Genomic DNA, 57,671 nt, shown 5'->3' with positions numbered 1-57,671 from the left:
GGCCAAGGGCAAGGCCACCTGAGCACAGCGACCGAGATAGTACGAGCAGTACAGCGAGGGAGCGAGCACAGGGCAACGCCGCCATTGGCACGCGCAGCAGGCTGGCCGCAGAACCCCGACAAGGAAGGAGTGAATAATGGCCGCTACCGTTTCTACCCTCTACAGTCATCACGACCGCGCCGCCCTGCTGGAAAGCCGCCAGGCCACCCGTGAGAACCCCTGGGTCAAGGGCAGCATTCTGGTGGCAGCACTGAGCTTCTTCGGCGTGTTCCTGCTGCTGCCGCTCTTGGTGGTGTTCGTCGAGGCCCTGGCCAAGGGCTGGGGCACCTACATCGATGCGCTGACCGAGCCGGACGCGCGCTCGGCGATCTGGCTGACGCTGGGCGCAGCAGCGATCTCGGTGCCGCTCAACCTGGTGTTCGGCGTGGCGGCAGCCTGGGCGATTACCCGCTTCGAGTTCCGCGGCAAACAGCTCTTGATCACGCTGATCGACCTGCCGTTCTCGGTGTCGCCGGTGGTGGCCGGCCTGGTCTACGTGCTGGTGTTCAGCAACCATGGCTGGTTCGGTCCGTGGCTGTCGGCGCACGACATCAAGATCATCTTCGCCATTCCCGGCATCGTGCTGGCGACGGTGTTCGTCACCGTGCCTTTCATCGCCCGCGAGCTGATCCCGCTGATGCAGGCTCAAGGCCGCGAGGAGGAAGAGGCCGCGGTGGTGCTGGGCGCGCGCGGCTGGCAGGTGTTCTGGCACGTCACGCTCCCCAACATCCGCTGGGCGCTGCTGTACGGCGTGATCCTGAGCAACGCCCGCGCCATGGGCGAGTTCGGCGCGGTGTCGGTGGTGTCCGGCCACATCCGCGGCGAAACCAACACCCTGCCGCTGCATGTCGAGATTCTTTACAACGAATACAACTTCGCTGCGGCCTTCGCCGTGGCCTCGCTGCTGGCGCTGTTGGCGCTGTTGACCCTGGTGGTGAAGAGCTGGGTGGAGTGGCGCGCTCGGCGCGACTGACAAGACGGCCTCCTGCGCTGTTGCACCACCTTCTGGGTGAGGCGCCCGGCAGGAGCCATGGCACTGATTTTTGTTAGCCGCGCCCAGGCGTGGCTAAGGAGAAAAATATGAGCATTCAGGTACAGAACATCCACAAGGCTTTCGGCAACTTCGTCGCGCTGGACAATCTCACCCTCGATTTTCCCAGCGGTGAACTCGTTGCCCTGCTGGGCCCCTCCGGTTGCGGCAAAACCACCTTGTTGCGGGTCATCGCCGGGCTGGAGCAGGCCGATTCCGGCAAGGTGCTGCTAGACGGCGAGGATGCCTCGGACACCCACGTGCGCGAGCGTCAGGTCGGTTTCGTGTTCCAGCACTATGCGCTGTTCCGCCACATGACGGTATTCGACAACGTCGCCTTCGGCCTGCGCATGAAGCCGCGCAAGGACCGCCCATCTGAGGCCGACATCAAGCGCAAGGTGCACGAACTACTGCAGCTGGTGCAGCTTGACTGGCTGGCCGACCGCTTCCCGGCCCAGCTCTCCGGTGGCCAGCGCCAGCGCATCGCTCTGGCCCGCGCACTGGCTGTAGAGCCGCGCGTGCTGCTCTTGGACGAGCCGTTCGGCGCGCTCGACGCCAAGGTTCGCAAGGAACTGCGCCGCTGGCTGCGCCGCCTGCACGACGAGTTGCACATCACCTCGATCTTCGTCACGCACGACCAGGAAGAAGCGCTGGAAGTGGCCGACCGCGTGGTGCTGATGAACCACGGCAAGGTGGAGCAGATCGGCACCCCGGACGAGGTGTATCGCCACCCGGCCACCTCCTTCGTCTACGGCTTCCTCGGCTCGGCCAACCGTTTCGAAGGACGCAGCGCGGCCGGCGGCATCGACGTCGGCGGCACGCACCTGGCAACGTCGGCGCACCATGTCGGCGAAGACAACGAGGTCGTGGCTTTCGTGCGCCCGCACGAGCTGGACATCCTGCTCGACGAAGAGGGTGCCGGCATCCCGGCGCGCATCACCCGCGTACTCAGCGTCGGCGCACTCACCCGCGTCGAGCTGGAGGGCAGCGGCCGCCAGGACGGCCAGCACTACGACGTCGAACTCCCGTACGAGAGCTGGCACGCCCAGGCCTTCAACGCCGGCCAGCCGGTCCGCCTGCAGCCGCGCGCGCTGCGGGTGTTCGCCCAAAACGAAACGGCAGGAACACGATGAACTTCCAGCAACTGCGCATCATCCGCGAGACGGTACGGCAGAATTTCAACCTGACCGAGGTCGCCAACGCGCTGTTCACCTCGCAATCGGGTGTCAGCAAGCATATCAAGGACCTGGAGGACGAGCTGGGGGTTGAGCTGTTCGTGCGCAAAGGCAAGCGCTTCCTCGGCCTGACCGACCCGGGCAAGGAGCTGCTGACCATCGTCGAGCGCATGCTGCTCGACGCCGGCAACGTCAAAAGGTTGGCCGAACAGTACAGCCAGCGCGACCAGGGCCAGCTCACCATCGCCACCACCCACACCCAGGCGCGCTACGCCCTGCCCAAGGTGGTGACGGCGTTCAAGAAGGCCTTCCCCAAGGTGCACCTGGTGCTGCTGCAGGCGAGCCCCGACGAGCTGGTGCGGCTGCTGCTGGATGGCCAGGCCGACATCGGCATCGCCACCGAGGCCATCTCGGACGAACCGGAACTGGTTTCCTTCCCCTACTACAGCTGGCACCACACGGTGATCGCGCCGCCGGACCACCCGCTGCACGGCGTCAAGCCGCTGACGCTGGAGGCGCTGGCCGACTACCCGCTGGTCACCTATCACGAAGGCTTCACCGGCCGCGCCCAGATCAACCGCGCCTTTGCCGAGGCCGGGCTGGTGCCGGACGTGGTGATGGCGGCGCTCGACGCCGACGTGATCAAGACCTACGTCGAACTGGAAATGGGTGTGGGCATCGTCGCCTCGATGGCGGTCGACGCACAGCGCGATCACGGCGTGGTCGAGGTCGACACCCCGCCGCTGTTCGGCCACCAGACCTCGCGCATCGCGATCCGCCGCGGCCACTACCTGCGCAGCTACGCCTACCGCTTCATCGAACTGTGCTCGGCGGCGCTGGACGAGGAGACGGTGCGCCAGGCCTTGGCACCGACCGTCACGTCGGAATAAGCGCCGCCCTCCCGGCCGATCGCACCGCCTCGCCCTGGCCCGGCTGGGGCGGCGCGTCAAGCCGGGCTGGGGGCTGACACATCAGCCCCAGGCAACGGCCCGCCCCGACACCCCGTCGCCATCGGCCCCGCCCGTCGCCTCTGCTATACTCGCGCTTTCCCGTTTTCGCCGCTCTTTACGACGCATGACCACCACCCGCCCGCTGGCCGAACTGAAGGCCGCCCTCCCCTCCTGCCTGATCCGCGACCGTCACGGTCTGAAACGCAAGCTCGCCGACGTCGAACAACGGCTGAAGAAGCAGCAGCCGTCCGACAAGCTGCTGGCCGACGTGGCGCAGCAGATCGCCCGCTCGCAGAGCCGCGCCGAGGCGCGTTCGGCCCACCTGCCCAAGCCGGAATTCGACCTCGCACTGCCGGTCAACCAGAAGCGCGAGGAAATCCGCGCCGCCATCGCCAAGCACCAGGTGGTGATCATCTGCGGCGAGACCGGCTCGGGCAAGACCACGCAGATCCCCAAGATCTGCCTGGAACTGGGACGCGGGGTGTACGGGCTGATTGGCCACACCCAGCCGCGCCGGCTTGCCGCGCGCTCGGTGGCGACGCGCATCGCCCAGGAACTGGGCAGCGAACTGGGCGCCCACGTCGGCTTCAAGGTGCGTTTCACCGACAAGCTCTCCGAACGCAGCGTGATCAAGCTGATGACCGACGGCATCCTGCTGGCGGAAACCCAGACCGACCGCTACCTCGAAGCCTACGACACTATCATCATCGACGAGGCGCACGAGCGCAGCCTCAACATCGACTTCCTGCTGGGCTACCTCAAGCAGATGCTGCCGCGTCGGCCCGATCTGAAGGTCATCGTCACCTCGGCCACCATCGACGCCGAGCGCTTCGCGCGCCACTTCGACAACGCGCCAGTGATCGAGGTATCCGGCCGCACCTTCCCGGTGGAAGTGCGCTACCGTCCGCTCAAGGAGCGCGACGAGGACGAGCGCGAAGTGGAGATGGAAGACGCCATCGTCGAAGCAGTGGACGAAATCTCGCGCCACGGCCCCGGCGACATGCTGGTGTTCCTGCCCGGCGAGCGCGAGATTCGTGACACGGCGGAGAAGCTGCGCAAGTCCGGCATCCGCGGCTACGAAATCCTGCCGCTGTTCGCCCGCCTCTCCAACGAGGATCAGCAGAAAATCTTCAAGCCCTCGGGCGGACGGCGCATCGTGCTCGCCACCAACGTGGCCGAGACCTCGCTCACCGTGCCCGGCATCAAGTACGTGATCGACACCGGTCTGGCGCGCCTCAACCGCTACTCGCCGCGCGCCAAGGTCGAACAGCTCCAGGTGGAAAAGATTTCCCAGGCGGCGGCACGCCAGCGCGCCGGCCGTTGCGGCCGGGTCGAGGCCGGCGTCTGCGTGCGCCTCTACGGCGAGGACGACTTCAACGCCCGACCGCCCTTCACCGACCCCGAAATCGTGCGCTCCAACCTCGCCGCCGTGATCCTGCGCATGGCGGCATTGCGCCTCGGCCGCGTCGACGAATTCCCGTTCATCGAAGCGCCATCGTCACGGCTGATCGCCGACGGCTACCAGGTGCTGACCGAACTGGGCGCGGTGGACGACAAGAGCGAACTGACCCCGGTCGGCAAGGAACTGGCGCGGCTGCCGATCGACCCCAAGATCGGCCGCATGCTGCTCGCCGCGCGCGAGCTGGGCTGCGTGCGCGAGGTGCTGATCATCGCCGCCGCCCTCTCGATCCAGGACCCGCGCGAGCGGCCGTTCGACGCGCGCGAAGCGGCCGAGCGGGCGCAGCAGAAATTCGCCGACGAGAAATCGGACTTCCTGTCCTTCCTGCACCTGTGGGACTTCTTCCAGGACGCGCTCAAGCACAAGAAGTCCAACCGCCAGCTCATCAACCTGTGCCACGAGCACTTCCTGTCCTATCTCAGGATGCGCGAATGGCGCGAACTGCACGGCCAGCTGGCCGAGATCGCCGCCGAGATGGGGCTGATCCAGCGCCACGAAGCGCACGCCGAAGCCGAGACCAGCGCCAACCTCGACCAGCTCAGCGCCAAAAAACGCCAGCAACTCGACGCCGTCGCCTACGAGCGCCTGCACCAGGCGCTGCTCACCGGCCTGATCGGCAACCTCGGCATGAAATCGCAGGAAAGCGACGACTACCTCGGCACACGCGGCGTGCACTTCCACGTCTTCCCCGGCTCCGGACTGAAGAAGGCCAAGCCGAAATGGCTGGTGGCGGCCGAACTGGTGGAAACCACCAAGCTCTACGCCCGCTGCGTCGGCAAAGTCGAGCCGGAGTGGGTCGAAAAGCTCGCCCCGCATCTGGTCAAATACCACTACTTTGACCCGCACTGGGAAAAGAGCCGAGGCGAAGTCGTGGCGAGCGAGCGCGTCACGCTGTACGGCCTGACCCTGGTGCCGCGCCGCCCGGTCAGCTACGGCCGCATCGCGCCCGAAGAAGCGCGCGAGCTGTTCATCCGCGGCGCGCTGGTGGCAATGGACTACGCCAGCAACGCGCCCTGGTTCCAGCGCAACCAGCAGTTGATCCGCGAGGTCGAGCAGCTCGAACACAAGGCGCGGCGCCAGGACGTACTGGTGGACGAAGACGCGCTGTTCGCCTTCTACGCCGAGCGCATCCCGACCGACGTGGTCGACGCGGCGAGCTTCGAAGCCTGGCGCAAACAGGCCGAGCAGGCCGACCCCAAGCGGCTGTTCCTGACGCGCGAAGAGCTGATGCGCCACGCCGCGCAGCACGTCACCGTCAACCAGTTCCCGGAATGGCTGGAGCACGAAGACGGCAAGCTGCGCCTGAAGTACCGCTTCGAACCCAACCACCCGCTCGACGGCGTCACCGTGGACGTGCCTCTCGCCATCCTCAACCGGCTGGAGCCGGCGCCGTTCGAATGGCTGGTGCCGGGCATGATCCGCGAGAAGCTGCAGCTGATAATCAAGAGCCTGCCGAAGCAGGTACGCCGCACCTGCGTGCCGGTGCCGGACTTCGTCACGCGTTTCCTTTCGGCCAACCCCGACACCACGCAGCCGATCGCCCCACAACTGGCGCGCTTCATCCTGCGCGAAACCGGCGGCGTCAAGGTGGCGGTGGACGACTTCGACCTCACCACGCTGCCGCTGCACCTGCTGTTCAACTTCCGCGTCATCGACGACGGCAAGCAGGAAATCGGCCTCGGCCGCGACCTGCTCGCCTTGCAGAAACAGTTCGGCCAGGCCGCACAGCTCACCTTCCGCGACACCTCGGCCGAGTTCGAGCGCGACGACGTCACCAGCTGGGATTTCGGCGAACTGCCGGCGGCGATCCAGTTCGCACGCGGCCGCCAACAGCTCACCGGCTACCCGGCGCTGACGCTGGAAACCGACAAGGTCGCGATCCGCCTCTACGACACCGAATACGCCGCCAGCCGCGCCCACCGCCAGGGGGTGGTGCGCCTGCTGCAGCTGCAACTCAAGGAGCAAATGAAGCAGCTCGGCAAGGGCCTGCCCGGCATGACCCAACTCGGCCTGCAGCTCAGGGGGGTGGCCAACGTCGACGACCTCTTGGCCGACGCCATCGCCTGCATCTGCGACCGCGCCTTCATCGGCGACGACGAGCTGCCGCGCACCGAAAAGGCCTTCAACGACCAGAAGACGCGGGCGCGTACCCGGCTCCCGGCGGTGATCCAGGCGGTGACCGCCTACCTCAACCAGATCGCCGGCGAATACCAGGCACTGCAGCCCAAACTAGCCAAACACAAGCTCGGCCGCGAACTGACCGAACAGCTTGGCCGCCTGGTCTACAAGGGCTTCCTCAACGCCACGCCGTGGAGCCAGCTCGCCCACCTGCCGCGCTATATGAAAGCGATGAGCCTACGCATGGATAAGCACGCTGCCAACACGCAGCGCGACGGCCAGCGCGCCGCCGAAATCCGCCAACTGTGGACGCTGTGGGAAACCCGCCTGTCCGAAGCCGAAGACAAGGGCGAAGCCACGCCGGCGCTCGCCGAGTTCCGCTGGAAAATCGAGGAGTTGCGCGTCAGCCTGTTTGCCCAGGAACTGAAAACACCTTACCCTGTTTCGCTCAAGCGTTTAATGAAAGAATGGGAATCCATTTCGGGTAAATAAGTCCCCCACCTTGTTTGCCGGGCCTACACTTGTAAAGTGCCAAGGAGAATCAAAACAGCATGGCATCGTCTTCAGGAAAAAACCCGCTGGACAGCCTCATCAAGGTCGGGGAAGCACTGCCCATCAACCTCTATACCAAGAGCGGCTTCCTGCTGCTCGGCAAGGGCCACTACGTCCTGACCGACAAGCAGAAGGAGCGCCTGCTGGCGCACAGCTCGCTCGAGGCCAGCCAGCGCGCACAGCAGAACAAGCCGGACCCCACCGCCAAGCGCGCCGATGGCCCGGTCGAGCTGATCGAACCGTTCGAAGAGGTGCGCCACATCACCCCGTCGCTCGATTACCTGCTCAACTGCGCCCTGTCCGAGCCGATGTTCGAGCTCAAGCTGCGCGAACTGGCCGAGCGCCTGCTCGCCCTGTGCGACAAGGTGCCGGACGGCCTGCTGGCATCGATGCTGCTGCTGCCGATCCAGCGCTACACCGCCGCGCACAGCATCCACACCGCCATCCTCGCCGCGCTGATCTCCAAGCGACTCGACACGCCGGCGGATGCCCGGCTGATCCTGATCGCCGCCGCACTCACCATGAACCTCTCCATCGCCCCTCTGATGGACGAGCTGTACAGCCAGGCTACCCCGCTGACCCCGGAGCAGCAGGAAGAGATCGCCGGGCACCCCCTGCTCAGCTCGGCTATCCTGCGCGAATGCGGCGTCACCGACGAGCTGTGGCACACCCTGGTGCAGCAGCACCACGAGGAATGGGACAGTTCCGGCTACCCGGAACGACTGGAGCGCACCGACATCCACCCGCTGGCCCACCTGCTGCACCTGGCCGACATTTCCGCCGCCAAGCTGGTGCCGCGCAGCTACCGCAAGGCCATCCTGCCGCAAAACGCACTGGCCCAGCTGTTCAAGAACCGCGACCAGCAAGTCGACAGCCAGTACGTCACGCTGCTGGTAAAGGAAATGGGCGTCTACCCGCCGGGCAGCTTCGTGCGCCTGGCCAGCCACGAACTCGGCGTGGTGGTGGCCCGGCGCGAGCGTGCCGACCAGCCGCTGGTCGCCGCGTTGCGCCGCGAAGATGGCGCCGCCTACGGTGGGCCGCTGCTGCGCGAGACACGCCTCAAGGAATACCAGATCGTCGGCATGATCCCGCTGAGCCAGGCCGGCATCCGCCCACAGTATCTCTCCGCACTGTGGAAAAAACGCAAGCACTAGGCCGTCATTATTCACCGCACCGGCGGCTTGGGGGCAGGCTACAATGGCGATCAGCCAATGCGTCACTTAGAACCATGAGCGATCACCCCGATAACAAGTCCAAACTGCACCCCCTGCGGCTCCGGGTGGGGCAGGAATTGCCGGTCGACGTCTACGCCAACAACGGCCTTTTGCTGCTGAAAAAAGGCCATTACGTCCTGAGCGCCGAGCAACGCGACAAGCTGCTCAACGTCGGCGTGGGTGACAAGGACGCCATCGAGGCGCGCCTGGAGCGGGAGAAACGCGAGCGTGCCGAAGCGCTGCGCAAACAAGAAGAAGCCAAGCGCCCGGCCAACCCCCTGATGGAAATGGAATTCATCGGACAGCGGGTGCAGGGCCTGCTGACGCACGGACTGGCGGTTGCCGGTCTGGGCGACAGCCTGCACAGCGTCGCCCGGCGCCTGCACGAGTTGGCCGTCAACCAGCCTGATGCCTTGCTGGCCGCCATCCTGTTGGTGCCGCAACGCGATCATGGTAGCGGCCACCCCTTGCATGCCGCCGCGCTGCTGGCGGTGCTGAGCCGCCGTCTGGGGCTCGGCGAATCGGCCCAGCACAGTCTGATCGGCGCCGCGCTCACCATGAATATCGCAGTCACCGCCTTGCTCAACCAGATGTCCGCTCAAGACACGCCTGCCACGCCCCAGCAGCGCGAGGCCCTGTTCGGCCATCCTCTGCTCAGCTCGGCCATTCTGCGCGAGGCCGGCATCGACGACGAACTGTGGCACACCCTGGTGCAGCAGCATCACGAAGAGTGGAACGGTTCAGGGTACCCGCTGGGGTTGAAGCGCCAGGACATCGAACCACTCGCCCATCTGCTGCATCTGGCCGATGTGCTGACCGCTCGGCTCTCTCCCTCCCCCGGCCATGCAACCGAGCCGGCGGCACGCATCATGGCCAAGCTGTTCCAGGGCGGCTATGGCGAGTTCGATCCACAGTACACCGCGCTGCTGATCAAGGAGATCGGCATCTACCCGCCGGGCAGCTGCGTGCGCTTGGCCAACGGCGAGATCGCCGTGGTCACCCACCGTCGCGAAAAAGCCAACGAGCCCCGCGTGGCCGCGCTACGCAAGGCCGACGGCCCGCCCTACGCCGAACCGCTATTACGCGAGACCCGCAACCCCGGCTTCCACATTATCGAGGCCGTAACACTGGCCCAGGCGGGGGTCAGGCCCGGCTTTCTCGCCAAGCTGTGGAAGCCCTGAACCTGCAACAAAAAACAAACCTCCCCAAAATCACTAGGAGTCTGTTTCAGTAGGCGAGCGAGCCAAAGCAGGTTGCGTGCCACCGGAGCACAGGAACCGGAATGTACACGGAGTACATGAGGATTCCGCATCGCTGAGCGAATCTCTAAACGAGATTCGCACGCAGTCCGCTGGCACTCAAGATGCGAAGGCGCAGCCGCCTAATGAGATAGGCTCAACTGGCCTCGCCCACTGCCGGCCCCTTCAGCGCATCCGGCGGCATCGCGAGGCGCGCCACGATAGCCCGCTCGGCGGCAAAGTCGGCGCTGTCCATCGTCTTTTCCCACTCGGCCTGCCCGCCCTGTCCTTCCATGCGCGCCAGCCGCTCCGCCAGTCCGGCAATGGCCGGATCAGCGAGCGTGCCGAGCAGTTCGTCGGCGAGGTCCGGGCGGTTGCATACCAGAGCCATGTCGCAGCCGGCCGCAAAGGCAGCACGAGCGCGCTCGGCGATGCCGCCGGCGCCAGCTGCGCCTTCCATGCACAGGTCGTCGGAGAAGATCACCCCGTCGAAACCGACCTGGCGACGTAAGATGTCCTGCAGCCAGATGTGCGAGAAACCGGCCGGCTGGTTGTCCACCTGCGGGTAGACCACGTGCGCCGGCATCACCGAAGTCAGGCCGGCAGCGGAAAGACGCACGAAGGGTTTGATGTCGTCGGCCATCAGCTCGTCCAGGCTGCGCACATCGACCGGGATGACGTGATGGCTGTCGCCCTCGACGTAGCCGTGGCCAGGAAAATGCTTGCCGCAGGTGGCCATGCCGCCCTTTTTCAAGCCGCGCTGCAGCGCCAGCGCCAGGGCGGACACCACCTCGGGGTCGCGGCTGAAGCTGCGGTTGCCGATCACGGCGCAACGTCCCCAGTCGAGGTCCAGCACCGGGGTGAACGACAGGTCGACACCGCAGGCACGCAGTTCCGCCGCCAGCACGTAGCCCACGGTTTCGGCCAGGCTCTCCGCTTGTTGCGGGTCGTGCTGCCAGGCTTCGCCCAGCACGCGCATTGGCGGCAGGCGCGTGAAACCGTCGAGGAAGCGCTGCACCCGCCCCCCTTCATGGTCCACGGCGATCAGCAAATGAGGGGAGCGCAGCGCGCGGATTTCAGCGGTCAGCGCCTTGAGTTGCTCGATGTTCTGAAAATTGCGCCGAAACAGGATCACCCCGCCGACCAGTGGATGGCAAAGCCGCGTGCGCTCGGCATCGGTCAGAGCGAAACCCGCCACGTCCACCATCACGGGGCCGCGCGGGAGGGATACGGTACTGTGCATAGGAATCAGGCCTGCAAGATGACTGGAGGGTTGGCCGAAGGCATGCCCTCCAGCACGACAAAGGCGAGCGCGTGGTCGCGCTCGTCGCTGATGGAAAGATGGCTGCCGACCACGCCACGGCTTTCGGCGAAGCACTGCAACTCGGGACTGAAGACCAGCAGCGGCTTGCCCAGGGCATCGTGATCGACGGCGATAGCGGTGAGCAGCACCGGCGCGCGGATGCCGGTCCCCAAGGCTTTCGATGCCGCTTCCTTGACGGCGAAGCGCTTGGCCAGCAGGCGCGCCGGATCACGGCTGGCGGCAAAGGCGGCCCGCTCGGACGGGGCCAGGATGCGCCGCCCGGCCTTGTCTCCCCAGCGGTCCAGCAGGGCCTGCATGCGCGCGACGGCGACGATGTCGGTGCCGATGCCGTAGATCATGGTAGTGGTCGCTTATTGGTGGGCGTCACGCCGGCCTTCGATCATCAGCGCCTTCATCGAGCGTACCGCCTCAGGGAAGCCGACGAACAGCGCCTGGCTGACGATGGCGTGACCGATGTTGAGTTCGGCAATTTCAGGAATCGCCGCCACCGGCTTCACATTGTGATACGACAGGCCATGCCCGGCGTTGACCACAAAATCCAGGTGCGCGGCAAACACCGCCGCCTCGCGCACCCGCGTGAGTTCACGCTCGCGTTCCGCCTGATGCGCGGCGTCGGCGTAGGCCCCGGTATGCAGCTCGATGACGCGAGCACCGGCATCGCGTGCCGCTTCAATCTGCTGGTTGTCCGGGTCGATGAACAGCGACACGCGGATACCGGCCTCGGTGAGAGCCTGAGTGTAGTCGCGCACCTGGTCGAAGTGGCGGATCACGTCGAGCCCACCTTCGGTGGTGATCTCCTCGCGCTTTTCCGGCACCAGGCAGACATCCTCCGGCTTGACCCGCAAGGCATTGGCCAGCATCTCCTCGGTCAGGGCCATCTCCAGATTCATGCGCGTCTTGATCACCTGACGCATTGCCACCACGTCGGCATCCTGAATATGGCGGCGGTCTTCGCGCAGATGCAGGGTAATCAGGTCTGCGCCGGCCGTCTCGGCCACCAGCGCCGCTTCGATCGGACTCGGATAACGGGTGCCTCGCGCCTGGCGCAGGGTGGCCACATGGTCGATATTCACGCCCAACAGAATCATCATCTCACTCCATCGCCCCCGCTCGGTCCCATTCCAGTCAGTTAGAAACGATCATTTTGCTGCAACATGTCGCGCCCGGCGTGCGGACCCAACACAGCGGGACAAACCCTTAATTTGCCCCGCGCCCTATTGCCCTGCAGAAATCCGCTCGCGAACGCATGCCACGATAGCGGCGCTCTCGGCGGGCCCACGCGCGGACCTTCTCGTTTTCGTTTCTAATGCCGTCCGGAATCAGTCGCCGAGGGCACTGATTGATTGCAGCAGCTCGCGGGTCGCCAACGACTGCACCCCCAGAAGCTGCCCCAGAAAAAGTCTCATCAGACGGCGCGCCTCGCGCCGCGTGGAGAGCTCGGAAAAATCGCCACCAGCCATCGCCAGCAGAGTCCGGCCCTCGATTACCTGCTGCTGCGCCGGCACCGGTTCGCCCTGCCAGCGCTGCAGCGCCTGCTCGGGCCCACACAGATAGGGCACGTCGGGCTCCACTTCGCGCCCGTTGCTGTCGACATCGAAGGCAGGCGCGTAGCCCAGCGTGCGCACCAGGCCCAGCTCGAAACGCCGCAACACCGACGACAGCAAGCCGCCCGACGCCAGTCCACGTACCGCCTCGGCGTAAACCGCGAAGGTTTCCGGATGCGGGTCGTCGCGCGCAGTCAGCTTGATCAACAATTCATTCAGATAAAACCCGCACACCAGCGGCAAGCCCGACAGTTGCGGCACCCCGCCCTGCCAATCGGCGGTGTGCAAGGTGCGCACTTCGTTCTTGCCGAACCAAGCCAGGAGCAGAGGCTGGAATGGCAACAGCACGCCGCGCAGGTCGGAACGGGGCCGGCGCGCACCGCGCGCCACCAGCGCGATGCGCCCATGCTCGCGCGTCAGCACGTCGAGCAGCAGGCTGGTTTCCCGGTACGGCTGGGCGTGCAGCACGTAGGCCGGCTGGCGGTCAACCCGGCCCTGGCTCATGCGGCGTCGGGTTCGGAAAATCATGCGCCCGCTCGACACGGGCCACCTTCAGCGAAAAGGCCTGATACCACACCTCACGCCCAAGGCGCTGCGCCACCATGTGTTCCGCATGATGACGCCAGGCGGCGATCGCCTCCACGCTATCCCAATAAGACACGGTAATGCCGAAACCGTTTTCGTCCCGCGCGCTTTCCATGCCGAGAAAGCCAGGCTGCACCCGAGCCAGCCGCAACATACGCTCGGCCATCTCGGCGTAGCCCTGCTCCGCCTCGCTGCGCTGCGAGGAAAAGATCACGGTCCAATAGGGCGGGAGCGGCAGAGAATCGGACATGATCAGTGGAGGCCGAATTCCTTGAGGAAGCGCACGTCGTCGGCCCAACCGCTCTTGACCTTGACCCAGACCTCCAGGTAGACCTTGCCGTCGAACAGCTTTTCCATGTCGAGGCGGGCTTCGGTCGAAATCTTCTTCAGCTTCTCGCCGCCCTTGCCGATCAGGATGCCTTTCTGGCCTTCCTTGTCGACCAGCACGGCGATGTGGATGCGGCGCAAGGCACCGTCGAGTTCGAACTGCTCGACCTCCACGTTCATCGAATACGGCAGTTCCTCACCCAGGTAGCGGAACAGCTTCTCGCGCACGATTTCGGCGGCGAGGAAACGTTCGCTCTTGTCGGTCACCATGTCCTCGGGGTAGAGCGGCATCGATTCCGGCAGGCGCGGTCGCACCTTGTCGAGCAGTTCGACCAGACGCTGACCATGCTTGGCGCTGACCACCTCGACGTCGGCGAAGGCAAAGTCGGCCTTCACGGTCTCGATGAATTCCATCAGCGCCTGTTTGTCCTTGGCCTTGTCGAGCTTGTTGATCACCAGCATCACCGGGGTGTGCTTGGGCAGGAGTGGCAACAGCTCCTTGTCGGCACCGGTCCAACGCATGGCCTCGATCACGAATAGCACGCAATCCACGTCCGACAGCGTTTCCTTCACGCTGCGGTTGAGCACCTCGTTGAGCGCACCCTTGTGGAAGGTCTGGAAACCCGGGGTATCGACGAACACGAACTGGGCGGTGTCTTCGGTGTGGATGCCGTTGACGCGGTGGCGCGTGGTTTGCGCCTTCTTCGAGGTGATGCTGACCTTCTGGCCGATCAGGTGGTTCATCAACGTCGACTTGCCGACGTTGGGACGACCGACGATGGCGACGAAGCCGCAGTGGAATGGGATGTCTGTCATGCGCGTTTCTTGCCCGAAGGCAGTTTCTGTTCAAGGTGTTCCAGCGCGGCTTCGGCCGATTGCTGTTCGGCGGCGCGACGGCTGCCGCCCTCGCCGGTGACGATCACCGCCAGCTCGCCGAGGTCGCACTCCACCTTGAACCATTGTTCATGAGCCTCTCCGCTCTGGGAGAGGATACGGTATTTCGGCAGCGCCAGCTTTCTGGCCTGCAAGGCTTCCTGCAGCCTGGTCTTGGCATCCTTGGCGTGCTTGGTCGGATCGATCGCACTCACCCGTTGCTCGTACAGGCGGCGCACCACGTTCTCGGCCGCGGCGAAGTCGGTGTCGAAGCTGACAGCGGCGAAGGTCGCTTCCAGGGCATCGGCCAGAATGGAGGGGCGGTTGAATCCGCCGCTCTTCAGCTCGCCTTCGCCCAGGTACAGGTAATCCCCCAGGCCCAACCCCTGGGCGATCTCGGCCAGAGAGCTCTGGTTGACCAGGTTGGCACGCAAGCGCGACAGCTCACCCTCGCTCAGGCGCGGGAAGCGGTCGAACAGCATGCGTGCCACGGTATAGTTGAGAATGCTGTCGCCGATGAATTCGAAACGCTCGTTATTGGGCGAGCCGAAACTGCGGTGCGTCAATGCCTGGCGCAGCAGCTCCGGCCGAGTGAAACGATAGCCCAACGCAGCCGACAGGCGGCCGAACTTTACTTCAGTCTGTGATACGGTCATTGGGAAGAATCGGTTTTGCCCGCTTCGGTTTCAAAGTCAAACGTCAGGCCAATATTGGCGAACAAGGGGACCTCGCGGCGATAGGCGGCGCGGACATGCACCACACCCGCGCCCGCAACCACCTCAAGATTCTGACCGCGGATCGAACTGATATCGGCCACGTCGGCCTTGGTATTGAAGTCTTTGCGAATCTGGTACTCGCTGGCCGAGGTTTCACCTGCCACATCCCGCACCGCCTGTTTGACCGCAGAGTATTCCGCGTAGACCGGGATCACCTTGAAGCCGAGCAGGACGATGCCGCCGATGAACACCATCAGCAGCAATGTGGAAATGATCGTAATCCCGCGTTGAGCTCGTTGCATTGTCCCCTCCCCCTTGCTTGTCAAAGTCGGACACCCATCATCGAATCGTATGGCCGATTCGTGACAGATCGTTGAAGTTCATCCATACCAGGAACGCCTTGCCCACCAGCAGCTTGTCGGCGACGAAACCCCAATAACGGCCATCCAGGCTGTTGTCGCGATTGTCGCCCATCATGAAGTAGTGGCCTTCCGGCACGCGGCAGGCAAAGCCGTTGTCATCATAGACACAACGGTCGCGGAAGGGGAAGTCGCTCACCTGGCTCAGGCTCAGCGTCGGGGCCTCGGGAATATTCAACACCTTGAAGCGCTTGTTGCCCAGCGTTTCGTGGAACTGGTCGTTATGGATCATCGCCAGTCCCTGTTCCAGGTATTCGTAGGTGCCGTCCTTCTCGTCCGGAACCGGCTTGCCGTTGACCGACAAGCGCTTGTTTCGGTATTCCACCGTATCGCCGGGCAGGCCGATCACGCGCTTGATGTAGTTGACGCTGGGCTGCGGCGGAAAGTTGAACACCACCACATCGCCACGCTCCACCTTGTTGACCGGGATCAGCACGTTATTCAACACAGGCACGCGGATGCCGTAGGAGAATTTGTTGACCAGGATGAAGTCGCCGACCACCAGCCCCGGCCGCATCGAGCTGGAAGGAATCTGGAACGGCTCGACCAGGAAGGAACGCAGCACGAACACCACGAAGATGACCGGGAAGAAGCCGCGCGCGTAGTCGACGAAATGCCCTACCTCGCGCCCTTCGGCCATCCTCTTCTTGGCCAGCAGCAGCTTGTCGAGCCCCCACACCACACCGGTGATCAGCACGAACACCAGCATCACAGCGGTGAAGCTCATGGCGCTGGATAGAATGCCGAAGCCGCCGACCACCAGCGCCAGGTAGCCCCACTGGATCGGGGCCGGCCAGTCCTTGGCGGCCGCTTCTCGCCTGCCGCCGCTGAAGACGATCAGCATCAGGCCGATGGCGGCCACGACCACGAACACCCAGAACAGATTGGCCCCCACTTACTTGTCTCCCACTTGAAGAATGGCGAGGAAGGCTTCCTGCGGAATTTCCACGTTGCCCACCTGCTTCATGCGCTTTTTGCCGGCTTTTTGTTTTTCCAGCAGCTTTTTCTTACGGGTGATGTCACCGCCGTAGCACTTGGCCAGCACGTTCTTGCGCAGCGCCTTGATGGTCTCGCGCGCAATGATGTGGCTGCCGATGGCGGCCTGTACGGCGATGTCGAACATCTGGCGCGGAATCAGCTCGCGCATCTTCGAGGCCAGTTCGCGGCCGCGGTACTGGCTGGTGGCGCGATGCACGATCAGGGACAGCGCGTCGACCTTCTCACTGTTGACCAAGATGTCGAGCTTGACCAGGTCGGCGGCCTGGAATTCCTTGAACTCGTAGTCCAGCGAGGCGTAGCCGCGGCTAGTGGACTTGAGCTTGTCGAAGAAGTCCATCACCACTTCGTTCATCGGCAGGTCGTAGGTCAGCATCACCTGGCGGCCCATGTACTGCATGTTGCGCTGCACGCCGCGCTTCTGGTTGCACAGCGTCATCACCGCGCCGACGTAGTCCTGCGGCACCAGGATGGTCGACGTGATGATCGGCTCGCGGATTTCGTCGATCTTGGACAGGTCCGGCAGCTTGGACGGGTTCTCCACCTCGATCAGCGTACCGTCTTTCATCAGCACCTCGTACACCACGGTCGGCGCAGTGGTGATGAGGTCCATGTCGAACTCGCGCTCGAGGCGTTCCTGCACGATTTCCAGGTGCAGCAGGCCGAGGAAACCGCAGCGGAAGCCGAAGCCTAGCGCCTGCGACACTTCCGGCTCGAACTTGAGCGAGGCGTCGTTCAGTTGCAGCTTCTCTAGCGCGTCGCGCAGCGAGTCGTAGTCGTGCGACTCGACCGGGTAGAGGCCGGCGAACACCTGCGACTGGACTTCCTTGAAGCCGGGCAGCGCCTCGCTGGCCGGGTTGTTGACCAGCGTGATGGTATCGCCGACCTTGGCCGACTTCAGCTCCTTGATGCCGGCGATGACGAAGCCCACTTCGCCGGCGTTCAGGCTCGGGCGCTGCAGCGACTTCGGCGTGAACACGCCGACCTGCTCGCACAGATGCTCGGCGCCGGTGGCCATGAACTTGATCTTGTCCTTCGGCTTGAGCGAGCCGTCGATGACGCGCACCAGCATCACCACGCCGACGTAGTTGTCGAACCACGAGTCGACAATCAGCGCCTTGAGCGGACCGTCCGGATTGCCCTGCGGCGGCGGGATCTTGCTGATCACGGTTTCCAGGATGTCTTCGATGCCGATGCCGGACTTGGCCGATGCACGCACCGCGTCGATAGCTTCGATGCCGATGATGTCCTCGATCTCCTGGCTGACGCGCTCGGGCTCGGCGGCCGGCAGGTCGATCTTGTTGAGCACAGGGACCACTTCCACCCCCAGCTCGATGGCGGTGTAGCAGTTGGCCACGGTCTGCGCCTCGACGCCCTGCGAGGCGTCGACCACCAGGAGCGCACCTTCGCAGGCGGACAGCGAGCGGCTGACTTCATAGCTGAAGTCGACGTGTCCCGGGGTGTCGATCAGGTTCAGGTTGTAGACCTGGCCGTCGCGCGCCTTGTACTGCAGTGCCGCGGTCTGCGCCTTGATGGTGATGCCGCGCTCTTTCTCGATATCCATCGAGTCGAGTACCTGCGCGCTCATTTCGCGCATTTCCAGGCCGCCGCAGAACTGGATAAAACGGTCGGCCAGGGTCGATTTGCCGTGGTCGATATGGGCAATGATCGAGAAATTTCGAATATGTTTCATCGGTATCCAGCAAAAATTAAGGGCACGCTGGCGTGCCCTTGACAACTCACACTGGCGCGGATTTTAGCCGATTTCGCCAAGATGTGCAGCCAGCCGCTGAGTATCCAGATGGTAATGGCAGATTTCGTACTCGCCATCCATCAATACCGGCACCAGTTCGTTGAAGCGCTCCTCCAGCACCGGGTCGGCGTCGACGTCGATCACGTCGAGCGCAAAGCCGTGCTTTTGCTGCCACGGCTGGAGTTCAGCCAGCATCTGGTGACACAGGCTGCAATACTCGCGGAAGTACAGCGTCAGCCTCATTTGCCCTCCTCCACAGTCAACGGAACGAACAGCGTCACGCCTCGGCGCAGCACCTGCAGGGCCACCTTGCCGCCCTTGCGCTCGGCGTTGAGCGCTTCGCGCAGTTGGCGAGGGTTCTTCAGGGGCTCGCTGCCCACGCCGATAATGACGTCCCCCGCCGCCATGCCGACGCGTTCAGCCGGGCCGGACACCTTGCGCACCAGGAGGCCGTAATCGATACCGAGACGCTTGAGTTGCGCCGGCGTCAGCTCGACCAGAGACAAGCCGATGGCAGACAGGTTTTCCCCCTGCGGCTCGGCCGGTTTCTGCGGCTGGCGGAATTCGCGCTCGGCGATGCTTGGCGCCTCGTCCTTGAGCTCGGCCAGTACCACGGTCACGACGTGGCGCGCCCGATTGCGCCAGATTTCCACCGCCACCGGCTTGCCCGGACGCATGGCACCGATCAGACGCGGCATGTCGGCCGACGATTCGACGGGCTGACCATCGATCTTGAGCACGATATCCCCGGCCCGCAGACCCGCCTTGTCGGCCGGTCCATCCTTTTCCACCGAGTTGATCAGGGCGCCATTGGCACTGGCGAGCCCGAACGACGCAGCCAGCTCTGGGCTCAACTCCTGGATGGCCACGCCGATACGGCCGCGGCTGACCTTGCCTTCCGACTTGAGCTGGTCGGCCACCTTGACCGCCACGTCGATCGGGATGGCGAAGGAGATGCCCATGAAGCCGCCGGAGCGGCTATAGATTTGCGAGTTGATGCCGACCACCTCGCCCTTCAGGTTGAACAGCGGACCGCCGGAGTTGCCGGGGTTGACCGCGGCGTCGGTCTGGATGAACGGCACGTAGTTCTCGTCCGGCAGGCTGCGCCCCTTGGCGGAGACGATGCCCGAGGTGACCGAGTTTTCGAAGCCGAACGGCGAGCCGATCGCCAGCACCCACTCCCCGACCTTGAGGTTGGCCGAAGAACCGATATGCGCCACCGGCAGGTGGCTGGCATTGATCTTCAGCAGCGCGACGTCGGTGCGCGCATCGGAACCGATCAGGCGCGCCTTGAAGGTGCGCTTGTCACCGAGCGTGACGGTGATCTCGTCGGCCCGCGCCACTACGTGCGAGTTGGTCATGACATAACCGTCTGCCGACACGATGAACCCGGAGCCCAGCGAGCGCTCCTTGCGCTCCTGCTGCTGCGGCGGCGGGGCGAAGCGCCGGAAGAACTCGAAGAACGGATCGCCATTGAGTTCCTCGGGTACGGCATTGATAGTCTCGCGCACCGTCTGCGTGGTGCTGATGTTGACCACGGCCTTGCCTTCCTGCTCGACGATCTGGGTGAAGTCGGGCAGCACGCGCGCCTCGGCGGCGTACACCGGACCCGACACGACAACAGCTGCCAGCATGGCAGAGGCAATCAGTTTTTGGACCGACATGGTTTCTCCAGCATCAAGGGTTCTGAGGGATAGATGGCCGTGATGGTCGGCTGCAGCAGGGGCGAACGCCGGCGACGCCGGAACTCGCGCCGCACCGCATGCAGGCCGATAACGAACAACGCCGCGCCGGCCAGCAGCGACACCGGTTCGCTCGCGCCGGCGCCGAACGAGAGCCCGACGCCCAGTCCCGCCGGCGGGACGAGGCACACGAGGAAAGCCGCCTTCGACACGCGTTGCTGCGGCACCGACACCAGCACCCAGTCGCCAGCCTCGGCGCCCAACGGATTGTGGACGCGCACGCGGCGGTCGGTCGAACCGATGGTGCGGGAAAGTGACAGGGCGCGGCAGCCGGCGACCGGATCGCAGCGGCGGCACGAGGAATGGGGACGGGGCTCCACCAAGGCGAATGCCTGCTCGGTGGCGAGCACCCTGGCCTGCGTTTCTACCATCGTTCTTGTTATTTCTGTACGACTCGAATCGATTTGAGCAAGGACATCATGCTGGCTTCCGGCAGATCGCCCACCAGCGTGAGCTGCATGCCGCCCTGACTGCCGGAGGCCATCGCCACAGCACCGTACAACGTGCTCACGCGCTCGGCACGCGGCTCAGCCGTGGCTGGCTCGATGAAGAGCGAGAGCATGACCAAGCCATCGGTATACACCAGGTGCCGCACCGGATGTTCAGCCTGCCCCGGCAGGCTGCGCTGCAGGGCACGGATCAGGCGGAAGCCGCTGGGCAGACCGCGGACTTCCACGCCGTCCATTCCGGCTCCGCTCGGCGGCACCGAGGTGCTGGCGTTGCGGATGGGAAGACTGAGCGGGTAATGCGGCTTGAACTGGTTGCGGTCCTTCGGCGCCGCCAGGTCGAGCTCGGTGAACATGTACTGCTCGACCGGCTCCTGCGTCGGCGACAGCGTCATGATCTTGAGCGGCAGCAGGCTGGCACGATCGAGGCACAGGCGCAGGCCGTAGCGTGCCCGGTCCTTGGCCTTGAGTTCGAGCCAGTCGCATTCGCGCTGGGCGACACGATCGCCGGCGAGGCGCTGGAGCGTGTAGGACTCGGCGACGCCGGCCATGTCGTCCGGCAGCAAGGCCGGGAAGAGCCGCATGGCACTAACCTTGGCGGCCATCAGCGCCTTCTTGTCCGGCCCGTAACCGGTGAGCTCGCTGCCGTTGCGGACGATCTCGCGCGGCGTGCCGTCCAGCGACTGGCGCAATTCGATCACCCCCTCCGCTCCCGCACCGCGCACGATGTGGAACGTTTCCACCACACCGCTCATCTGGTGCAGATAGGTTCCGGTCAAGACCTGGTTACGGCTGGCCTGGGCGGATTTCTTGAGGGTCTGCCAGTCATCGGCGGCATGCGCCAATGCCGGCAGAGCAATACACACAATGGCAGTCAGGTGCTTCAGTCGCATCAATGGCGAACTCCGTTACCCAGGGAGACCTTCACCACATCAGGGTCGGAGGCCATTTCCTGATGCGCCAGCAGATAAGGGTCGGCGCCGTTGTCGCGCGCCATGGGTCCGTTGGCCGGCTCGACCTGCTGAGCCACCTGCACCGGCACCCCCTTCTCCGCGACCATGGCGGCGCCGTGGTCGTTGACCGCCAGCTGCTGCCACGCCACCACGGCGGCAAAGCTCATGCTCGCGGCCAGCGCCACCGCGCCGACCGTGCGCACGCTGCCCTGGCGTAACCAGCGCCGCGGCGCCAGCACGGTCGGCTCTTCGGCCAGGCGCGCCGCGACGCGATGGCGCACGTTGATACTGTTCAGGCCGGAGGCGCGCATGGCATCACCGATCAGGTGATACTCATCCCATGCTTCCTTCAACGACTCGTCGGTACTGGCGGCACTGATCAGCTTGGAGGCCTCTGGTCCGTCGAGTTCGCTATCCACCAGTGCGGATAATGATTCTTTCATGCTTACCACCTTTTATTCTTGGCCGTGTCGAGCAGCGGCCTAAGCTCGGTTGCGATTGCTTCGCGCGCCCGGAAGATGCGCGAACGAACCGTTCCGATGGGACAATTCATCACCTTGGCGATTTCGTCGTAGGACAGACCATCCATTTCCCGCAGCGAAATCGCCGTCCTCAGTTCCTCAGGCAATGCCTCTACCGCTGCATTCACCGTGGTCAATATTTCCTTGTTCATCAACTCCGATTCGGGGGTGTTGAAGTCGGGGAGCTGCGACGCCATGTCGAAACTCTCGCCGTCCTCGTCTTCCACTTCGCTGTTGATGACCGGGCGTCGCCCGCTGGCACTGAGGAAATTCTTGGCGGTGTTGATGCCGATCCGGTATAGCCAGGTATAGAACGCACTCTCGCCGCGAAACGACGGCAAGGCGCGGTATGCCTTGACGAAGGCCTCCTGTGTCACGTCTTCGATGTCTGCGCTGTCGCGTAAAAACCGCGACAACAGCCGAGCTAAACGGCGCTGATACTTGCTGACAAGTAGATCGAACGCTCTTTTTTCACCTCGCTGTGCACGCTCCACCAACTGTTGATCGATTTCACGATCACTCATGTCGTTGTAATGCTCCCTGAATTGCCCACCGGTTTATTTGGTGTATTTCACATGGTGGACACGGTCTAGACCAGAGGGTGGGTGATGAGTTCCCACTGGTGGTGCTGAGCGAAACATAGCAGAGATACCCCCAAACGAAAACGGCGAAAGACCCCGTCTCAAGGCGTTGCACCCGCCTCGCCTGCGAGGGCAACGCCGCGTCGGTTGGGGAGAATGCGGCGGCGCGTCGTTTTGTCCGGCACCCGCCCGCGTCACCGTCTACCCTCTGTTTAAGGGATTTGCCATTGTGGGCCCGGCGCCCTTTACACGCCAACCAAGCACTTGCTAGAATTCATCCATCACCCCATGACGATGCAAGGAGAACGCGCGATGCACACCCCGGGAAACCGTTTCAGACAGGCCGTGGAGCAGGAAAAACCGTTGCAGGTGATGGGGGCCGTCAATGCCTACGCCGCCCGCCTGGCCGAGCACGCCGGCTTCAAGGCGCTGTACCTGTCCGGCGGCGGCGTGGCGGCCTGCTCGTGCGGCATTCCTGATCTTGGCATCACCACGCTGGAAGACGTGCTGATCGACGTGCGCCGCATCACCGACGCCACCGAGCTGCCGCTGCTGGTGGACATCGACACCGGCTGGGGCGGTGCGTTCAACATCGCCCGCGCCATCCGCAGCCTGGAAAAGGCCGGTGCCGCCGCAGTGCACATCGAAGACCAGGTACAGCAGAAGCGCTGTGGCCACCGTCCCAACAAGGCCATCGTGGCGAAAGACGAGATGGTCGACCGCGTCAAGGCCGCGGTGGATGCACGCCGTGACGACAGCTTCGTGATCATGGCGCGCACCGATGCGCTGGCCGTGGAAGGCCTGGATGCCGCGATCGAGCGCGCCGTGGCCTGCGTCGAGGCCGGTGCGGACATGATCTTCCCCGAGGCGATGACCGATCTGGCGATGTACAAGCGCTTTGCCGAGGCGGTGAAGGTGCCGGTGCTGGCCAACATCACCGAGTTCGGCTCCACCCCGCTCTACACCACGCAGGAACTCGGCGCCAACGGCGTGAGCCTGGTGCTCTACCCGCTGTCGGCGTTCCGCGCCATGAGCAAGGCGGCCCTGGAGGTGTACAGCGCGATCCGCCAGGACGGCACGCAGCAGAACGTGATCGACAAGATGCAGACGCGCATGGAGCTCTATGACCACCTGGGCTACCACGCTTACGAGCAGAAGCTGGACGCGTTGTTCAGCCAGGAAAAGTAAACCACAGACCACATCAGGTTGGCCGAAGACGCCCGACAACAAGCCGCAGGCCGCCCCGCATTGCCGTTACATTTAGAGGAGAAGGAAATGAGTGAAGTCGTACTTACCGCCAAGCCGAAGAAATCGGTTGCCCTCTCCGGCGTGGCCGCCGGCAACACCGCCCTGTGCACCGTTGGCCGCAGCGGCAACGACCTGCATTACCGTGGTTACGACATTCTCGATCTGGCCGCCCGCTGTGAATTCGAAGAAGTGGCCTTCCTGCTGGTGCACGGCAAGCTGCCGAACCAGGCGGAACTCACCGGCTACAAGAAGAAGCTCAAGAGCCTGCGCGGCCTGCCGGCCTCGGTGAAGGCGGTGCTGGAAGCGCTGCCCGCCGCCGCCCACCCGATGGACGTGATGCGCAGCGGCGTCTCGGCGCTGGGTTGCGCCCTGCCGGAGAAGGACGACCACAACATGGCTGGCGCGCGCGACATCGCCGACCGCCTGATGGCCAGCCTGGGTTCGATGCTGCTCTACTGGTACCACTTCAGCCACAACGGCAAGCGCATCGAGGTGGAAACCGACGATGACTCCATCGGCGGCCACTTCCTGCATCTGCTGCACGGCGAGAAGCCGTCCGAGCAGTGGGTACGCGCCATGCATACCTCGCTCAACCTGTACGCCGAGCATGAGTTCAACGCTTCGACCTTCGCCGCCCGCGTCATCGCCGGCACCGGCTCGGACATGTACAGCGCCATCACCGGCGCCATCGGTGCGCTGCGCGGCCCGAAACACGGCGGCGCCAACGAGGTGGCGTTCGAAGTGCAGAAGCGCTACGAGAACCCGGACGAAGCCGAGATCGACATCAAGGCCCGCGTCGAGCGCAAGGAAGTGGTGATCGGCTTCGGCCACCCGGTGTACACCATCAGCGACCCGCGCAACAAGGTGATCAAGGAAGTGGCGCGCGAGCTGTCCGTGGCCGCCGGCGACACCAAGATGTTCGACATCGCCGAGCGCCTGGAGAGCGTGATGTGGGACATCAAGAAGATGTTCCCCAACCTGGACTGGTTCTCCGCCGTGAGCTACCACATGATGGGCGTGCCGACCGCCATGTTCACCCCGCTGTTCGTGATCGCCCGCACCAGCGGCTGGAGCGCGCACGTGGTCGAACAGCGCATCGACGGCAAGATCATCCGTCCTTCGGCCAACTACGTCGGCCCGGAAGATCAGCCGTTCGTGCCGCTGGCTCAGCGCTGACACGCCCCCGCCAGCCGGGTGGGCCGCAGCCCACCCGGCGCCGGCATCCTCATGACCGCTTCCAAGGCGGATGAAGATGTCGGGGGCGGATCGCCACCACCTGCCGGCGCGGCTGTGTCGGCAGGCTGGCTGAAACATGGACGGAGGCGGCCGGCGAGCCGCCCCGCAGACACAGAACATCACCCTCGGGCCTCGACACCATGAACACCGCATACCGCAAACACCTGCCCGGCACGGCCCTGGATTACTTCGACACGCGCTCCGCGGTCGACGCCATCCAGCCCGGTGCCTACGACACGCTGCCGTATACCTCGCGCGTACTGGCCGAACAGCTGGTGCGCCGCTGCGACCCGGCGCTGCTGACCGACGCGCTCAAGCAGCTGATCGAACGTCGCCGCGATCTGGATTTCCCCTGGTACCCGGCACGCGTGGTGTGCCACGACATCCTGGGCCAGACCGCACTGGTCGACCTGGCCGGCCTGCGCGACGCCATCGCCGAAAAAGGCGGCGACCCGGCCAAGGTGAACCCGGTGGTCCCCACCCAGCTCATCGTGGATCACTCGCTGGCAGTGGAATGCGGCGGCTACGACCCGGAGGCGTTCGAGAAAAACCGTGCCATTGAAGACCGCCGCAACGAAGACCGCTTCCACTTCATCGACTGGACGCGCACCGCGTTCAAGAACGTGGACGTGATCCCGGCGGGCAACGGCATCATGCACCAGATCAACCTGGAGAAGATGTCCCCGGTGATCCAGGCACGCGACGGCGTGGCCTTCCCCGACACCTGCGTCGGCACCGACAGCCACACCCCGCACGTGGACGCGCTGGGCGTGATCGCCATCGGCGTGGGCGGGCTGGAAGCGGAAACCGTGATGCTGGGCCGCGCCTCGATGATGCGCCTGCCGGACATCGTCGGGGTGAAGCTCACCGGCCAGCGCCAGCCCGGCATTACTGCCACCGACATCGTCCTGGCGCTGACCGAGTTCCTGCGCAAGGAGCGCGTGGTGGGCGCCTGGGTGGAGTTCTTCGGTGACGGCGCGGCCAAGCTGAGTATCGGCGACCGCGCCACCATCTCCAACATGTGCCCGGAATACGGCGCCACCGCCGCGATGTTCTACATCGACGACCAGACCATCGATTACCTGAAGCTCACCGGCCGCGAACCGGAGCAGGTGGCGCTGGTGGAAAACTACGCCAAACTCACCGGCCTGTGGGCCGACAGCCTGGCCCGCGCCGAGTACGAACGGGTACTGGAGTTCGACCTCTCCAGCGTGGTGCGCAACATGGCCGGCCCGTCCAACCCGCACAAGCGCCTGCCGACCTCGGCCCTGCACGAGCGCGGCATCGCCGACGAGGCCAAGCTGCAGGCGGCCCGCGCCGAGGAAGCCCAGGGCCTGCTGCCGGATGGCGCGGTGATCATCGCCGCCATCACCAGCTGCACCAACACCTCCAACCCGCGCAACGTGGTGGCCGCCGCTCTGCTGGCGAAAAAAGCCAATGTCCTGGGCCTGGTACGCAAACCGTGGGTGAAGACCTCGTTCGCGCCCGGCTCGAAGGTGGCCAAGCTGTACCTGGAAGAAGCCGGCCTGCTGCCGGAGCTGGAAAAGCTGGGCTTCGGCATCGTGGCCTACGCCTGCACCACCTGTAACGGCATGTCCGGCGCGCTGGACCCGAAAATCCAGCAGGAAATCATCGCGCGCGACCTGTACGCCACCGCCGTACTGTCCGGCAACCGCAACTTCGACGGCCGCATCCACCCCTACGCCAAGCAGGCCTTCCTCGCCTCGCCACCGCTGGTGGTGGCCTACGCCATCGCCGGCACCGTGCGCTTCGACATCGAGCAGGACGTACTGGGCTACGACAAGGACGGCAAGGCCATCACCCTGAAAGACCTTTGGCCGAGCGACGAGGAAATCGACGCCATCGTGGCGCGTTGCGTGAAGCCGGAACAGTTCAAGCAGATCTACATCCCGATGTTCGACCTGGGCACCGTGGAAGAAGCCAAGAGCCCGCTCTACGACTGGCGCCCGCAGTCGACCTACATCCGCCGCCCGCCGTACTGGGAAGGCGCGCTGGCCGGCGCACGCACGCTCAAGGGCATGCGTCCGCTGGCGGTGCTGCCGGACAACATCACCACCGACCACCTGTCGCCGTCCAACGCCATCCTGGCCAACAGCGCCGCCGGCGAATACCTGGCGAAAATGGGCCTGCCGGAAGAGGACTTCAACTCCTACGCCACCCATCGCGGCGACCACCTCACCGCGCAGCGCGCCACCTTCGCCAACCCGCAGCTGGTGAACGAGATGGCCGTGGTGGACGGCGAGGTGAAGAAGGGCTCGCTGGCCCGCGTCGAGCCGGAGGGCAAGGTGATGCGCATGTGGGAAGCCATCGAAACCTACATGGAGCGCAAGCAGCCCCTGATCATCATCGCCGGCGCCGACTACGGCCAAGGCTCCTCGCGCGACTGGGCCGCCAAGGGCGTGCGTCTGGCCGGGGTGGAAGCCATCGCGGCCGAGGGCTTCGAGCGCATCCACCGCACCAACCTGATCGGCATGGGCGTCTTGCCGCTGGAGTTCAAGCCGGGCGTGAACCGCAAGACCCTGGGCATCGACGGTACCGAGACCTTCGATGTGATCGGCGAGCGCAAGCCGCGCGCCGACCTCACACTGGTGATCCAGCGCCAAAACGGCGAACGCGTCGAGGTGCCCGTCACCTGCCGCCTCGATACCGCGGAAGAAGTGTCGATCTACGAGGCCGGCGGCGTGCTGCAGCGCTTCGCGCAGGACTTCCTCGAAGCCTCGACCGTAGCGTAAGCATCAGCAGACGGCCAGCGTTGCCCCGGCAAGGGGTAACGTTGGCCGAACCGCCACCCCGGCCTCATCAGGATAATCAGCTCATGGCTCACCAACCCCAGATCAAGATTCCCGCCACCTATATCCGCGGCGGCACCAGCAAGGGCGTGTTCTTTCGTCTGCAGGACCTGCCGGAACGCTGCCAGGTGCCGGGTCCGGCGCGCGACAAGCTGTTCATGCGCGTGATCGGCAGCCCCGACCCCTACTCCGCCCACATCGACGGCATGGGCGGCGCCACCTCCAGCACCAGCAAGTGCGTGATCCTGTCCAAGAGCACGCAGCCCGGCCACGACGTGGACTACCTGTACGGCCAGGTCGCCATCGACAAGGCCTTTGTCGACTGGAGCGGCAACTGCGGCAACCTCTCCACCGCCGCCGGCGCCTTCGCCATCCACGCCGGCCTGGTCGACCCGGCACGCATTCCGGACAACGGCGTGTGCGTGGTGCGCATCTGGCAGGCCAACATCCAGAAGACCATCATCGCCCACGTCCCGGTGACAAACCGCCAGGTGCAGGAAACCGGCGATTTCGAGCTGGACGGCGTGACCTTCCCGGCCGCCGAGATCGTGCTGGAATTCCTCGACCCGTCGGACGACGGTGATGAGGGCGGCAGCATGTTCCCCACCGGCAATCTGGTGGACGATCTGGACGTACCCGGCGTCGGCACCTTCAAGGCCACCATGATCGCCGCCGGCATCCCCACCGTGTTCGTCAACGCCGCCGACATCGGCTACACCGGCACCGAGCTGCGTGAAGCCATCAATACCGACCCCACCGCACTGGCCCGGTTCGAAGCCATCCGCGTGGCCGGCGCGCTGCGCATGGGCCTGATCAAGACCCCGGAAGAGGCCGCCACGCGCCAGCACACCCCGAAGATCGCCTTCGTGGCGCCGCCCCAGGACTACACCGCCTCCAGCGGCAAACAGATCAGGGCCGGCGACGTCGACCTCCTGGTACGCGCGCTGTCCATGGGCAAGCTGCACCACGCCATGATGGGCACGGCCGCGGTCGCCATCGGCACCGCCGCCGCCATCCCCGGCACACTGGTCAACCTGGCCGCCGGCGGCGGCGAACGCAGCGCGGTGCGCTTCGGCCACCCCTCGGGTACGCTGCGCGTCGGCGCCGAGGCCGAGCGGGTGAACGGCGAGTGGACCGTGACCAAGGCCATCATGAGCCGCAGCGCGCGCGTGCTGATGGAAGGCTGGGTGCGCGTGCCGGGCGACGCATTCTAAGCGCTGACGCAGGCGTTCCACGGGCTAAACTGCAGAACGACGACGGCCAGATCCACCCGGCACAGGCCAAGCACGCCGGGTGGATGATCGGTCGCCATCACGTACGGCAGCAGCCGTCCAACCCGATCGCCACACCCCGCTAGGCACCCACTCGGAGCCTGGGCGGGGCTGAGCAGGAGGAACGCATGCCCCACCCACCCTCTTCCCTCCGCCCCGCCCCCGACCGGGTTCTGGTCGACATCGCCGACTATGTCGCCGATTACGCCATCACCTCTTCCCAAGCCTGGGACACCGCCCGCCTGTGCCTGATAGACACCCTGGGCTGCGGTCTGGAAGCACTGGCCTACCCTGCCTGCACCAAGCTCCTGGGGCCGATCGTGCCGGGCACCATCGTACCCAACGGCGCCCGGGTGCCCGGCACCCCGTTCCAGCTCGACCCGGAGCAGGCCGCGTTCACCATCGGCACGATGATCCGCTGGCTCGACTTCAACGACACCTGGCTCGCCGCCGAGTGGGGGCATCCGTCCGACAACCTGGGCGGCATCCTCGCCACCGCCGACTGGGTCTCGCGGGAGCGTGTCGCCCGTGGCCAGGCCCCGCTGATGATGAAAGACGTGCTGGAGAGCATGATCAAGGCGCACGAGATCCAGGGCTGCCTCGCGCTGGAGAACAGCTTCAACCGGGTCGGCCTGGACCACGTGGTGCTGGTGAAGGTGGCCTCCGCCGCCGTGTGCGCCAAGCTGATGGGCGGCAGCAAGGAGGACATCGTCAACGCCGTGAGCCAGGCCTTCGTCGACGGCCAGAGCCTGCGCACCTACCGCCATGCCCCCAACGCCGGCTCCCGCAAATCGTGGGCGGCGGGCGACGCCACCAGCCGCGGCGTGCGCCTGGCGCGGTTCAGCGTCAAGGGCGAGATGGGCATCCCGGGCGTGCTGAGCGCCAAAGACTGGGGCTTCTACGACGTGCTGTTCCAGGGCCGGCCGTTCACGCTCCCGCGCCCCTACGGCAGCTACGTGATGGAAAATGTGCTGTTCAAGATCGCGTTCCCGGCCGAATTCCATGCGCAGACCGCCGTGGAATGCGCGCTGGCTCTGCACGGCAAGCTGGCCCGACAGGGCAAGTCCGCCGCCGACATCCGGCACGTCGCCATCCGCACCCAGGAGGCCTGCCTGCGCATCATCGACAAGCAGGGCCCGCTGGCCAACCCGGCCGACCGCGACCACTGCATCCAGTACATGGTGGCCGTGCCGCTGATCTTCGGTCGCCTGAGCGCCGCCGACTACGAGGACGACGTCGCCGCCGACCCGCGCATCGACGACATGCGTGCCAGGATAAGCTGCGTGGAAGACCCGGCCTTCACCCGCGACTACCACGCCCCCGACAAGCGCAGCATCGCCAACGCCCTGACCGTGACCCTGAACGACGGCACCGTGCTCGACGAAGTGGTGTGCGAATACCCGCTCGGCCACCCGCGGCGGCGGGCGGAGGGCATCCCGCTGCTGGAGGACAAGTTCAAGACCCACCTTGCACACCGCTTTCCCGCCAAGCAGCGGGCGGCCATCTTTGCGCTGTGCCACGATCAGGCAAAGCTGCTGACGACGACGGTGAACGCTTTTACCGATTTATGGGTGATCTGACGGCGGCGGCATCGCCTGCGGCCAAGCTGGACGCCAAGGTTGGCCGAAGACGACAAGCCAATCTTTCTCCCACAAAGTCCCCTCGGCATGGCGATGCGCCCGCCTCGAGCGTCGCCCCACGTGATGATCGCCTCTTGGCAAGAGGCACGACCCACAGCGGTATTTGTACCGGCCGCGTTCCCAGCTCCGGAAGCCGTATGCTAGATTCACGCCACAGAACAAACCTCCCCCAAGACCAACCACGACACAACAGAGGATCGTCCATGAAAAGAAGCCTGGTCGTCGTGGCGGGGCTGCTGCTAGGACAAGCGGCCGCAGCCGACCCGAAAGAACTGGTCATCCTGCTGGACGACAGCACCGAGATGCCGCAGGCCGAGATCAGCGGCTCCCGGGTATGGCGCGGCATCCACCATGACCTGGGCCGGGCGCTCGCCAAGGAACTAGGCAAACGGCCGCGCTTTCTGGTGCTGCCCCGCCAGCGCATACCGGCAGCGCTCGAGAGCGGCCAGGCCGACTTGATCTGCATGTACCTGCCAGCCTGGCTGCCCGGTCCGTTCGACTGGACCCAGCCCTTCCTGCCCAACGCCGACATCGTCGTCACCTCGCACCGCGAGACACGACCAAGGCGTATCGAGGCGCTGGCCGGGCAACCCATCGGCACCCTACTGGGTTTTCGCTACCCCGAGCTGGAAGCCCGGCTGGGCTCGCGGTTTGTCCGGGATGACGCCCCCAATGCCAGCAGCAACCTGCACAAGCTGCAAGCGGGCCGCACCCGCCACGCCGTGGTGAACCTGCTCTATCTGAGCTATCAGGAAAAGCTCGGCCTGGACGCGGCGACGCTGTACCCGCCGCTGGTGCTGAGGCGTTATCAGGCTGGCTGCGCCCTGTCGCGGCAGGGTTCGGTCAGCCTGCGGCAAGTCGATGAGGCCATCGATACCTTGCGCCGGCAACACACGGTCAGCCAGATCTACCGCAAGTATCGCTGACCCAGGCCCGCCCCCAGCCATGCCGCGCCGGCAAAGCGGAGGTTGGAGCTGCAGGCGGTGGGTTTTCGCGCTATCGTCAGCGCCAGATACGCCGCCCCCTGGCCCGAGCCGCGCTCGGCCCGATGGCGCCAATCAACCACGAGAACACCATGAAGCGACCTTTCCTGCCCCAAGAGCACCCGATGCTGCGCCAGCATGCCGCCGCCGTGACCGAGTTCGACACGCCCGAACTGCATGACCTGGTGCAGGACATGTTCGACACCCAGTACGCCGGGAACGGCGTCGGGCTGGCGGCGCCGCAGATCGGCGTGCCGTTGCGGGTGATCGTGTTCGCCTACGTTGGCGGCGAACGCGCCCCCGACGCGCCGGCGATTCCACCCACGGTACTGATCAACCCGGAAATCCGCCCCGAATCCGAACGCGTCGAGGAAGACTGGGAAGGCTGCTTCAGCGTACCGGGCCAGCGTGGCCAGGTGCCACGCTGGCAGGCCATCCGTTACCGGGCACAGGACATCCAGGGCCGCCTGATCGAAGGCCGCGCCGAGGGCTTTCATGCCCGCATCATCCAGCATGAGGTCGATCATCTGAACGGCACGCTCTTCATCGACCGCTTGCAACCCGGCACCGACGACACACCTCCCTCCGAGCCGGCGGCAGACTAAGAACCTGTTCACGATCTGTCGCGAGCGGCCCTCAGCGGGGTGAAGAGCCGCGCAGGAACCGGAATGTACAAGCGCACGACAAAAAGCCTCACGGCCAGCCTGGCGATAACCGAGGCTGGCCGTGAGGCTTTGGGCTGTAAAGAAGCGAGCGCGTCAGAGCGCCGCCATCCGCCGCAGATAGTCCGGCACCTGCTTGGCCACCACCTTCTGCAAGCCGCATAGCAGCTGGTGCGACACGTGAGGCAGGCCATGCTGGACCCGCAGCACCTGGGTCAGGTGCCCCATCAGGTTGGCGGCCATTTCGGCGTCGGCCAGCGCCCGGTGTGCCTGCCCGGTCGCCGGCAGGCCGGCCCAGCGCGTCAAAGTGCCGAGCTGGTGGTTTGGTGCTGCCGGCAACAGCCGCCTCGCCAACAACAGGGTGCAGGCAAAATCCTGCCGCCGCGTGCGACCAAACTGGCCGAGCTCGTAATCCCAGAACTTGCGGTCGAAGGCGGCGTTGTGCGCCACCAGCGGTGTGTCGCCGACGAACTCGGCCGCCTCGCGCATCACGGCGTCGGCCGGCGGCGCGGCCTTCAGCATAGCGTTGCTGATGCCGGTGAGGCGCTCAATGTCGGGCGGCACCCTCACGCCCGCGTTCATCAGGCTCTGAAAGCGGGCCGTCACCCGGCCGTTTTCCAGCAGCACTACGGCGATCTCGGTGGCACGGCAGCCGACACCGGGGCTGAGCCCGGTGGTTTCGAAGTCGATCACGGCGACGCGCTCCAGGCCGCCCTTGTCCTGCCGCTCAGTCATTCAACGCCGCCTTGGCCGCCTCTTCCGGCGTCAGTCCGTCGTAGAACTGATCGGTATACCATTCGGCCTGCTCTTCGATGTGCTCCTGCGCCTCGCGCGGGGTGGCTCCGGCGGCCACCAGCAGGGCCTCGACCTCGGCGCACCACTCCAGCAGCGCCCGGGTTTCCGGGTCGAGATCCTTGTCCTTTTTTGCCATGGCGATTCGCGTCCTGAAAGAAATGTCGAAAAACGATGCGGCATTGTACGCGATCCGACGCGAGCGGGGTCGCCTGCCATGCCCCCAGAAATGGGGACAGCCCAAAGCCACGCGACCATGCCACCTCGTCAAAAAAACAAGGTGGTGCCGTCAGCCATCTCTGCCGGCATATTCGCCAACCGCAACGGCACCTACGCCGAGGAAGCCCCTTCGTTGATCCTGATCGGCGCCGCACCTGCCATCGCCACTGCGGGGCAGATGATCGTTCTGTTACCGTAAGCCAATAGCCTGCGGCCTTCGTTCGGGCCATTTGGCTCAATTGATGACAGGCTCTAGCATCGCCGCCCTGCAAGCGCGCCTCACCAAGGCACGGTTTTTTCTTGCCGGCGCAGAACAGCATTTCGCGCTATATTGATATGACATATTCAGCCAACACACTACCGCCATACCACAGCAAGGAGAAAGGCATGAATCAGGAAGTCTACTGGCTGCTGGAGCTCGCCATCCAGCCTGGCCAGCGCGAGGCCTTCGACCACCTGATGACCGAGATGGTCGAGGCAACCGGCGCCAACGAGCCCGGTGCGCTGAATTACGAATGGAACGTCAGCAGCGACGGCACGACCTGCCATATCTACGAACGCTACCGCGACTCGGCGGCGGTGCTGACCCACCTGGGCAATTTCGAGACGCGCTTCGCCGAACGCTTCTTTGCACTGCTGACGCCGACCCGCTTCAGCATCTACGGCCACCCCAGTGCCGAACTCCAGGCCGCGCTGGCGGATATCAAGCCCAGTTACCTGAGCCCGGTCGGCGGCTTCCGCCGCTAGGCCACCCCGTACCAAAGTTGGCCGAAGCCCGCACCGCTTCGGCCACCCTTTTGCGGCAAACTCCGCCTAAAATGGGGACACTCTTCATCCCGAGGAACCCCCATGTCGACCAGTTTTGCCGCCGCCGGCGCCCCCTCCCTTTCACGCCAGCGCGTCGCCCTGCTCACGCTGCTGGCCATGACGGCATTTGCCGGCAACTCCCTGCTCTGCCGCCAGGCACTCAAGCACACCAGCATCGACCCGGCTACCTTCACCACCCTGCGCATCGCCTCCGGAGCCCTGGTGCTGTGGTTGATCGTGCGTCTGCGCGCGGCGACCGGCAGCGGCAACGGCCGCTGGCGCTCGGCGCTGGCGCTGTTCTTCTACGCCGCCGCGTTCTCGTTCGCCTACGTCAGCCTGTCGGCGGCGACGGGTGCCCTGCTGCTGTTCGGGGCGGTTCAGGCAACGATGATCGGGATCGGACTGGCGCGGGGCGAACGCCTAAGCGTCCGTCAACTGGCCGGCTTGCTGCTCGCGCTGGCGGGGCTGGCTGGCCTGCTGCTGCCGGGCCTGTCGGCGCCACCGCTGGCGGGGGCCGTGCTGATGCTGCTGGCAGGCGTGGCCTGGGGCGCCTACTCGCTGCTCGGCAAAGGCGCCGGCGACCCGACCCGCGTCACCGCCGGCAACTTCCTGCGCGCCGTGCCGCTGGCGATTTCGCTGAGCCTGCTGCTGATGCCGGCAGCCTCATGGGACACCGCCGGCGCCATCTACGCGCTGCTCTCCGGCGCGCTGGCCTCGGGTGTCGGCTACGCCGTGTGGTACACCGCCCTGCGCGGGCTGACCGCCACCGGCGCGGCCACGGTACAGCTCACCGTGCCGGTGATCGCGGCGGCGGGGGGCGTAGCGCTGCTGGGCGAGCCGGTCACGCTGCGCCTGGTGCTGGCCTCGATCGCCATTCTGGGCGGGGTATGGCTGGTCATCGCCGGCAAGCGCCAAGCCGGACGCTGAAACACCATGGACGATCACGAGCTCGACACGCTGCTGGCGGAGATCCGCGCCTGCCGCCACTGCGAAGCGCAACTGCCGCTGGGACCGCGCCCGGTGCTGCAGGCGGCGGCGACGTCACGCATCCTGCTGGTGGGCCAAGCCCCCGGCGTACGCGTGCACCAGACCGGCCTCCCCTTCAACGACCCCTCGGGCGACCGCCTGCGGCGCTGGCTCGACCTGGACCGCGACGCCTTCTACGACCCGGCCCGGCTCGCCATCGTGCCGATGGGCTTCTGTTACCCCGGCAAGCACGGCAGTGGCGATGCCCCGCCTCGTCCGGAATGCGCCGTGCTATGGCGCCAGCGCCTGCTGGCACAGCTGCCCGACATCCGCCTGACGCTGCTGATCGGCCAATACGCGCAGGCCTGGCACCTGGGAAAACGCCGCAAAAAGACCCTGACCGACACCGTCAAGGCCTGGCGCGAGTACCAGCCTGAGCTCTTCGTGCTGCCTCACCCCAGCCCGCGCAACGTGCGCTGGTTCGTCAGCAACCCCTGGTTCGACGATGAGGTGGTGCCGGCGCTGCGCGCGGCGGTGCACGCCGCGCTGGCGGACTGAAACACGGCTCTATCAGGCCGACAGCAGCGACCCGGTCTTGAAGGCATGGGGAGTCGCCACCTTGGCGAGCCCCATCCCGGTGGTGGCGAAATGGCGGCTCTCCAGCACGTACACCATGCCGCCATACGCCGAGCTCAGCACGCTGACCCGGTCATTCAGCGGGTCGATCACCTCCACCACCGGCTGGCCCGGCTCCACCCGGGTCCCCGGGGCAACCAGGAAGGTCACGACCCCGGAGTGCGGGGCGCAAAGATTCTCCGACCCGGCCAGCGGTGTCGCCGGATAATCGAGCGGCGGCAGCTCGGCCGCCGGGAGGTCGGCGATCACGCCACGGTAGCGCAGAAACTCCAGGATCGCCGCCGCATCCCGCTCCGCCAGCTCATGCCTGACGTCGCCCTGGCCACGCAGCTCCACCGTCACCACGAGCGCCGCCAACTCGATCGGCACGTCGAGACCGTCCTGCCGCGCCTTCTCCTGCAACTCCCACCAGAGGCGGCTACAGGCTTCATCGAACGGGTCCCCGCCGGACTCGGTGGCCAGCAACTGCGCCTGCGAGCCGAGGTAGCGTGACAACGGTTCGCACTGCGGCCACAGCGGCGTACCGGTATAGACGTGCAGCGCGGCGCGAAAATCGCAATGCAGGTCGAGCACGATGTCGGCGTCGGCCGCCAACGACATCAGGCGGTGCCGCAGGCTCTGCAGCTCGGTGCTCACCGGCCAGGCCGCCAGCTCCGCACGGATGGCGGCGCGAATCAGCTGGGTATTGGCGGCGGCATCGCCGGACAAGTGCGGCTTCACGCGCCGGTAGACCCCTTCAAGCAGGGCCGGATAATTTCGGTTGAAATTCTCGCCGCTGGCCATCTCGAAACGGCCCAATTGCAGCCCGAGCAGGGTCTGGTCATGACCAATCGGATTGGCTTGCGGCACCAGCACCACTTCGCCGTGCAGGTGGCCGGCGGATTCCAGTGCCTGGAGGGCCGACTTGAGATGCCAGGCCACCAGCATGCCGGGGAGCTCGTCGGCGTGCAGCGCGGCCTGGATATAGACCTTCTGACCTTGTCCGGCGCGGCCGAAATGCAGGCTGCACAGCTGCCGGCTGGAGCCGAGACCGGGGGAGAGCAAAGTATGTTCGATACGTTTCATGATCAGGAATGAGGCAGGCCGGGTTAACGTCAATACCGGAACCATACCCGAACTTGCCGCAGTCGTTGAAGACGAGAGCACCGCGGGCGGCAAGAACGGCCGACGCCACACCGCTTGCCTTGCCCCCCAGCACGAAGACATGCCCAGGCGCCGGGATGCCGCATGCTCCGCCAGCCCGTCTGGCCGGCATCCGCTCCACCCTAAGCCTGATGCATGGCCCGAAGCCGTTCCTCCAGATACTGGATGAAGGCATGCACCTTGCGCGAATAGCGGCGGTTGGGCAAATAGGCGGCATACACGTGCGCGTCGCCAAGCTGCGGCGTCACACTCCACGCGTCGAACAAGCGCAGCACGCGCCCTGCCCGAATATCCTCCTGCACCACCCACTCCGGCAGCAACGCGACGCCATGGCCGCCGAGCACGGCTTCGCGCAGCATGTCGAGACTGTTGGTGATGAACGGCCCGTCCACTTCAACCTGCTCGCTCCGAGCCTCCAAGCGGAATGTCCAGCGCTGGCGCCCCGGCCGATATGCAAAGCGAAGGCAGGCATGCGAAGCCAGCTCGATCGGCGCACGAGGCGTGCCGTGCCGTTCCAGGTAGTCAGGGCTCGCCACCAGAAAACGCCGATTCTCCGCCAGCTTCTTCACGATCAAATGCTCGTCACGATTCGGCACCCCTATCCTGACGGCAAGGTCGATACGCTCAACCGCCAGATCCTGATACGAATCCGATACCACGAGATCCAGCTTCACGCGCGGATAGGCTTTCATGAAATCGGAAAGATGCCCCGCCAAACAGAGACGGCTATAGGTCACGGGAACGGATACCCGCAGCGTGCCCATCGGCTCCTCCTTGCCGTCGGCAATGCTGCTGTCGGCCTCCTCCAGATCGGCCAGGAGCTTGGAAACCTGCTCGAGGTAGCTTGCCCCGGCATCCGTCAACAGGACTTGCCGGGTGGTGCGAGTGAGCAGGACGGCCCCCAGCGACTGTTCCAGCGCATCCATCAGCCGTGTTACCGACGACGTCGCCACACCGAGCCGCCGAGCCGCCCTGGAAAACCCTCCCGTTTCGGCCACTTCCATCAGCGTTCTGAGAGCCAACAATTTATCCATGCAAATCCTTTGCGAAAAACGCAATGCTAGCTTGCAATTTATATGGATTCAACGCACGAATGACAACGACTAAGCTTGCGGCATGATCACTTTGCCCAAGGAGCCGTCCATGGAATTCATCGAGCACGACATCCCTGCCTCACCCGCTCATCACCCCCATGAAACGCACCATCGTCATGCGCACACCGTCTGGGAGAACCTGGCATGAAAACGCTGCTGCAAACCGTGCCCACAGGCACACCGCTGGTCATGACCCGCGCCATGATCTCCTTGTTCGCCTTCTGCTGTGGCGCCATCGTCGCCAATATCTACTACGCCCAGCCGATCATCGGCTTGATTGCGCCAGACATCCACATGTCCGGCCAGACCGCCAGCCTGATCGTGTCGCTGACGCAGATCGGCTATGCCCTCGGCTTGTTCTTTCTGGTGCCGTTGGGTGACCTGCTCGAAAACCGCCGTCTGATGATCGCGACGGCCATGCTCTCGATCGTCAGCCTGGCCACAACAGCGCTCGCGCGGCAGCCAGGCCTGTTTCTGCTGGTCTCGCTGCTGCTCGGATTCAGCTCGGTGTCCGTTCAGCTGTTGATTCCCCTGGCGGCCCACCTGTCGCCAGAGGCATCGCGGGGGCGCGTGGTCGGCGGCATCATGGGGGGGCTGTTGCTCGGCATTCTGCTGGCTCGTCCGCTCTCGAGCTTTGTTGCCGACCACTTCGGCTGGCGCGTCGTATTTGGCACGGCCTCGATCCTGATGGCCGCCATCACCGTGTTGCTGGCCGCCACCATGCCCCGTCGTCAACCGGCCCATCAAGCGGGCTATGGCCAGCTGCTGCGCTCTTTGGCAACGCTGATGGCCAGCACTCCCGTGCTGCGCCAGCGTTCGTTCTTCCAGGCGTGCATGTTCGCGACCTTCAGCCTGTTCTGGACCGCCGTTCCGCTCGAATTGGCCCAGCATCACGGGCTGAGCCAGTCGCACATCGCCATTTTCGCCCTGGTTGGCGCTATCGGCGCCATCGCCGCTCCCATCAGCGGCCGCCTGGCGGATGCCGGACATACCCGCCCCGCTACCCTGGCGGCACTCGCGGTCGGTTCCTTGAGCTTTCTGCCTGTACTGCTGGCCCCTTCGCTGGGCGTCGCGGGCCTGGTGGTGGCGGGGGTCGTGCTGGATTTCTGCGTGCAAACGAACATGGTACTGGGGCAACGCGAGATTTACGCACTCGATCCTGCCATCCGCAACCGACTCAACGCGCTCTACATGACCAGCATTTTCATTGGAGGTGCGGCCGGCTCTGCCATCGCCAGCATCGTGTATCAACAGGGTGGCTGGGCCTGGGTCTGCATGGCAGGCAGCGCCTTCCCCGTCCTGGCTCTTCTGCCATTCATGCTGAAAAAAGGGAGGGCATAACGAAAGCCCCTTATCGGCACGACCGATAAGGGGCAGAGGGATCAACGGGGGCACTGTCGGCCAGGAACCAGCCGTTCGGCATCCTGTGCTGCCAGCCGCCTCCGGGCCGGGGCGGTGATCGGCATACGGGCGGATCGTGCCAAAGCAGATGCCCCGTTCCTGCCGCCAACGTTGCACCATGAGCCGCCCGCAGGGGTCAAAGCGGCTCACCTAAACCGGCGTAACGGCGGCCTCATGGTGCAACAGCCGGCGGAAATCCGACGAGGGCATGGGTTTGCCGAACAGGTAGCCCTGCATCTCCACGGCGCCCAGGCTGCCGAGATAGTCCGCCTGGATGTCGGTTTCCACCCCTTCGGCCACCAGGTTCAGATTGAGCCCGGTGGCGATGGCGACGATGGCGCGCACGATGGGCGAATCCTCCTTGCCGGCTTCGATTTCGCGCACGAACGACTGATCGATCTTGAGCGTCGTCACCGGCAAATGGCGCAGGTAGCTCAGCGACGAATACTGCGTGCCGAAATCGTCGATAGCCACGCGGATGCCCTCTTCGGCCAACCCCGCCAGTTTCAGCGACATGGCTTGCTGATCGGCAATAAACGCATTCTCGGTGATCTCGATCTCGAAGCTCTGGCGACGGATACCGTAGCGGTCTACCGTCGCGATCAGATAGTCGTAGAAATCATTGTCGACCAAGACCTCGGGCGGCACGTTGACCGACATGCGCGACAGCTCGAGGCCGGCCCGTTTCCATTCACGCAGCGTCTGGCAGGCACGCTCGATCACCCAGTAGGTGAGCGGCTTCATCAACCCGATTTCTTCGATCACCCCCAGGAAGGCCCCCGGCGGAACCAGCCCGCGGGTCGGGTGCCGCCATCGGATCAAGGCTTCACAGCCGATGATCCGGCGGCTGTCGAATTCGACTTGCGGCTGGTAGTGCAGCTCGAACTGTTCGAGCTCCAAGGCCCGCCGGACCTCGTTTTCGAGCCTCAGGCGCTGGCCGGCGGCATCGTCCATCACCGGCAGGAAGAAGTCGAAACCATTCTTGCCCTGGGACTTGACCTGGTACATGGCGATATCGGCATGACGCAGCAGGGTCTCAATATCGTCGCCATCGTCGGGAAACACCGCGATGCCGATGCTGACCGTGAGAAAAACATCGTCGCCGTCGATGCTGAACGGCGCGGCAACCTCCTTGACCAGCTTGGCCGCGAGGATGGCGGCATCCTCCTTTCTACTCAGGCCCGGCAACAGGATGGTGAATTCGTCGCCGCCCAGGCGGGCCAGCGTGTCGCACTCCCGCAAGACGCATTGCAGACGCTGCCCCACTTGCTGCAGCAGCTCATCACCCTTGATATGACCAAAGGTATCGTTGGCGAGCTTGAAGCGGTCCAGATCGACGAACAGGACCGCCACCTGACGCCCCTTGCGCTTGGCCTGCATGATCGCCAAGCCGAGCCGGTCGCGAAACAGTGCGCGGTTGGGCAGGCCGGTGAGCAAATCGTGGTAGGCCAGGTAGGCCATGCGGTGTTCTGCGTCCTTTTTGTCGGTCACATCGCGCGCCACGCCATACAAGCGGCTCGACAGCTGCGGCAGATCCAGTTCAACTGGCACCAGGCTCGCTTCGAAATGCCGCTCGGCGATCTCTCCCCCCCTGCTGGCGATGCGAAACTCGATGGCCCGCTGCCCCGTCCGATGCTCGAGTACATAACGGACTCGCTCGGCATCCACCGGCAAAACCAGGTCGAGCAGCGATTGGCCAAGCAGTTCCTGCGGGGAATAGCCGATCAAATGGTGGGTACGCTCATTGGCAAACGTAAAGCAAAAGCGCTCGTCCAGCGTGAAGATAAGATCGGGCGACGCCTCCACCAGTGACCGGTGCATGCGCTCCGAGGTGTGCAGCTGCTGTGCCATAGCCAGGTTGGCACGCGCCAGGCTGCGGCGCTGCAGAGCCAGCTCGACCCGGTGCATGAGCTCCTCTACGGCATACGGCTTGCAGACATAATCACTGGCCCCGCTGCGCAGCGCGCAAACGGCGGAATCGAAAGCGGTGTCGCCGCTGACCACCAGCACCTCGGTGTCGATGCCGGCACGCCGGATCATCCCCAGCAGATCGAGCCCGTTCATGTCGCCCAGGTGCAGATCGAGCAGCATCAAATCCACGCCGCCGGCCATGAGCTGTTCCAGGGCCGACTGGCCGTCGTGGCAGGCGCGCACGTCGTAATTCCGCCCCCGCAACAGCATGCACAGGCTTTCCCGCATGCGGGGTTCATCGTCTACGACCAATAATTTTGCGCTTGTACCGAAGTGATTCTCTGCCACTTTGCCCCCTTGCCTACCCATACCGCCATTGGCGCAGATCGAAAACGGGCCTGCACTCTCGTCACTGCCGGTCGAGCGGCAGCAATACCTGAAAACGCGTTCCCTGCTGATCCGAACGGCAGTTGATCAAACCGTTCAGATCGCGCACCAGCTGCCCCACGATGGCCAGCCCAAGCCCTTGATGAAAGCCGGGTTTCTGGCTCGCCACCGGTTGGTAGAGCTGAGCGAGCACCTCTTTGGGAATGCCGGGGCCGTTGTCCTCGACCCGGATTTCGACATGGGACGCCCCTGCCTCGCCCAAGCCCCAGGCTGCCGTCGAGAGGGTCACGCGCCCGCCTTGCGGCATGGCTTCCAAGGCATTCTTGATCAAATTCACCAGCAGTTGCTTGAGCCGGTCACGGTCGGACACGATGTCCGGCAGCGCCTCGGCCAAATCGAGACGAATATCGACCAGGCCGGCAAACGGAATGGACCCTCGGAACAAAGTCGCCAGATCCTCCACGATACGGTTGAGCTTGACCGGCCCCCGCGCCGCCGCCCCCTCGGCCTGCTGCTCGCGCGCGGCGCGCAGCATGTGAGCCACCCTGTCGATTTCCTCGCGCACGATGGCCAGCTCGGGTTGGGGCGCGCCCTTGCCGGCGCTGGCTGCCTCGAGGATGGAGACGTAATTCCGGATGATCGCCAGCGGGTTGTTGAGCTCATGCACCAGTCGATTGAGCCGGCTGTCCGCGCCAGCCTCCCCGCCGTCCAGCGCCGCGGCATTGCCGGACCGGCGCTGCAGGGCAATGCGGTCTGCGCTCAAGCACCCAAAAACCGCGAGACAGGGCAGCTTGGCCGCCAATGCAGCAGCCCGATCCGCGCTGTCGATCACGGCCACCAGCACGCCAATCCGGGCAGACGCCGTGCGCAGCGGCAGCAGCAGCATGCCTTCTCCGCCCAGGCTGCGCAGCACCTGGTCGTCGAGCAAGGGTAATTGCCCTTGGCGCATAACCAGCTGCGGCACGCCATCCAGTGCCCGCGCCAGCAAAGAGGTGCTGCTGCCGCGGACGAACTCCAGTTGCGCCAGCTTGGCCGAATGGTGAGCCAACGGTTTGGCGCGGAACCGCTCGCTTTCCCCCTCGATCGCTTCGAAGCAAAGCGCCGCGTCCAGATCGAACAGTATCTTGAGTGCTTGCACGGCAATCTGCATGGCCGAGGCGCTACCACTGGATTGGCCCAGAGCCTGATTGACCAGCAGCATGTCCTGAAGGCGCGCGGCCAGCAGGGCATCGGCTTGAGGTGCCAGCTCGCCCGCCTTGGGACCGGAAAGGCGTATGCCCAGTTGTTCGGCGATGTTCAGCAAATCACGCTCGACGGCAGCGAGCAGGGCCGGCAGATCGTCGAGCGCTGCGCCGCATAGCGCCACGGCGGAAGCATCGGGCTGAGGGTGCTCTGTCGTGTGCGAAGCGGCCAGGTAATCCGCGAGGAGAACGATGCGCACCAGCGGTGGGGCCGATACCATGCGCTCGAATGGCTCGTGGTGATACAACACGCTGTCGCCAAGAAACGAATCCAGTTGCCATTTTTCCACCATCCAGGCGCCCACTTCGACGTGGGTGAGCCCAAACGCGGCATGTTCCGCCGCACACAACGATTCGCCGTCCTGGTAGTCGCGGAAGATGCTCTGGTAATCCTCCGGGACCGTTGCCAGCAAAGCCAGACGGCCAATGTCATGCACCAAGCCCCCCAGGTAGGCTTCTTCCAGGCTGGGGTAATGCATCCGCCGTGCCAGTTCGCGGGCGATCAACGCCGTGCGCAGGGAGTGGCCCCAGAATTCGCCCAGATCGACTTCTTGCCAATCGACCAGCCGGTTGAAAACCTGCATGACCGACCCATTGATCACGAGCGTCTTGATGGTATTCATGCCAAGCAGGGAAAGGCACTGATCGAGCGTGGCCGGGCGAGTGCGGCCCTGGAATGCGGCCGAGGTGGATAGCGCAAATATCTGCGCGACCATGCCGGCGTCGCGACCGATCAGCGCCGACAGATCGGACAAGTTCAGATCATCGCGCTGGCACAAGTCCAACAATTGCACCAGGATGGGCGACATCGTGGGCAAGCGCGCAAGCATGAGCTTGCCGCGAATGTCACGCTGCGCCGAGCCGGCTGCGCTTGGGTTCCCCCCCTTGGCGGCGAGCAGTCTATCCATCGTCGTCACGACCTCCCTTTGCAGCAGCCCAGCCAGCAGCCGCTTACAGACTCAGACACACTCCTGGACTTGGGCTACATCCGGCATTTTCATTTATCGTCATTGGCGCAATCACAAGCCGGTAGCAGGAGAACAGCATATCCGATTTTTATATTTATACACATCGCAAATTAAATTGCCTATTTCTCGATGGTATCTCTCCCGGTATTTGTGCTTTGCAATCCATATTATCAAAAAATCAATTTGCATAAATGGCGATTTATGAAAAACCTGATTACCTATTTCCCTGATTTTAAAGCTGCGAGATTTTATGAAATAGTCATTTACCCATGATTATAGGGATGGACGAGCTGGTTGCGCAGACCGATGAAAACCCAACGACCTTGAATCCCCGGGGCCGCAGCCTATTGGTTGCCTTGGCTGTTGTTTCTAACGTGTTTTATATAGGCTGGTTGGTAGCCAACAGTGCGTGAGGAGAGGAAAGAAAAATGGCCATGGATCGCTCCATGGCCATGCGTACCGCGCTAACTCATCGAGAGAAACCGGTTCGGATTCTCCCCCGCTGCTTTTGCTCCAACAGCCCCGGTAAGCCGGGCGTTTCATTCAGGCAAGGCCAGCGTTTTTAGGACACCGTCACAGCTTGAACTTCGACACCAGGCTGCGCAGCTCGTCACCACGCTGAGCCAGCGTCTGGATGGTCTTCAGCGCATCCTGCAGCGAGGCGTCGGTCTGCTGCGCCATGGCGTTGACGCGCTCGGCGCTGCGCGCCATCTCGTTGGTGGCCACCCCCTGTTCCGAGGTGGACGAGGTGATCTCGCTCATGCGCACCGAGATGTCCTCGGCGTGCCCCTTGATGCGCTCGACCTTGCCGGCTGCCTCGCGCGACAGCGCCACGCCGGTGGCAACGCGGGCGTTGGTGGTGTCGGCGTGGGCGATGGCCTGGCCGGTCTGCTCCATGACGCGGTCGATCATCTGGGCGATCTGCACCGTGGCCACCGCGGTACGCTCGGCCAGCTTGCGCACTTCGTCGGCCACCACGGCGAAGCCGCGGCCCTGCTCGCCGGCACGCGCAGCCTCGATCGCCGCGTTGAGCGCCAGCAGGTTGGTCTGGTCGGCGATGTCGCGGATCACCGCCACGATGCCCTTGATCTCTTCCGACTGGCCGGACAGGCCGTTCATCACCTGCTGCAGCGACTCCACCGAGTGCACGATGGATTCCACCTCGCGCGCCACTTCGGCCATGCTCTGATGCGATTCGATCGAGTTCTGACGCGATTCGGACACCAGCGTCTCGGTTTCGCCGACGTGGTCGGCAATGTGATTGATGCTGACGGTGATCTCTTCGATGGTGGCGGCAGTGGCCGACAGTTCACCCGACTGCACGCGCGAATCGTCGGCAATCTGCTCGGCCACGCGGTTGAGCTGGGCAGCATCGTCGGCCAGCGCCTGCGATTCGTGGCGTACGGTGAGGAACATCTCGCGCAGCTTGGCCATGAACTGGTTGAACGCTTCGGCAATCTGGCCCACTTCATCCTGTGACTTCACCGGCAGGCGCAGCGTCAGGTCGCCGTGACCGCTGGCGACGTCGCGCATGGCGTCGCGCATCAGCGACAGGCCGGACATCATGCGTGCCACCCCGCCGTACACCACCACCGAGGCGATCACCACGCCCACCACCAGCAGGCCGACCATCAGCAGCAGCAAGTGGTCGAGCTGGCTGGTGGCGGCCGCCAGCGGCACCATCACGCCCAGCAGCCAGCCGGTCTTGCCGACCGGGTAGAGGGTGCTCAGGTAGGTCTTGCCGTCCAGGCTGATCTGCTGGATCTGGCCATCCTTGCTGACGGCCGCCGGATCGTAGCCCGGCATCACGTCGGTGATCTTCTTCAGGCCGGAATCCGGCGCCGGGTGAGCGATGGTGAGGCCGTCCTGGGTCATCAGGAAGGCGTAGCCATCGCCGGGCAGCTTGGCTGAAACGATTTCATCGACCACGCGCTGCAGCGTGACGTCACCGCCGGCCACCGCCACCACGCTGCCGCCGTCGCGGCGCGCCTTGGCGAAGGTGATGATCGGACGCTTGGTGGCAGCATCGATATAGGGCGGCGAAGCGATCGCCTCTTCGGAGGCGGCGGCGGCCTTGTACCACGGGCGGCCGGTCGGGTCGTAGCCCGGTGGCACCGGCACGGCCTTGGTGAACTGGGTCATGGTCTTGTCGGGCTGGCCGAGGTACATGTCGTCGAAGCCGCCGGCGTCATGCGCCTGGTCGAGTACCGGCTTCAGATCCCCCTGGCCAAAGTGCGGCAGCACCGCGGCGACGACCGCCTGGCGCGACTGCACCCATTCGGTGACAAAGCTGGCCTTGCCGCTGGCGGCTTGATGAATCTCGTTGCGGATCGACTCCAACAGGCTGCTGCGCATCTGCCAGTAGGCCGCGCCGGTGAGCAGTGCCGACAGCAGCACGACGACGGCAATGACGAAGACCATCATGCGAGTACGTAAGGATTTCATAGTGTGTGTCTCGTTACGGCTATTATTCTTCACGACAGCAGGGCGGTGTCATCCCGCCTCGCACGCTGCCGCGTTCCCCTGATTGCTGTTTTTTGCCCGCTTTGCTTCGGTTTGGCGCAGTCGAGCGGACACAGTATACAAAAACTACTTACAAAATCACGCGACAGTTAATACAAATTTCATATAAACGCCGCTGGCGCCGATTGCCAGTGCTTTTTCGCGACAGCGCCCGGCCATCTCCCCCTGCCGTCCCCTGCGGGCTGAGCCGGCATCCGCTATCAGTGCCGGCCGGCGCGGCCCGCCATGCGATTTACGTTTTTTTTATATCTCACACCCGCATTACGACACGCCGTTTACGCCCCCTTCCCTAAGCTTCAACTGTTCCTACCCATTCCGTCATGGAGACCGCCATGGACTTTATCTACCTGGCCCTGATCGCGGCATGTAGCGCACTGGTGCTGCTTCTGGTCAGCGCCTGCCGTCGCCTGGAGGCCAAGAAATGAACACCTTGTACGCTCTGGCAGGGCTGATCGCCGTGCTGCTACTGGTCTATCTGCTTTACGTCCTGCTAAACGCGGAGAACCTGGCATGAACGCCTCTCCCTTCTGGCAGCTAGGCCTCTACCTGGCCGTGCTGCTGGCTCTGGCTTGGCCGCTCGGACGCTATCTGGCCCACGTGCTGGACGGCCGCCTGAGCTCCCGCTATGCCTGGCTCGGCCGCTTCGAGCGCGGCGTGTGCCGGTTGATCGGCAGCGATCCGAACGAGGACATGCCATGGTGGCGCTACGCCACGGCCATCCTGCTGTTCAACATCGCCGGGGTGATCGCGGTGTACGCCGTGCAGCGCTTGCAGGGCGGCCTGCCGCTCAACCCGTCGGGTATGACGGCGGTGGAGGCTGGCTCGGCCTTCAATACCGCCGTCTCCTTCGTCACCAACACCAACTGGCAGGGCTACGCCGGTGAGACGACGATGAGCTACCTGACCCAGATGCTGGTGCTGACGGTACAGAACTTCCTGTCGGCCGCCACCGCGCTGGCGGTGGTGATAGCGCTGATCCGCGGCTTCGTGCGGCGTTCGGCCGCCGGCCTCGGCAACGCCTGGCTCGACCTCGGCCGCGCCACCGGCTACGTGCTGCTGCCGTTGTCACTGCTGTTCGCGCTGTTCCTGGTGGGCCAGGGCGTGATCCAGAATTTCAGCGCCTATCGGGACGTCAAGCTGGTGGAGCCGATTACCTACCAGCAGCAGAAAACCGACGCGCGCGGCCAGCCGCTGGTCGACGCCGCCGGCAAACCGGTGATGGAAACCGTCAAGACCGACAAGCAGACCCTCGCCATGGGGCCGGTGGCCTCGCAGGAAGCGATCAAGATGCTGGGCGTCAATGGCGGCGGCTTCTTCAACGCCAATTCGGCGCATCCGTTCGAGAACCCGACGCCGCTGTCCAACTTCGCCCAGATGCTGTCGATTTTCCTGATCCCGGCGGCGCTGTGCTTCATGTTCGGCCGCCTGGTTGGCGACCTGCGCCAGGGCGTGGCGCTGCTGGCGGCCATGACGCTGATCTTCATCGCCATGTTCGCCGTGGTGCAGTGGTCTGAGATGCACGCCAACCCGCTCCTGACCCAGCTCGGCGTGGACGGCTCGGCCGGCAATATGGAAGGCAAGGAAACGCGCTTCGGCATCGTCGCCTCAACCTTGTTCGCCACCATCACCACGGCCGCCAGCTGCGGCGCGGTGAACGCCATGCACGACAGCCTGCTGCCATTGGGCGGCTTGGTGCCGATGTGGCTGATGCAGCTGGGCGAGGTGGTGTTCGGCGGCGTGGGTTCCGGGCTCTACGGCATGCTGGTCTTCGCCATGCTGGCGGTGTTCCTGGCCGGCCTGATGATCGGCCGCACGCCGGAGTACCTGGGCAAGAAGATCGAAGCCTACGAGATGAAGATGGTGTCGATCGCCATCCTGATCACCCCGTTGCTGGTGCTGGGCGGTACCGCCGTGGCCGTACTGAGCAAGGCCGGCCTCGCTGGCGTCTTCAACCCGGCAGCGCACGGCTTCAGCGAGGTGCTGTACGCCTTCAGCTCGGCTGCCAACAACAACGGCTCGGCCTTCGCCGGCCTGTCCGTCAACACGCCGTTCTACAACATCCTGCTGGGGCTGGCGATGTGGCTTGGCCGCTTCGTGCCGATCGTCGCGGTGCTGGCCATCGCCGGCAACCTGGCCAGGAAGCCGCGCCTGGCGGTCTCGGCCGGCACCATGCCCACCCACGGCCCGCTGTTCGTGGTGCTGCTGGTGGGCGCCGTGATCATCGTCGGTGCGCTGACCTACATCCCGGCGCTGGCGCTGGGGCCGGTGGTGGAGCAGCTGCAACTGTTCGGCCATTAAGAAGCCGTCCTCAACGCTACTGCGCGGCCGTGATCTCGAGTTGGGAGGTGCTCTGAGCGTGCGAATCTCCGAGGGAGATTCGCTCAGCCATGATCCTCATGGACTACATGTCCATTCCGGTTCCTGCGCTCCAGCCGCCCCTCGCTGACGGCCGCTCGTCACACGTTGAGAACGACCTCCAGGAGAAACAAAGTGAACGATATGACGAAACCATCCTCCCTCCCCCAACATACGCCCACGCAGCGTCATGCCCGCCGGCTGCCGCTGTTCGACCCGGCACTGGTCAAGCCGGCCATCGTCGACTCGTTCCGCAAGCTGTCACCACGCGCCCAGCTGCGCAACCCGGTGATGTTCGTGGTGTGGATCGGCAGCGTGCTGACCACGCTGCTCGGCGTGCAGGCTCTCACCGGCCAGGGCGAGGCGCCCGCCGGCTTCATCCTCGGCATCGCGGCCTGGCTGTGGTTCACCGTGCTGTTCGCCAACTTCGCCGAAGCGCTGGCCGAAGGCCGCGGCAAAGCGCAGGCGGCGGCGCTGCGCGGCTCGCGCCGGAACGTGGTGGCGAAGAAGCTGGCGGAAGCGCGCCACGATGCCGAGGTCGAGGTCATCGACTCGGCCCGTCTGAAGAAGGGCGACCTCGTGCTGATCGAGGCCGGCGACACCGTGCCAGCCGACGCCGAGGTGCTCGACGGCGTGGCCTCGGTGGACGAATCGGCCATCACCGGCGAATCGGCCCCGGTGATCCGTGAATCCGGCGGCGACTTCTCGGCCATCACCGGCGGCACCCGCGTGTTGTCGGACTGGCTGGTAGCGCGCGTCACCGCCAACCCCGGCGAGGCCTTCCTCGACCGCATGATCGCCATGGTCGAGGGTGCCAAGCGCAAGAAAACACCGAACGAGATCGCGCTGACCATCCTGCTGGTGGCGCTGACGCTGATCTTCCTGATGGCCTGCGCCACGCTGCTGCCGTTCTCGCTGTACAGCGTGAAGGCTGCCGGTGGCGGCAGCCCGGTCAGCATCACCGTATTGGTGGCGCTGTTGGTGTGCCTGATCCCGACCACCATCGGCGGCCTGCTGTCCGCCATCGGCGTGGCGGGCATGAGCCGCATGATGCAGGCCAACGTCATCGCCACCTCGGGTCGTGCGGTGGAGGCCGCCGGCGACGTCGACGTGCTGCTCCTGGACAAAACCGGCACCATCACGCTCGGCAACCGCCAGGCCAGCGCCTTCCTGCCCGCACCGGGCGTGATGGAGCAAGAACTGGCCGACGTGGCGCAACTCGCCTCGTTGTCGGACGAGACGCCGGAAGGGCGCTCGATCGTGGTGCTGGCCAAGGAACGCTTCGGCCTGCGCGGTCGCGAGCTGCACGACGCACACTTCATCCCGTTCACCGCGCAGACCCGCATGTCCGGCGTGAACATTCCGACTCCGGCCGGCGCCGTGCGCGAAATCCGCAAAGGCGCGGCCGAGGCGGTGAAGGCGCATGTGGAGGCACTCGGCGGGCAGTGGGCCGCGGCAGTGAACGACGCCGTGGAACAGGTTTCTCGCCGCGGCGGCACGCCGCTGGTGGTGGCCGAAGGCCGGCGCGTGATGGGGGTGGTGGAGCTCAAGGACATCGTCAAGGGCGGCATCAAGGAGCGTTTCGCTGAGCTGCGCGCTATGGGCATCAAGACCGTGATGATCACCGGCGACAACCGCCTGACCGCCGCCGCCATCGCCGCCGAGGCCGGGGTGGACGATTTCCTCGCCGAGGCACGGCCGGAGGACAAGCTCAAGCTGATCCGCGACACCCAGGCCGAGGGCAAGCTGGTGGCGATGACCGGGGACGGCACCAACGACGCCCCGGCGCTGGCCCAGGCCGACGTGGCGGTGGCGATGAACTCGGGCACCCAGGCCGCCAAGGAGGCCGGCAACATGGTCGACCTCGATTCCAACCCAACCAAGCTGATCGAGATCGTCGAGACCGGCAAGCAGATGCTGATGACGCGCGGCGCGCTGACCACCTTCAGCGTAGCCAACGACGTGGCCAAGTACTTCGCCATCATCCCGGCCGCCTTCGCCGCCACCTATCCGCAGCTCAAGGTACTGGACGTGATGCGGCTCAACAGCCCGGATTCGGCCATTCTGTCGGCCGTAATCTTCAACGCGTTGATCATCATCGTGCTGATCCCGCTGGCGCTGAAGGGGGTGAAGTACCGTGCGTTGGGCGCCGGCGCGCTGCTGCGACGCAACCTGCTGCTCTACGGCCTGGGCGGTCTGATCGTGCCCTTCGTCGGCATCAAGCTGATCGACGTGGTGCTGGGTGTGCTTGGCCTGGCATAAGCGAGCCGGCCCAGGAGGGTGACGTGCACTTCGCTTCGGCCCTGCCCAAGACGGAGACCGCGCCCTCCTCCCTCTAAACCAATCTGGAGAAATCACCACCATGAAAACCCTGATCCGCCCGGCCCTCACGCTATTCCTGCTGTTGAGCGTGCTGACCGGGCTTGTCTACCCGGCCGCCGTCACCGGCCTGGCCCGGCTGTTCTTTCCCGAACAGGCCGCCGGCAGCCTGATCCACCGCGGCGGCGAGCTGGTCGGCAGTGAGCTGATCGGCCAGTCGTTCAGCGGCCCGCGCTACTTCTGGAGCCGGCCGTCGGCCACGGCCCCGATGCCTTACAACGCAGGCGCCTCGGGCGGTTCCAACTTGGGCCCGACCAACCCGGCGCTGCTCGACGCGGTGAAGGCGCGCGTTGCCACCGTGCGCGCCGCCCATCCGGCGCAGACCGGCCCGGTACCGGTGGAACTGGCCACCGCCTCGGCCAGCGGGCTCGATCCGGACATCTCGCCGGCGGCGGCCTACTATCAGGTGGAGCGCGTGGCCCAGGCCCGCGGCCTGCCCGTCGCCGCGCTGCGCACGCTGGTCGCCCAGCACACCGAAGGCCCACAATGGGGGATGTTCGGCCAAGCCCGCGTCAACGTACTGAAACTCAACCTGGCCCTGGACCAGCAGCGTCCATGATGAAACCGACCGCATGAACGACGACCGTCCCGATCCCGACCGCCTGCTCGACGAGTTGCACCGCGAGGAAGAGGCCGCCCGGCGCGGCCGGCTGAAGATCTTCTTCGGCGCCTGCGCCGGCGTCGGCAAAACCTACGCCATGCTGAGCGCGGCGCGGCAAAGGTTGGCCGAAGGCGAGGCCGTGCTGGCCGGCATCGTCGAAACCCACGGCCGCGCCGAAACCGCGCGCCTGCTCGATGGCCTGCCGCGGCTGCCCTCACGCGCCATCGACTACCGCGGCCGCACCCTGGCCGAGTTCGACCTCGACGCGGCACTCGCCATCCACCCGCCGCTGTTGCTGGTGGACGAGCTGGCGCATTCCAACGTGCCCGGCAGCCACCACGCCAAACGCTGGCAGGATGTCGAGGAGTTACTGGCGGCCGGCATCGACGTCTACAGCACGCTCAACGTGCAGCACCTGGAGAGCCTCAACGATGTGGTCGGCAGCATCACCGGCATCCGCGTGCGCGAAACCGTGCCCGACCGGGTATTCGACGCGGCCGACGAGGTGACGCTGGTCGACCTGCCGCCGGACGAACTCTTGGTGCGGCTGCACGAAGGCAAGGTCTACATGCCGGACGCCGCCGCCAATGCGAGGCAGAATTTTTTCCGCAAGGGCAACCTGATCGCGCTACGGGAAATGGCGCTGCGTCGCACCGCCGACCGCGTCGACGCCCAGATGCGTGCCTACCGCGCCGACCAGGACATCCAACGGGTGTGGCAAGTGAAGGAGCGGCTCCTGGCCTGCGTCGGCGCCGACGACCAGGCCGAGAAGGTAGTGCGCGCCACGGCCCGCCTGGCCACCGCGCTCAAGGCCGACTGGATCGCCCTGCACGTGGAGACCCCGGCCTTGCAGCGCCGGCCGGACGCGGCGCGGCAGGCCACCTTGGCAATACTGAGGTTGGCCGAAGAACTGGGCGCGGAAACCGTCTCGCTGGCCGGCTCCGACCTGGCCGCGACGGTCACGGCCTACGCCCAGAGCCGCAACACCGGCAAGCTGGTGCTCGGCCAGCCGCGCCCCAGCCTCTGGCAACGGCTGACCGGCAGCACGCTGCTGGAACGGCTGGGGCAACACGCCCGCGACCTCGACATCCATCTAGTCAGCGCCGAGCCCGCCCCGGCCACCGTAGCGCCAGCCACGCCCGCCCCGCGCGGCCCCATCGACTGGCGCGCTTACGGCTGGGCCGCCTTCCTGTCGGCGCTGGCCACCCTCCCTGCCGCGCTGTTGCTGAAAGTGTTCGACCCCGCCAACGTGGTGATGGTCTACCTGCTCGCCGTGGTACTGATCTCGATCCGCTTCGGCCGTGGCCCGGGCGCGCTGGCCGCCTGCCTGGCGGTGCTGGGCTTCGACTTCTTCTTTGTGCCACCACGCTTCTCGTTCACGGTGGCGGACACCCAGTATCTGTTCACCTTCACCTTGATGCTGGCGGTGGCGCTGATCATCGGCCAACTGGCGGCGCGGCTGCGCTTCGAGGCGGTGGCGGCGCAACGGCGCGAGCGGGGCACCGCCCAGCTCGCCCGCCTCGCCCGAGAGCTCTCCGCCGCGCTGACGACGGCGCAGATCGTCGAGATCGCCGAGCTCGGTTTCCGCGACATGTTCCGCGTCGACAGCGTGATCCTGCTGCCCGACCAGCATGAACGGGTACGCCCGGCCGGCGCGCCGGCCGAAGCGGTGCTGGCGGTGGATGCCGCGGTGGCGCAGTGGGTGTACGACCACCAGGCCCCGGCCGGGCGCGGCACTGCCACGCTGCCGGCCAGCCCGGCACGCTACCTGCCGCTCAAGGCACCGATGCGCACGCGCGGCGTGCTGGCCTTCCTCGGCGTCGCCAACGAGCCCTCCCCGGAAGAACGCCGTCTGATGGACACCTGCGTGGCGCAGATCGCGCTGGCGCTGGAACGGGTGCACTACGTCGAAGTGGCGCAGGACGCACTCTTGGCGATGGAATCCGACCGCCTGCGCAATACCTTGCTGACCGCGCTGTCGCACGACCTGCGCACGCCGCTGACCTCGCTGATCGGCGTCGCCGACACCCTGCAGCGCGACGACTTGGCAGACCATGCGCGGCACGAGCTGCTGCAATCGCTGCAGGACGAGGCGCGGCGCATGGGCAGCCTGGTCGGCAACCTGCTCGACATGGCGCGGCTGCAGGCCGAGGGCGTGACGCTGAAGAAGGATTGGCAATCGATCGAGGAAGTGGCCGGCAGCGCCTTGCGCCACATGAGCATTCCGCTGGCGCGCCACGCCATCGTCACCGACCTGCCCGCCGATCTGCCGCTCTGCGAGTTCGACGCGCTGCTGATCGAGCGCGTGCTGGTCAACCTGCTCGACAACGCCGCCAAGTACACGCCCCCCGGCAGCGAGGTGCGGCTCGCCGCGCACAGCGAACCGGGTTGGCTGGCAGTCAGCGTGAGCGACGACGGCCCCGGCCTGCCGCCCGGCGACCCGGCCCGGCTGTTCGACAAGTTCACGCGCGGCCAGAGCGAATCGGCCATCCCCGGCGTCGGGCTGGGCCTCGCGTTATGCCGTACCATACTCGACGCCCACGGCGGGCAAATCCGCGCCGAAAACCGCCCGGAAGGCGGAGCCCGCTTCACCTTCCGCCTGCCGCTGGGCGAGCCCCCACCCCCACCCGACGTACTGGAATGACACATGAACGACCGCCGCCTGCTGATCATCGAGGACGACCCGCAAATCCGCCGCTTCCTGCGCGCCGCGCTGGAGGCGGAAGGTTTTGCGGTGTTCGAAGCCGACAGCGGCGGACGCGGCTTGATCGAAGCCGCCACTCGCCAGCCCGAGCTGGTGATCGTCGACCTCGGCCTCCCGGACATGGACGGGCGCGAGGTGATCCGCGAGTTGCGCGGCTGGTCGGCGGTGCCCGTCGTAGTGCTGTCGGCACGCTATCAGGAAGAGGAAAAGGTGGCCTCGCTCGACCAGGGGGCGGACGACTATCTGGTCAAGCCCTTCGGCGTGCCGGAGCTGCTGGCCAGGCTGCGCGCCCAGCTGCGGCGCGGTGCCACCGCCGCCGCGGGGCAGACCCTGGTCAGCTTTGGCCAGGTCTGCGTCGACCTGCCGCAGCGCCGCGTTAGCCGCGCCGGCACCGAGGTGCACCTGACCCCGGTCGAATACCGCCTGCTCTCGGCGCTGATCAAGGGCCAGGGCCGCGTGCTGACACACCGCCAGCTGCTGCTCGACACCTGGGGGCCGGACTACGTCGAGCGCCCGCACTACCTGCGCATCTACATGGGCCACCTGCGCCAGAAGCTGGAAGACGACCCGTCGCAGCCCAAGCACCTGCTCACCGAGCTGGGCGTGGGCTACCGGCTGCAGACCTGAAACGGCGATAGCCGATCCGTTAACGAAAAAGCCCGATCGTGAAGATCGGGCTCTGACAGATGACTGAGCGGCATTGTGGATACGTAGGTTGCTGCTTGCCGCAGTGAGGTCCCATGAGATGCTCATGAATGATTGGGCTTCGCTCAACCCAACCCGCACACTGAGCCCCGGCTGCCCGGCCCGGCAGACCCGACAGAAAAGCCCAACCAAATCGATTGGGTCTTTTTACTCAGCATAGCCGATTGGGTCAATCCACGCGGAGAGAATTACGCCCCTACTCGGCCAGCGCGTTTGCCTGAGCGATCGGGCGGCGCGCGCCGCTGACACCACGCCGGGATGAACTCGCATGCCATTTATATTTTTATACCCCACCTGAACATACGATACGCCGTTTACACCCTCCTCTCTGACCTCCGACTATCTCTTCCCTTTCCGTCATGGACCTGATCTACCAGGCCTTGACGCCGGCCGCAGCCGACTGTGGGCCGAGAAATGGACACCTTCTGTATATCCCTCTGGGCTCTCTGCCCAACTGAATCCCAAAACATGACCTGCAGAAAACACTCCTCTTTGTCCCTCTTTGGCCTGCTCAGTCACGCCTTTCTTGCCCTGCCCACAAAAATTCTTTTGTCATAACATTAAATCTACATTAAGCCGAAGGTGGCGTCAGAAATCACTCACATCTTGAACTCAGCATTTCCACTGTCTTATCAAAAAGGGAATTCCATGATCCATTGCGAAGCCGATGCTGTCGCCAACAGAACCGATGTAGTCCATTCCAAACACTCAACCAGGCCACGCGGGACCCTGAGTAGTTCCACACAAAGGAATGGCGTTACCGTCCACGGCGCCGGAGAGACCCTGTGGTGGTTCGATGCTCGTGACTTGGCCGATGAGGCGCTGAAAATAGAGGTCGAACAAAGCAACTGCACACACTTAGTGCTGACGCCTGATCAACTGGAAACGTACAGCACCACCAAACAGCGTGTCGTCTGGGTTGAGCGCCTTGAGCAGCTCGACACGCTGCCGGCCGATGTCTGGGTGTTCACTTCCGAAGAAGAACTTCGTTTGGCTGCCGCGGCCCGCCAATTCAAGGCAGGGCTGATGATCAATGTCGTCGATCTGCAAAAGGACTTCCCGCGTTGCGTCGCGGTGTGCTCCCGGGGCGACGATTTCGTGGTGATCGACATCGAGCATGCCACCTACATTCCCTATGAGCTCTTGCTGGCCAAGATCGAGGACCAGGCAACGCAGGTCCTCCGCAGCGTGCCCATCAAAGGCCTGCGCAACGTCGTCGAGGACGTGGACCAGTCCTTGAATGCGCTGGCGACGATGGAGCAAGGCGTGGGCGTCCTGTTCCACACGCGCGACTGCGCTGCCGTACGCTCCCTGAGCCTCAATTTGCGCGGCCGTCAAAGCAGCCGGATCGCGCTGGTCGAGGCTGAGGTGGTGGAGGTTCAGCACACCGGCCTGGGTCATCGCGTATGTGTCGACACCACGTCGATGATGACCGCCGAGGAAGGGATGATCATCGGCTCCACTGGGTGGGGGGGCATTTTCGTGTGCTCGGAGACCCATTTCCTGCCACACATGAATTTACGCGAGTTCAGGGTCAACGCTGGCGCGGTGCATTCCTACATATGGGGCACGAATGGCGAGGCCATGTACCTGAGCGAGATGGAGGCAGGCTCCGCAGTCCTGTGCGCAAACAAGGACGGTACGGCGCGCGTGGTGTCCATCGGCCGGGCCAAGATCGAGCGGCGCCCCATGCTGAAGGTCATGTGCCGCGTGTCCATTGACCAAATTTCCGAGGAAATACGCGAAGCGGCCCGCGTGGATGCCCGGCTCAAACGCGGCGTGACGCCCGATGGCGAGGACATCGCCAGCACGGACGAGCGCTACGTCTACATCAACACGTTTCTTCAGAACGACTGGCATGTTCGTGTGATGGGCGCTGATGGCAAGGTCCGGCATTGCACGTTGCTCCAGCCGGGCGACAAGCTGCTCGCGCATGTCGATGCTCCTGGGCGTCATACCGGCTTGCGTGTAACCGAACACATCCTGGAAAAGTGAGACTCAAGTATGTCGAGTGGAAAGAAAGTCCGACTGTCCCGGCTGCGCCAAATGGCCTCCGGCAAGTCACTGATTGTTCCGATGGACCATGGCGCGACGCTTGGTCCGATCGAGGGCCTTGCCGATCTAGCGTCTGCCGTATCGCACTTGTGCGGCGCCAGCGCCCAAGTCCAGGGTGTCGTGCTTCATCGTGGCGCGATGGCGTGGGTGGGAGAAATGCTGCCACCGCACCTGATGCCGCCGCGCATTCTGCACATCTCCAGCAGCACGGCGCTGAGTGCGGACGCGAGCGCCAAATCGCAAGTCGCATGCGTTGAGGATGCCCTGCAGATCGGGGCGGACGCGGTATCGATCCACGTCAATCTCGGCGTGGATAGCGAAAACCAGATGATGCGCGACTTCGGTACCGTGGTTTCCCATTGTCAGCGCTGGAACATGC

At 65.0% G+C, this 57,671-nt stretch carries 49 protein-coding genes and 1 other RNA gene (1 of these 50 cut by a window edge); 27 read left to right on the top strand and 23 right to left on the bottom strand.

The window, feature by feature from the left end:
• The first annotated feature begins 136 nt into the window (after positions 1-136).
• From cysW to B9N72_RS08680, 6 genes are all read left to right on the top strand, one after another.
• Positions 137-1,012 carry a sulfate ABC transporter permease subunit CysW gene (gene cysW / locus B9N72_RS08705; RefSeq protein ID WP_085276022.1) on the top strand — a complete coding sequence of 292 codons (876 nt, stop codon included), beginning with the start codon at positions 137-139 and terminating at the stop codon, positions 1,010-1,012.
• Between the two features lie 107 nt (positions 1,013-1,119).
• Positions 1,120-2,202, top strand: a complete 1,083-nt coding sequence (locus B9N72_RS08700) for a sulfate/molybdate ABC transporter ATP-binding protein (protein ID WP_085276021.1) — start codon at positions 1,120-1,122, stop codon at positions 2,200-2,202.
• The gene (locus B9N72_RS08695) at positions 2,199-3,134 is read left to right on the top strand and encodes a CysB family HTH-type transcriptional regulator (RefSeq protein WP_085276020.1); all 936 of its coding nucleotides are present in this window, start codon (positions 2,199-2,201) and stop codon (positions 3,132-3,134) included. The genes B9N72_RS08700 and B9N72_RS08695 overlap by 4 nt, the downstream gene beginning before the upstream one ends.
• A gap of 184 nt (positions 3,135-3,318) precedes the next feature.
• Positions 3,319-7,263 carry an ATP-dependent RNA helicase HrpA gene (hrpA, locus tag B9N72_RS08690; protein ID WP_085276019.1) on the top strand — a complete coding sequence of 1,315 codons (3,945 nt, stop codon included), beginning with the start codon at positions 3,319-3,321 and terminating at the stop codon, positions 7,261-7,263.
• A 59-nt stretch (positions 7,264-7,322) separates the two neighbouring features.
• Positions 7,323-8,477, top strand: coding sequence for an HD-GYP domain-containing protein (locus B9N72_RS08685; RefSeq protein WP_085276018.1), 1,155 nt, complete (start codon positions 7,323-7,325; stop codon positions 8,475-8,477).
• A 74-nt stretch (positions 8,478-8,551) separates the two neighbouring features.
• Positions 8,552-9,718: an HD-GYP domain-containing protein gene (locus tag B9N72_RS08680; RefSeq protein WP_085276017.1), complete on the top strand. Its 1,167-nt coding sequence runs from the start codon at positions 8,552-8,554 to the stop codon at positions 9,716-9,718.
• A 214-nt stretch (positions 9,719-9,932) separates the two neighbouring features.
• On the opposite strand, the gene nagZ is transcribed toward B9N72_RS08680, so the two are convergent.
• The 16 genes from nagZ to rpoE all read right to left on the bottom strand — a co-directional run bounded on the left by nagZ (position 9,933) and on the right by rpoE (position 22,498).
• Positions 9,933-11,018 (bottom strand): beta-N-acetylhexosaminidase, encoded by a 1,086-nt coding sequence (gene nagZ, locus B9N72_RS08670; RefSeq protein WP_085276016.1) that lies wholly within the window; start codon positions 11,016-11,018, stop codon positions 9,933-9,935.
• Positions 11,019-11,023: 5 nt separating this feature from the next.
• Positions 11,024-11,437, bottom strand: a complete 414-nt coding sequence (gene acpS / locus B9N72_RS08665) for a holo-ACP synthase (RefSeq protein ID WP_085276015.1) — start codon at positions 11,435-11,437, stop codon at positions 11,024-11,026.
• Positions 11,438-11,449: 12 nt separating this feature from the next.
• Positions 11,450-12,187: a pyridoxine 5'-phosphate synthase gene (gene pdxJ / locus B9N72_RS08660; RefSeq protein WP_085276040.1), complete on the bottom strand. Its 738-nt coding sequence runs from the start codon at positions 12,185-12,187 to the stop codon at positions 11,450-11,452.
• A 231-nt stretch (positions 12,188-12,418) separates the two neighbouring features.
• Positions 12,419-13,171, bottom strand: coding sequence for a DNA repair protein RecO (gene recO, locus B9N72_RS08655; RefSeq protein ID WP_234985928.1), 753 nt, complete (start codon positions 13,169-13,171; stop codon positions 12,419-12,421).
• Complete coding sequence (locus tag B9N72_RS08650; RefSeq protein WP_085276013.1) at positions 13,128-13,478, bottom strand: antibiotic biosynthesis monooxygenase family protein; 351 nt, start codon at positions 13,476-13,478, stop codon at positions 13,128-13,130. The genes recO and B9N72_RS08650 overlap by 44 nt, the downstream gene beginning before the upstream one ends.
• A gap of 2 nt (positions 13,479-13,480) precedes the next feature.
• A complete protein-coding gene (gene era / locus B9N72_RS08645) occupies positions 13,481-14,371 on the bottom strand; it encodes a GTPase Era (protein WP_085276012.1) in 891 nt (296 codons plus the stop codon).
• Positions 14,368-15,084 (bottom strand): ribonuclease III, encoded by a 717-nt coding sequence (gene rnc / locus B9N72_RS08640; protein ID WP_085276011.1) that lies wholly within the window; start codon positions 15,082-15,084, stop codon positions 14,368-14,370. The genes era and rnc overlap by 4 nt, the downstream gene beginning before the upstream one ends.
• Positions 15,081-15,446 carry a DUF4845 domain-containing protein gene (locus B9N72_RS08635; RefSeq protein WP_085276010.1) on the bottom strand — a complete coding sequence of 122 codons (366 nt, stop codon included), beginning with the start codon at positions 15,444-15,446 and terminating at the stop codon, positions 15,081-15,083. Before B9N72_RS08635 ends, rnc begins: the two co-directional genes overlap by 4 nt.
• A gap of 37 nt (positions 15,447-15,483) precedes the next feature.
• On the bottom strand, positions 15,484-16,458 hold the full coding sequence (lepB, locus tag B9N72_RS08630) for a signal peptidase I (protein WP_085276009.1): 975 nt from the start codon (positions 16,456-16,458) through the stop codon (positions 15,484-15,486).
• Positions 16,459-18,252, bottom strand: a complete 1,794-nt coding sequence (gene lepA, locus B9N72_RS08625; RefSeq protein ID WP_085276008.1) for a translation elongation factor 4 — start codon at positions 18,250-18,252, stop codon at positions 16,459-16,461.
• 63 nt (positions 18,253-18,315) lie between these two features.
• Entirely contained in the window at positions 18,316-18,555 is a 240-nt protein-coding gene (locus B9N72_RS08620) for a glutaredoxin family protein (protein WP_085276007.1), read from the bottom strand.
• Positions 18,552-19,976, bottom strand: a complete 1,425-nt coding sequence (locus B9N72_RS08615; protein WP_085276006.1) for a DegQ family serine endoprotease — start codon at positions 19,974-19,976, stop codon at positions 18,552-18,554. The genes B9N72_RS08620 and B9N72_RS08615 overlap by 4 nt, the downstream gene beginning before the upstream one ends.
• Positions 19,958-20,425 (bottom strand): SoxR reducing system RseC family protein, encoded by a 468-nt coding sequence (locus B9N72_RS08610; protein ID WP_085276005.1) that lies wholly within the window; start codon positions 20,423-20,425, stop codon positions 19,958-19,960. Before B9N72_RS08610 ends, B9N72_RS08615 begins: the two co-directional genes overlap by 19 nt.
• A gap of 8 nt (positions 20,426-20,433) precedes the next feature.
• Complete coding sequence (locus B9N72_RS08605; protein WP_085276004.1) at positions 20,434-21,393, bottom strand: MucB/RseB C-terminal domain-containing protein; 960 nt, start codon at positions 21,391-21,393, stop codon at positions 20,434-20,436.
• Entirely contained in the window at positions 21,393-21,896 is a 504-nt protein-coding gene (locus B9N72_RS08600) for a sigma-E factor negative regulatory protein (RefSeq protein ID WP_085276003.1), read from the bottom strand. The genes B9N72_RS08605 and B9N72_RS08600 overlap by 1 nt, the downstream gene beginning before the upstream one ends.
• A 2-nt stretch (positions 21,897-21,898) precedes the next feature.
• Positions 21,899-22,498: an RNA polymerase sigma factor RpoE gene (rpoE, locus tag B9N72_RS08595; protein WP_085276002.1), complete on the bottom strand. Its 600-nt coding sequence runs from the start codon at positions 22,496-22,498 to the stop codon at positions 21,899-21,901.
• A 369-nt stretch (positions 22,499-22,867) separates the two neighbouring features.
• On the opposite strand from rpoE, the gene prpB reads away from it, so the two are divergent.
• The 7 genes from prpB (at position 22,868) to def (ending at position 32,348) form a co-directional block, all read left to right on the top strand.
• On the top strand, positions 22,868-23,743 hold the full coding sequence (prpB, locus tag B9N72_RS08590) for a methylisocitrate lyase (RefSeq protein ID WP_085276001.1): 876 nt from the start codon (positions 22,868-22,870) through the stop codon (positions 23,741-23,743).
• 87 nt (positions 23,744-23,830) lie between these two features.
• Positions 23,831-24,979 carry a bifunctional 2-methylcitrate synthase/citrate synthase gene (gene prpC, locus B9N72_RS08585; RefSeq protein ID WP_085276000.1) on the top strand — a complete coding sequence of 383 codons (1,149 nt, stop codon included), beginning with the start codon at positions 23,831-23,833 and terminating at the stop codon, positions 24,977-24,979.
• Positions 24,980-25,179: 200 nt separating this feature from the next.
• Complete coding sequence (acnD, locus tag B9N72_RS08580; RefSeq protein WP_085275999.1) at positions 25,180-27,792, top strand: Fe/S-dependent 2-methylisocitrate dehydratase AcnD; 2,613 nt, start codon at positions 25,180-25,182, stop codon at positions 27,790-27,792.
• 83 nt (positions 27,793-27,875) lie between these two features.
• Positions 27,876-29,063 carry a 2-methylaconitate cis-trans isomerase PrpF gene (gene prpF, locus B9N72_RS08575; RefSeq protein WP_085275998.1) on the top strand — a complete coding sequence of 396 codons (1,188 nt, stop codon included), beginning with the start codon at positions 27,876-27,878 and terminating at the stop codon, positions 29,061-29,063.
• 185 nt (positions 29,064-29,248) lie between these two features.
• Positions 29,249-30,700, top strand: coding sequence for a bifunctional 2-methylcitrate dehydratase/aconitate hydratase (locus tag B9N72_RS08570; RefSeq protein WP_085275997.1), 1,452 nt, complete (start codon positions 29,249-29,251; stop codon positions 30,698-30,700).
• Positions 30,701-30,963: 263 nt separating this feature from the next.
• Positions 30,964-31,686, top strand: coding sequence for a substrate-binding periplasmic protein (locus B9N72_RS08565; RefSeq protein ID WP_085275996.1), 723 nt, complete (start codon positions 30,964-30,966; stop codon positions 31,684-31,686).
• Positions 31,687-31,835: 149 nt separating this feature from the next.
• Positions 31,836-32,348 (top strand): peptide deformylase, encoded by a 513-nt coding sequence (def, locus tag B9N72_RS08560; RefSeq protein WP_085275995.1) that lies wholly within the window; start codon positions 31,836-31,838, stop codon positions 32,346-32,348.
• A 153-nt stretch (positions 32,349-32,501) separates the two neighbouring features.
• Here the strand turns inward: def and B9N72_RS08555 are convergent, their stop codons facing one another.
• Together B9N72_RS08555 and B9N72_RS08550 are read right to left on the bottom strand one after the other, a co-directional pair.
• Entirely contained in the window at positions 32,502-33,140 is a 639-nt protein-coding gene (locus B9N72_RS08555) for a 3'-5' exonuclease (RefSeq protein WP_200810912.1), read from the bottom strand.
• Positions 33,133-33,336 (bottom strand): hypothetical protein, encoded by a 204-nt coding sequence (locus tag B9N72_RS08550; protein ID WP_024302318.1) that lies wholly within the window; start codon positions 33,334-33,336, stop codon positions 33,133-33,135. Before B9N72_RS08550 ends, B9N72_RS08555 begins: the two co-directional genes overlap by 8 nt.
• A gap of 117 nt (positions 33,337-33,453) precedes the next feature.
• Between B9N72_RS08550 and B9N72_RS21085 the strand changes: the two genes are divergently transcribed.
• From B9N72_RS21085 to B9N72_RS08535, 4 genes are all read left to right on the top strand, one after another.
• Positions 33,454-33,615, top strand: coding sequence for a hypothetical protein (locus B9N72_RS21085; RefSeq protein WP_159453032.1), 162 nt, complete (start codon positions 33,454-33,456; stop codon positions 33,613-33,615).
• Positions 33,616-33,803: 188 nt separating this feature from the next.
• On the top strand, positions 33,804-34,163 hold the full coding sequence (locus B9N72_RS08545; RefSeq protein WP_085275994.1) for a putative quinol monooxygenase: 360 nt from the start codon (positions 33,804-33,806) through the stop codon (positions 34,161-34,163).
• Positions 34,164-34,265: 102 nt separating this feature from the next.
• Complete coding sequence (locus B9N72_RS08540; RefSeq protein WP_085275993.1) at positions 34,266-35,150, top strand: DMT family transporter; 885 nt, start codon at positions 34,266-34,268, stop codon at positions 35,148-35,150.
• 6 nt (positions 35,151-35,156) lie between these two features.
• Positions 35,157-35,747, top strand: a complete 591-nt coding sequence (locus tag B9N72_RS08535) for a uracil-DNA glycosylase family protein (protein ID WP_085275992.1) — start codon at positions 35,157-35,159, stop codon at positions 35,745-35,747.
• Between the two features lie 12 nt (positions 35,748-35,759).
• On the opposite strand, the gene B9N72_RS08530 is transcribed toward B9N72_RS08535, so the two are convergent.
• Positions 35,760-36,890 carry a succinylglutamate desuccinylase/aspartoacylase family protein gene (locus tag B9N72_RS08530; protein WP_085275991.1) on the bottom strand — a complete coding sequence of 377 codons (1,131 nt, stop codon included), beginning with the start codon at positions 36,888-36,890 and terminating at the stop codon, positions 35,760-35,762.
• A 200-nt stretch (positions 36,891-37,090) separates the two neighbouring features.
• Positions 37,091-38,002, bottom strand: coding sequence for a LysR family transcriptional regulator (locus B9N72_RS08525; RefSeq protein ID WP_085275990.1), 912 nt, complete (start codon positions 38,000-38,002; stop codon positions 37,091-37,093).
• Between the two features lie 204 nt (positions 38,003-38,206).
• On the opposite strand from B9N72_RS08525, the gene B9N72_RS08520 reads away from it, so the two are divergent.
• Entirely contained in the window at positions 38,207-39,403 is a 1,197-nt protein-coding gene (locus B9N72_RS08520; protein WP_085275989.1) for an MFS transporter, read from the top strand.
• A 210-nt stretch (positions 39,404-39,613) separates the two neighbouring features.
• Here B9N72_RS08520 and B9N72_RS08515 read toward each other — a convergent pair whose 3' ends face one another.
• The 3 genes from B9N72_RS08515 to B9N72_RS08505 form a co-directional block, all read right to left on the bottom strand.
• Positions 39,614-41,743: a putative bifunctional diguanylate cyclase/phosphodiesterase gene (locus tag B9N72_RS08515; RefSeq protein WP_085275988.1), complete on the bottom strand. Its 2,130-nt coding sequence runs from the start codon at positions 41,741-41,743 to the stop codon at positions 39,614-39,616.
• A gap of 40 nt (positions 41,744-41,783) precedes the next feature.
• A complete protein-coding gene (locus B9N72_RS08510) occupies positions 41,784-43,910 on the bottom strand; it encodes an HDOD domain-containing protein (RefSeq protein ID WP_085275987.1) in 2,127 nt (708 codons plus the stop codon).
• Between the two features lie 633 nt (positions 43,911-44,543).
• The gene (locus B9N72_RS08505) at positions 44,544-46,415 is read right to left on the bottom strand and encodes a methyl-accepting chemotaxis protein (RefSeq protein WP_200810909.1); all 1,872 of its coding nucleotides are present in this window, start codon (positions 46,413-46,415) and stop codon (positions 44,544-44,546) included.
• 499 nt (positions 46,416-46,914) lie between these two features.
• Between B9N72_RS08505 and B9N72_RS08500 the strand changes: the two genes are divergently transcribed.
• The 9 genes from B9N72_RS08500 to B9N72_RS08460 all read left to right on the top strand — a co-directional run.
• Entirely contained in the window at positions 46,915-47,007 is a 93-nt protein-coding gene (locus B9N72_RS08500) for a potassium-transporting ATPase subunit F (RefSeq protein ID WP_085275986.1), read from the top strand.
• The gene (kdpA, locus tag B9N72_RS08495) at positions 47,004-48,791 is read left to right on the top strand and encodes a potassium-transporting ATPase subunit KdpA (protein ID WP_085275985.1); all 1,788 of its coding nucleotides are present in this window, start codon (positions 47,004-47,006) and stop codon (positions 48,789-48,791) included. Before B9N72_RS08500 ends, kdpA begins: the two co-directional genes overlap by 4 nt.
• 98 nt (positions 48,792-48,889) lie before the next feature.
• Positions 48,890-48,965: non-coding RNA, sX9 sRNA (locus tag B9N72_RS08490), on the top strand.
• A 27-nt stretch (positions 48,966-48,992) separates the two neighbouring features.
• Positions 48,993-51,110, top strand: coding sequence for a potassium-transporting ATPase subunit KdpB (gene kdpB / locus B9N72_RS08485; protein ID WP_085276037.1), 2,118 nt, complete (start codon positions 48,993-48,995; stop codon positions 51,108-51,110).
• A 100-nt stretch (positions 51,111-51,210) separates the two neighbouring features.
• Complete coding sequence (gene kdpC, locus B9N72_RS08480) at positions 51,211-51,786, top strand: potassium-transporting ATPase subunit KdpC (protein ID WP_085275984.1); 576 nt, start codon at positions 51,211-51,213, stop codon at positions 51,784-51,786.
• Positions 51,787-51,799: 13 nt separating this feature from the next.
• Positions 51,800-54,472 (top strand): sensor histidine kinase, encoded by a 2,673-nt coding sequence (locus B9N72_RS08475; protein ID WP_085275983.1) that lies wholly within the window; start codon positions 51,800-51,802, stop codon positions 54,470-54,472.
• A 3-nt stretch (positions 54,473-54,475) separates the two neighbouring features.
• The gene (kdpE, locus tag B9N72_RS08470; protein ID WP_085275982.1) at positions 54,476-55,159 is read left to right on the top strand and encodes a two-component system response regulator KdpE; all 684 of its coding nucleotides are present in this window, start codon (positions 54,476-54,478) and stop codon (positions 55,157-55,159) included.
• 726 nt (positions 55,160-55,885) lie between these two features.
• On the top strand, positions 55,886-57,232 hold the full coding sequence (locus B9N72_RS08465; RefSeq protein ID WP_085275981.1) for a 3-dehydroquinate synthase II domain-containing protein: 1,347 nt from the start codon (positions 55,886-55,888) through the stop codon (positions 57,230-57,232).
• Between the two features lie 9 nt (positions 57,233-57,241).
• Positions 57,242-57,671: the 5' portion of a 2-amino-3,7-dideoxy-D-threo-hept-6-ulosonate synthase gene (locus B9N72_RS08460; protein ID WP_085275980.1), read on the top strand. It continues 392 nt past the right edge of the window; the window shows 430 of its 822 coding nt (coding positions 1-430); it begins with the start codon at positions 57,242-57,244; its stop codon lies beyond the right edge, outside the window.

The organism is Pseudogulbenkiania subflava DSM 22618, assembly GCF_900177275.1.
Taxonomy (GTDB): Bacteria; Pseudomonadota; Gammaproteobacteria; order Burkholderiales; family Chromobacteriaceae; genus Pseudogulbenkiania; species Pseudogulbenkiania subflava.
This window is presented reverse-complemented; position numbering and strand designations above follow the sequence as displayed.

Excerpts from the sequence above, each read along its gene's own strand:
- cysW (WP_085276022.1), top strand. The coding sequence starts at position 137 with ATGGCCGCTACCGTTTCTACCCTCTACAGTCATCACGACCGCGCCGCC.
- B9N72_RS08700 (WP_085276021.1), top strand. The coding sequence starts at position 1,120 with ATGAGCATTCAGGTACAGAACATCCACAAGGCTTTCGGCAACTTCGTC.
- B9N72_RS08695 (WP_085276020.1), top strand. The coding sequence starts at position 2,199 with ATGAACTTCCAGCAACTGCGCATCATCCGCGAGACGGTACGGCAGAAT.
- hrpA (WP_085276019.1), top strand. The coding sequence starts at position 3,319 with ATGACCACCACCCGCCCGCTGGCCGAACTGAAGGCCGCCCTCCCCTCC.
- B9N72_RS08685 (WP_085276018.1), top strand. The coding sequence starts at position 7,323 with ATGGCATCGTCTTCAGGAAAAAACCCGCTGGACAGCCTCATCAAGGTC.
- B9N72_RS08680 (WP_085276017.1), top strand. The coding sequence starts at position 8,552 with ATGAGCGATCACCCCGATAACAAGTCCAAACTGCACCCCCTGCGGCTC.
- nagZ (WP_085276016.1), bottom strand. The coding sequence starts at position 11,018 with ATGCACAGTACCGTATCCCTCCCGCGCGGCCCCGTGATGGTGGACGTG.
- acpS (WP_085276015.1), bottom strand. The coding sequence starts at position 11,437 with ATGATCTACGGCATCGGCACCGACATCGTCGCCGTCGCGCGCATGCAG.
- pdxJ (WP_085276040.1), bottom strand. The coding sequence starts at position 12,187 with ATGATTCTGTTGGGCGTGAATATCGACCATGTGGCCACCCTGCGCCAG.
- recO (WP_234985928.1), bottom strand. The coding sequence starts at position 13,171 with ATGATTTTCCGAACCCGACGCCGCATGAGCCAGGGCCGGGTTGACCGC.
- B9N72_RS08650 (WP_085276013.1), bottom strand. The coding sequence starts at position 13,478 with ATGTCCGATTCTCTGCCGCTCCCGCCCTATTGGACCGTGATCTTTTCC.
- era (WP_085276012.1), bottom strand. The coding sequence starts at position 14,371 with ATGACAGACATCCCATTCCACTGCGGCTTCGTCGCCATCGTCGGTCGT.
- rnc (WP_085276011.1), bottom strand. The coding sequence starts at position 15,084 with ATGACCGTATCACAGACTGAAGTAAAGTTCGGCCGCCTGTCGGCTGCG.
- B9N72_RS08635 (WP_085276010.1), bottom strand. The coding sequence starts at position 15,446 with ATGCAACGAGCTCAACGCGGGATTACGATCATTTCCACATTGCTGCTG.
- lepA (WP_085276008.1), bottom strand. The coding sequence starts at position 18,252 with ATGAAACATATTCGAAATTTCTCGATCATTGCCCATATCGACCACGGC.
- B9N72_RS08620 (WP_085276007.1), bottom strand. The coding sequence starts at position 18,555 with ATGAGGCTGACGCTGTACTTCCGCGAGTATTGCAGCCTGTGTCACCAG.
- B9N72_RS08615 (WP_085276006.1), bottom strand. The coding sequence starts at position 19,976 with ATGTCGGTCCAAAAACTGATTGCCTCTGCCATGCTGGCAGCTGTTGTC.
- B9N72_RS08610 (WP_085276005.1), bottom strand. The coding sequence starts at position 20,425 with ATGGTAGAAACGCAGGCCAGGGTGCTCGCCACCGAGCAGGCATTCGCC.
- B9N72_RS08605 (WP_085276004.1), bottom strand. The coding sequence starts at position 21,393 with ATGCGACTGAAGCACCTGACTGCCATTGTGTGTATTGCTCTGCCGGCA.
- B9N72_RS08600 (WP_085276003.1), bottom strand. The coding sequence starts at position 21,896 with ATGAAAGAATCATTATCCGCACTGGTGGATAGCGAACTCGACGGACCA.
- rpoE (WP_085276002.1), bottom strand. The coding sequence starts at position 22,498 with ATGAGTGATCGTGAAATCGATCAACAGTTGGTGGAGCGTGCACAGCGA.
- prpB (WP_085276001.1), top strand. The coding sequence starts at position 22,868 with ATGCACACCCCGGGAAACCGTTTCAGACAGGCCGTGGAGCAGGAAAAA.
- prpC (WP_085276000.1), top strand. The coding sequence starts at position 23,831 with ATGAGTGAAGTCGTACTTACCGCCAAGCCGAAGAAATCGGTTGCCCTC.
- acnD (WP_085275999.1), top strand. The coding sequence starts at position 25,180 with ATGAACACCGCATACCGCAAACACCTGCCCGGCACGGCCCTGGATTAC.
- prpF (WP_085275998.1), top strand. The coding sequence starts at position 27,876 with ATGGCTCACCAACCCCAGATCAAGATTCCCGCCACCTATATCCGCGGC.
- B9N72_RS08570 (WP_085275997.1), top strand. The coding sequence starts at position 29,249 with ATGCCCCACCCACCCTCTTCCCTCCGCCCCGCCCCCGACCGGGTTCTG.
- B9N72_RS08565 (WP_085275996.1), top strand. The coding sequence starts at position 30,964 with ATGAAAAGAAGCCTGGTCGTCGTGGCGGGGCTGCTGCTAGGACAAGCG.
- def (WP_085275995.1), top strand. The coding sequence starts at position 31,836 with ATGAAGCGACCTTTCCTGCCCCAAGAGCACCCGATGCTGCGCCAGCAT.
- B9N72_RS08555 (WP_200810912.1), bottom strand. The coding sequence starts at position 33,140 with ATGACTGAGCGGCAGGACAAGGGCGGCCTGGAGCGCGTCGCCGTGATC.
- B9N72_RS08550 (WP_024302318.1), bottom strand. The coding sequence starts at position 33,336 with ATGGCAAAAAAGGACAAGGATCTCGACCCGGAAACCCGGGCGCTGCTG.
- B9N72_RS21085 (WP_159453032.1), top strand. The coding sequence starts at position 33,454 with ATGCCACCTCGTCAAAAAAACAAGGTGGTGCCGTCAGCCATCTCTGCC.
- B9N72_RS08545 (WP_085275994.1), top strand. The coding sequence starts at position 33,804 with ATGAATCAGGAAGTCTACTGGCTGCTGGAGCTCGCCATCCAGCCTGGC.
- B9N72_RS08540 (WP_085275993.1), top strand. The coding sequence starts at position 34,266 with ATGTCGACCAGTTTTGCCGCCGCCGGCGCCCCCTCCCTTTCACGCCAG.
- B9N72_RS08535 (WP_085275992.1), top strand. The coding sequence starts at position 35,157 with ATGGACGATCACGAGCTCGACACGCTGCTGGCGGAGATCCGCGCCTGC.
- B9N72_RS08530 (WP_085275991.1), bottom strand. The coding sequence starts at position 36,890 with ATGAAACGTATCGAACATACTTTGCTCTCCCCCGGTCTCGGCTCCAGC.
- B9N72_RS08525 (WP_085275990.1), bottom strand. The coding sequence starts at position 38,002 with ATGGATAAATTGTTGGCTCTCAGAACGCTGATGGAAGTGGCCGAAACG.
- B9N72_RS08520 (WP_085275989.1), top strand. The coding sequence starts at position 38,207 with ATGAAAACGCTGCTGCAAACCGTGCCCACAGGCACACCGCTGGTCATG.
- B9N72_RS08515 (WP_085275988.1), bottom strand. The coding sequence starts at position 41,743 with ATGGGTAGGCAAGGGGGCAAAGTGGCAGAGAATCACTTCGGTACAAGC.
- B9N72_RS08510 (WP_085275987.1), bottom strand. The coding sequence starts at position 43,910 with ATGGATAGACTGCTCGCCGCCAAGGGGGGGAACCCAAGCGCAGCCGGC.
- B9N72_RS08505 (WP_200810909.1), bottom strand. The coding sequence starts at position 46,415 with ATGAAATCCTTACGTACTCGCATGATGGTCTTCGTCATTGCCGTCGTC.
- B9N72_RS08500 (WP_085275986.1), top strand. The coding sequence starts at position 46,915 with ATGAACACCTTGTACGCTCTGGCAGGGCTGATCGCCGTGCTGCTACTG.
- kdpA (WP_085275985.1), top strand. The coding sequence starts at position 47,004 with ATGAACGCCTCTCCCTTCTGGCAGCTAGGCCTCTACCTGGCCGTGCTG.
- kdpB (WP_085276037.1), top strand. The coding sequence starts at position 48,993 with ATGACGAAACCATCCTCCCTCCCCCAACATACGCCCACGCAGCGTCAT.
- kdpC (WP_085275984.1), top strand. The coding sequence starts at position 51,211 with ATGAAAACCCTGATCCGCCCGGCCCTCACGCTATTCCTGCTGTTGAGC.
- B9N72_RS08475 (WP_085275983.1), top strand. The coding sequence starts at position 51,800 with ATGAACGACGACCGTCCCGATCCCGACCGCCTGCTCGACGAGTTGCAC.
- kdpE (WP_085275982.1), top strand. The coding sequence starts at position 54,476 with ATGAACGACCGCCGCCTGCTGATCATCGAGGACGACCCGCAAATCCGC.
- B9N72_RS08465 (WP_085275981.1), top strand. The coding sequence starts at position 55,886 with ATGATCCATTGCGAAGCCGATGCTGTCGCCAACAGAACCGATGTAGTC.